Source organism: Pseudomonas atacamensis (assembly GCF_017167965.1).
Taxonomy (GTDB): Bacteria; Pseudomonadota; Gammaproteobacteria; order Pseudomonadales; family Pseudomonadaceae; genus Aquipseudomonas; species Aquipseudomonas atacamensis.
Genome location: NZ_CP070503.1, coordinates 2079856 through 2137348, shown reverse-complemented (window position 1 = coordinate 2137348; position 57493 = coordinate 2079856). Strand labels below are relative to the sequence as shown.

52 protein-coding genes and 3 pseudogenes (2 of these 55 running past the window's edge) are annotated in these 57493 nt (G+C 57.7%); 23 read left to right on the top strand and 32 right to left on the bottom strand.

What is annotated here, in order from left to right:
• The 3 genes and pseudogenes from copD to JWU58_RS09740 form a co-directional block, all read left to right on the top strand.
• A protein-coding gene (copD, locus tag JWU58_RS09750; RefSeq protein WP_206421838.1) for a copper homeostasis membrane protein CopD crosses the window boundary here: on the top strand, nt 1-515 show its 3' portion. It extends 355 nt beyond the left edge of the window; only the last 515 of its 870 coding nucleotides appear in the window; its start codon lies beyond the left edge, outside the window; its stop codon occupies nt 513-515.
• Between the two features lie 58 nt (nt 516-573).
• Nucleotides 574-1359, top strand: coding sequence for a transporter substrate-binding domain-containing protein (locus JWU58_RS09745; protein ID WP_206421837.1), 786 nt, complete (start codon nt 574-576; stop codon nt 1357-1359).
• A 102-nt stretch (nt 1360-1461) separates the two neighbouring features.
• A pseudogene (locus JWU58_RS09740) lies at nt 1462-1617 on the top strand (DUF6691 family protein); the annotation flags it as partial.
• A 58-nt stretch (nt 1618-1675) separates the two neighbouring features.
• Here the strand turns inward: JWU58_RS09740 and rimA are convergent.
• From rimA to JWU58_RS09720, 5 genes and pseudogenes are all read right to left on the bottom strand, one after another.
• Entirely contained in the window at nt 1676-2485 is an 810-nt protein-coding gene (gene rimA / locus JWU58_RS09735) for a S6 modification regulatory phosphodiesterase RimA (RefSeq protein WP_071173021.1), read from the bottom strand.
• Nucleotides 2486-2624: 139 nt separating this feature from the next.
• Entirely contained in the window at nt 2625-3329 is a 705-nt protein-coding gene (locus JWU58_RS27535) for a methyl-accepting chemotaxis protein (RefSeq protein WP_370593522.1), read from the bottom strand.
• Nucleotides 3330-3530: 201 nt separating this feature from the next.
• Nucleotides 3531-4559: pseudogene (locus tag JWU58_RS27530) on the bottom strand (methyl-accepting chemotaxis protein); the annotation flags it as partial.
• 452 nt (nt 4560-5011) lie between these two features.
• Nucleotides 5012-5374: a DUF6124 family protein gene (locus JWU58_RS09725; RefSeq protein WP_206421835.1), complete on the bottom strand. Its 363-nt coding sequence runs from the start codon at nt 5372-5374 to the stop codon at nt 5012-5014.
• A gap of 591 nt (nt 5375-5965) precedes the next feature.
• Nucleotides 5966-6403, bottom strand: a complete 438-nt coding sequence (locus JWU58_RS09720) for a hypothetical protein (RefSeq protein ID WP_162098755.1) — start codon at nt 6401-6403, stop codon at nt 5966-5968.
• A 616-nt stretch (nt 6404-7019) separates the two neighbouring features.
• Between JWU58_RS09720 and JWU58_RS09715 the strand changes: the two genes are divergently transcribed.
• Nucleotides 7020-9302: an AAA family ATPase gene (locus JWU58_RS09715; protein ID WP_206421834.1), complete on the top strand. Its 2283-nt coding sequence runs from the start codon at nt 7020-7022 to the stop codon at nt 9300-9302.
• 54 nt (nt 9303-9356) lie between these two features.
• On the opposite strand, the gene JWU58_RS09710 is transcribed toward JWU58_RS09715, so the two are convergent.
• Nucleotides 9357-10367 (bottom strand): phage portal protein, encoded by a 1011-nt coding sequence (locus JWU58_RS09710; protein WP_241196170.1) that lies wholly within the window; start codon nt 10365-10367, stop codon nt 9357-9359.
• 185 nt (nt 10368-10552) lie between these two features.
• Here JWU58_RS09710 and JWU58_RS09705 point away from each other — a divergent pair, with 185 nt between their 5' ends.
• The 4 genes from JWU58_RS09705 (at nt 10553) to JWU58_RS09690 (ending at nt 14023) form a co-directional block, all read left to right on the top strand.
• A complete protein-coding gene (locus JWU58_RS09705) occupies nt 10553-11725 on the top strand; it encodes a polymorphic toxin type 44 domain-containing protein (RefSeq protein WP_206421832.1) in 1173 nt (390 codons plus the stop codon).
• Nucleotides 11712-12131: a hypothetical protein gene (locus tag JWU58_RS09700; RefSeq protein WP_016775446.1), complete on the top strand. Its 420-nt coding sequence runs from the start codon at nt 11712-11714 to the stop codon at nt 12129-12131. Before JWU58_RS09705 ends, JWU58_RS09700 begins: the two co-directional genes overlap by 14 nt.
• A gap of 434 nt (nt 12132-12565) precedes the next feature.
• A complete protein-coding gene (gene dusA, locus JWU58_RS09695) occupies nt 12566-13576 on the top strand; it encodes a tRNA dihydrouridine(20/20a) synthase DusA (protein ID WP_206422171.1) in 1011 nt (336 codons plus the stop codon).
• A gap of 75 nt (nt 13577-13651) precedes the next feature.
• Nucleotides 13652-14023 (top strand): DUF2388 domain-containing protein, encoded by a 372-nt coding sequence (locus tag JWU58_RS09690; protein ID WP_122612699.1) that lies wholly within the window; start codon nt 13652-13654, stop codon nt 14021-14023.
• On the opposite strand, the gene JWU58_RS09685 is transcribed toward JWU58_RS09690, so the two are convergent.
• Nucleotides 14024-14857: an undecaprenyl-diphosphate phosphatase gene (locus JWU58_RS09685; protein WP_056791442.1), complete on the bottom strand. Its 834-nt coding sequence runs from the start codon at nt 14855-14857 to the stop codon at nt 14024-14026.
• A gap of 571 nt (nt 14858-15428) precedes the next feature.
• Between JWU58_RS09685 and JWU58_RS09680 the strand changes: the two genes are divergently transcribed.
• From JWU58_RS09680 to JWU58_RS09670, 3 genes are all read left to right on the top strand, one after another.
• Nucleotides 15429-16169: a winged helix-turn-helix domain-containing protein gene (locus tag JWU58_RS09680; protein ID WP_123442007.1), complete on the top strand. Its 741-nt coding sequence runs from the start codon at nt 15429-15431 to the stop codon at nt 16167-16169.
• A 277-nt stretch (nt 16170-16446) separates the two neighbouring features.
• On the top strand, nt 16447-17106 hold the full coding sequence (locus tag JWU58_RS09675) for a winged helix-turn-helix domain-containing protein (protein WP_206421831.1): 660 nt from the start codon (nt 16447-16449) through the stop codon (nt 17104-17106).
• Between the two features lie 391 nt (nt 17107-17497).
• On the top strand, nt 17498-18892 hold the full coding sequence (locus JWU58_RS09670) for an undecaprenyl-phosphate glucose phosphotransferase (RefSeq protein WP_122612703.1): 1395 nt from the start codon (nt 17498-17500) through the stop codon (nt 18890-18892).
• 456 nt (nt 18893-19348) lie between these two features.
• Here JWU58_RS09670 and JWU58_RS09665 read toward each other — a convergent pair whose 3' ends face one another.
• The 6 genes from JWU58_RS09665 to galE form a co-directional block, all read right to left on the bottom strand.
• Nucleotides 19349-21427: a YjbH domain-containing protein gene (locus tag JWU58_RS09665; protein WP_024013608.1), complete on the bottom strand. Its 2079-nt coding sequence runs from the start codon at nt 21425-21427 to the stop codon at nt 19349-19351.
• Complete coding sequence (locus JWU58_RS09660; protein WP_125927268.1) at nt 21424-22185, bottom strand: capsule biosynthesis GfcC family protein; 762 nt, start codon at nt 22183-22185, stop codon at nt 21424-21426. The genes JWU58_RS09665 and JWU58_RS09660 overlap by 4 nt, the downstream gene beginning before the upstream one ends.
• Nucleotides 22182-22847 (bottom strand): YjbF family lipoprotein, encoded by a 666-nt coding sequence (locus JWU58_RS09655; RefSeq protein ID WP_039760706.1) that lies wholly within the window; start codon nt 22845-22847, stop codon nt 22182-22184. Before JWU58_RS09655 ends, JWU58_RS09660 begins: the two co-directional genes overlap by 4 nt.
• 12 nt (nt 22848-22859) lie before the next feature.
• Nucleotides 22860-23975, bottom strand: a complete 1116-nt coding sequence (locus JWU58_RS09650) for a polysaccharide biosynthesis/export family protein (protein ID WP_206421830.1) — start codon at nt 23973-23975, stop codon at nt 22860-22862.
• Nucleotides 23976-24066: 91 nt separating this feature from the next.
• Nucleotides 24067-24303: a hypothetical protein gene (locus JWU58_RS09645; protein ID WP_016775457.1), complete on the bottom strand. Its 237-nt coding sequence runs from the start codon at nt 24301-24303 to the stop codon at nt 24067-24069.
• A 230-nt stretch (nt 24304-24533) separates the two neighbouring features.
• Nucleotides 24534-25550, bottom strand: a complete 1017-nt coding sequence (galE, locus tag JWU58_RS09640) for a UDP-glucose 4-epimerase GalE (RefSeq protein ID WP_016775458.1) — start codon at nt 25548-25550, stop codon at nt 24534-24536.
• A gap of 387 nt (nt 25551-25937) precedes the next feature.
• On the opposite strand from galE, the gene galU reads away from it, so the two are divergent.
• Nucleotides 25938-26771, top strand: coding sequence for a UTP--glucose-1-phosphate uridylyltransferase GalU (galU, locus tag JWU58_RS09635; protein WP_041477294.1), 834 nt, complete (start codon nt 25938-25940; stop codon nt 26769-26771).
• A 30-nt stretch (nt 26772-26801) separates the two neighbouring features.
• A complete protein-coding gene (locus tag JWU58_RS09630; protein WP_071173032.1) occupies nt 26802-27215 on the top strand; it encodes a mannose-1-phosphate guanylyltransferase in 414 nt (137 codons plus the stop codon).
• Nucleotides 27216-27393: 178 nt separating this feature from the next.
• Here the strand turns inward: JWU58_RS09630 and JWU58_RS09625 are convergent, their stop codons facing one another.
• The 8 genes from JWU58_RS09625 to JWU58_RS09590 form a co-directional block, all read right to left on the bottom strand.
• Nucleotides 27394-28524 (bottom strand): SGNH/GDSL hydrolase family protein, encoded by a 1131-nt coding sequence (locus JWU58_RS09625; RefSeq protein ID WP_206421829.1) that lies wholly within the window; start codon nt 28522-28524, stop codon nt 27394-27396.
• Nucleotides 28525-28634: 110 nt separating this feature from the next.
• Entirely contained in the window at nt 28635-29681 is a 1047-nt protein-coding gene (locus JWU58_RS09620; RefSeq protein ID WP_206421828.1) for an acyltransferase family protein, read from the bottom strand.
• Nucleotides 29682-29693: 12 nt separating this feature from the next.
• Nucleotides 29694-30797: a hypothetical protein gene (locus tag JWU58_RS09615; RefSeq protein ID WP_016775461.1), complete on the bottom strand. Its 1104-nt coding sequence runs from the start codon at nt 30795-30797 to the stop codon at nt 29694-29696.
• On the bottom strand, nt 30788-32020 hold the full coding sequence (locus JWU58_RS09610) for an MATE family efflux transporter (RefSeq protein WP_123441999.1): 1233 nt from the start codon (nt 32018-32020) through the stop codon (nt 30788-30790). Before JWU58_RS09610 ends, JWU58_RS09615 begins: the two co-directional genes overlap by 10 nt.
• Nucleotides 32017-33129, bottom strand: coding sequence for a polysaccharide pyruvyl transferase family protein (locus tag JWU58_RS09605; RefSeq protein WP_206421827.1), 1113 nt, complete (start codon nt 33127-33129; stop codon nt 32017-32019). The genes JWU58_RS09610 and JWU58_RS09605 overlap by 4 nt, the downstream gene beginning before the upstream one ends.
• 15 nt (nt 33130-33144) lie before the next feature.
• Nucleotides 33145-34227, bottom strand: coding sequence for a glycosyltransferase (locus JWU58_RS09600; RefSeq protein WP_122603757.1), 1083 nt, complete (start codon nt 34225-34227; stop codon nt 33145-33147).
• A 40-nt stretch (nt 34228-34267) separates the two neighbouring features.
• Nucleotides 34268-36490, bottom strand: coding sequence for a polysaccharide biosynthesis tyrosine autokinase (locus JWU58_RS09595; protein ID WP_123441998.1), 2223 nt, complete (start codon nt 36488-36490; stop codon nt 34268-34270).
• A 39-nt stretch (nt 36491-36529) separates the two neighbouring features.
• Complete coding sequence (locus JWU58_RS09590; RefSeq protein ID WP_123441997.1) at nt 36530-36970, bottom strand: low molecular weight protein-tyrosine-phosphatase; 441 nt, start codon at nt 36968-36970, stop codon at nt 36530-36532.
• 288 nt (nt 36971-37258) lie between these two features.
• Here JWU58_RS09590 and JWU58_RS09585 point away from each other — a divergent pair, with 288 nt between their 5' ends.
• Complete coding sequence (locus tag JWU58_RS09585) at nt 37259-38215, top strand: cellulase family glycosylhydrolase (protein ID WP_123441996.1); 957 nt, start codon at nt 37259-37261, stop codon at nt 38213-38215.
• 202 nt (nt 38216-38417) lie between these two features.
• Nucleotides 38418-39344 (top strand): transaldolase, encoded by a 927-nt coding sequence (gene tal, locus JWU58_RS09580; RefSeq protein WP_016775468.1) that lies wholly within the window; start codon nt 38418-38420, stop codon nt 39342-39344.
• Nucleotides 39345-39472: 128 nt separating this feature from the next.
• Here tal and rssC read toward each other — a convergent pair whose 3' ends face one another.
• The 3 genes from rssC to JWU58_RS09565 all read right to left on the bottom strand — a co-directional run bounded on the left by rssC (nt 39473) and on the right by JWU58_RS09565 (nt 42170).
• Nucleotides 39473-39955 (bottom strand): anti-sigma factor antagonist RssC, encoded by a 483-nt coding sequence (gene rssC / locus JWU58_RS09575; protein WP_003226553.1) that lies wholly within the window; start codon nt 39953-39955, stop codon nt 39473-39475.
• Nucleotides 39955-41136 (bottom strand): two-component system response regulator RssB, encoded by a 1182-nt coding sequence (gene rssB / locus JWU58_RS09570; protein ID WP_024013622.1) that lies wholly within the window; start codon nt 41134-41136, stop codon nt 39955-39957. Before rssB ends, rssC begins: the two co-directional genes overlap by 1 nt.
• Before the next feature lie 344 nt (nt 41137-41480).
• Nucleotides 41481-42170: an MlaA family lipoprotein gene (locus JWU58_RS09565; RefSeq protein WP_016775470.1), complete on the bottom strand. Its 690-nt coding sequence runs from the start codon at nt 42168-42170 to the stop codon at nt 41481-41483.
• A gap of 199 nt (nt 42171-42369) precedes the next feature.
• On the opposite strand from JWU58_RS09565, the gene JWU58_RS09560 reads away from it, so the two are divergent.
• The 3 genes and pseudogenes from JWU58_RS09560 to JWU58_RS27240 all read left to right on the top strand — a co-directional run.
• Nucleotides 42370-42990, top strand: a complete 621-nt coding sequence (locus JWU58_RS09560; RefSeq protein ID WP_123441995.1) for an HAD superfamily inactivated hydrolase PcrP — start codon at nt 42370-42372, stop codon at nt 42988-42990.
• A gap of 108 nt (nt 42991-43098) precedes the next feature.
• Complete coding sequence (locus tag JWU58_RS09555) at nt 43099-43362, top strand: DUF4404 family protein (RefSeq protein WP_016775472.1); 264 nt, start codon at nt 43099-43101, stop codon at nt 43360-43362.
• A 56-nt stretch (nt 43363-43418) separates the two neighbouring features.
• Nucleotides 43419-43526, top strand: a pseudogene (locus JWU58_RS27240) (metal ABC transporter ATP-binding protein); the annotation flags it as partial.
• Nucleotides 43527-43549: 23 nt separating this feature from the next.
• Here JWU58_RS27240 and queF read toward each other — a convergent pair.
• A complete protein-coding gene (queF, locus tag JWU58_RS09550) occupies nt 43550-44380 on the bottom strand; it encodes an NADPH-dependent 7-cyano-7-deazaguanine reductase QueF (RefSeq protein WP_016775473.1) in 831 nt (276 codons plus the stop codon).
• A 61-nt stretch (nt 44381-44441) separates the two neighbouring features.
• Nucleotides 44442-44975 (bottom strand): copper-resistant cuproprotein CopI, encoded by a 534-nt coding sequence (gene copI / locus JWU58_RS09545; protein WP_123441993.1) that lies wholly within the window; start codon nt 44973-44975, stop codon nt 44442-44444.
• 166 nt (nt 44976-45141) lie between these two features.
• On the opposite strand from copI, the gene JWU58_RS09540 reads away from it, so the two are divergent.
• Together JWU58_RS09540 and JWU58_RS09535 are read left to right on the top strand one after the other, a co-directional pair.
• Complete coding sequence (locus JWU58_RS09540; protein WP_123441992.1) at nt 45142-45822, top strand: heavy metal response regulator transcription factor; 681 nt, start codon at nt 45142-45144, stop codon at nt 45820-45822.
• Nucleotides 45822-47168 carry a heavy metal sensor histidine kinase gene (locus JWU58_RS09535; RefSeq protein WP_206421826.1) on the top strand — a complete coding sequence of 449 codons (1347 nt, stop codon included), beginning with the start codon at nt 45822-45824 and terminating at the stop codon, nt 47166-47168. Before JWU58_RS09540 ends, JWU58_RS09535 begins: the two co-directional genes overlap by 1 nt.
• 39 nt (nt 47169-47207) lie before the next feature.
• On the opposite strand, the gene JWU58_RS09530 is transcribed toward JWU58_RS09535, so the two are convergent.
• The 3 genes from JWU58_RS09530 to JWU58_RS09520 all read right to left on the bottom strand — a co-directional run bounded on the left by JWU58_RS09530 (nt 47208) and on the right by JWU58_RS09520 (nt 50457).
• The gene (locus JWU58_RS09530) at nt 47208-48452 is read right to left on the bottom strand and encodes a lipoprotein-releasing ABC transporter permease subunit (RefSeq protein ID WP_024013627.1); all 1245 of its coding nucleotides are present in this window, start codon (nt 48450-48452) and stop codon (nt 47208-47210) included.
• A 63-nt stretch (nt 48453-48515) separates the two neighbouring features.
• Nucleotides 48516-49214, bottom strand: coding sequence for a lipoprotein-releasing ABC transporter ATP-binding protein LolD (gene lolD, locus JWU58_RS09525; RefSeq protein ID WP_024013628.1), 699 nt, complete (start codon nt 49212-49214; stop codon nt 48516-48518).
• The gene (locus JWU58_RS09520; protein WP_024013629.1) at nt 49207-50457 is read right to left on the bottom strand and encodes a lipoprotein-releasing ABC transporter permease subunit; all 1251 of its coding nucleotides are present in this window, start codon (nt 50455-50457) and stop codon (nt 49207-49209) included. Before JWU58_RS09520 ends, lolD begins: the two co-directional genes overlap by 8 nt.
• A 94-nt stretch (nt 50458-50551) precedes the next feature.
• On the opposite strand from JWU58_RS09520, the gene JWU58_RS09515 reads away from it, so the two are divergent.
• On the top strand, nt 50552-51133 hold the full coding sequence (locus JWU58_RS09515; RefSeq protein ID WP_206421825.1) for a PilZ domain-containing protein: 582 nt from the start codon (nt 50552-50554) through the stop codon (nt 51131-51133).
• Between the two features lie 14 nt (nt 51134-51147).
• Nucleotides 51148-51870 (top strand): glycerophosphodiester phosphodiesterase, encoded by a 723-nt coding sequence (locus JWU58_RS09510; RefSeq protein WP_206421824.1) that lies wholly within the window; start codon nt 51148-51150, stop codon nt 51868-51870.
• A 42-nt stretch (nt 51871-51912) separates the two neighbouring features.
• Here the strand turns inward: JWU58_RS09510 and sthA are convergent, their stop codons facing one another.
• The gene (gene sthA / locus JWU58_RS09505; protein WP_016775479.1) at nt 51913-53307 is read right to left on the bottom strand and encodes a Si-specific NAD(P)(+) transhydrogenase; all 1395 of its coding nucleotides are present in this window, start codon (nt 53305-53307) and stop codon (nt 51913-51915) included.
• Between the two features lie 201 nt (nt 53308-53508).
• A complete protein-coding gene (locus tag JWU58_RS09500) occupies nt 53509-54555 on the bottom strand; it encodes an FAD:protein FMN transferase (RefSeq protein ID WP_206421823.1) in 1047 nt (348 codons plus the stop codon).
• Nucleotides 54556-54629: 74 nt separating this feature from the next.
• Here JWU58_RS09500 and tcuC point away from each other — a divergent pair, with 74 nt between their 5' ends.
• The gene (gene tcuC / locus JWU58_RS09495) at nt 54630-55928 is read left to right on the top strand and encodes an MFS transporter (protein ID WP_206421822.1); all 1299 of its coding nucleotides are present in this window, start codon (nt 54630-54632) and stop codon (nt 55926-55928) included.
• A 172-nt stretch (nt 55929-56100) separates the two neighbouring features.
• Here the strand turns inward: tcuC and JWU58_RS09490 are convergent, their stop codons facing one another.
• A protein-coding gene (locus JWU58_RS09490) for a glyceraldehyde-3-phosphate dehydrogenase (protein WP_016775482.1) crosses the window boundary here: on the bottom strand, nt 56101-57493 show its 3' portion. Its footprint extends 71 nt past the window's final position; only the last 1393 of its 1464 coding nucleotides appear in the window; the start codon falls outside the window, past its right edge — the gene reads right to left on this strand; the stop codon is at nt 56101-56103.

Here is a 57493-nt window from a genome sequence, read left to right as displayed (position 1 = left end):
TGGCGTGGAGCGGGCATGGCGCGATGGACGAAGGATGGCTGCGGTTCTGGCACTTTCTCAGCGACATCTTGCACCTGCTTGCGGCGGGAGCCTGGTTGGGTGCCTTGCTGGCGCTGGTGGTGATGGTGAGCGGGCGGATCGGTGATACACGCCTTCGCTTGCTCGCCGATGCAGTGAAACGCTTCGAATGGGTGGGCGCGTTGATCGTGCTGACGGTGTCGGTCACCGGGGTGATGAATTATCTCTTCATCGTAGGCCCAAGGCTCGACGGAGTGCTGTTCGGGACCTACGGGCAGCTGCTGACGATCAAGGTGCTAGCGTTTGCCGTGATGCTGGTGCTGGCTGCGTTGAACCGCTTTCATCTTGGACCGTCACTGCAACGATCGCTGCGCGACGGCCAGCACCTCATCGCCGCGAAAGCGCTGCGGCGCAGTGTGGTGATGGAGCTGGCCCTTGCCCTGTTGATCGTGGCGCTGGTGGCGTGGCTGGGCACATTGAGTCCGGACCCGGGATGACACCCGTGGAAAGCTTTCACTACACTGGGCCACCTTCCCTTTCAGAAGCCCGATCTCAATGACAACACTAAAAAGCACGATGATCCTCGGCGGCCTGCTGACCCTGGCGACTGGCGCTCACGCCGACCCCGCCACGTCCCACCTCGACAGCATCCAGCAACAAGGCCAGTTGCGCGTCTGCACCACCGGCGACTACAAGCCCTACACCTTCAAGCGCAGCGACGGCGACTTCGAAGGCATCGACATCAGTATGGCCCGCTCCCTGGCCGACAGCCTCGGCGTCAAGGTGCAATGGGTGCAGACCACCTGGAAAACCCTGATGCCCGACATGCAGGCCGGCAAATGCGACATCGGCATGGGCGGCATCTCGGTCACACTGGAACGGCAGAAAAAAGCCTACTTCAGCAACACCCTCGACACTGACGGCAAGATCCCGCTGGTGCGCTGCGCCGACCAGTCCAAATACCAGACCATCGACCAGATCAACCAGCCCAACGTGCGCCTGGTGGAACCTGCCGGCGGCACCAACGAAGCCTTCGTCCACGCCTTCCTGCCCAAGGCGCAACTGGCCTTGCACGACAACGTGACGATCTTCCAGCAACTGCTCGACAACAAAGCCGACGTGATGATCACCGACGCCTCGGAAGCGCTGTATCAGCAGAAACTCAAACCCGGTTTGTGCGCGGTGAATCCGCATCAATACATGCAATACGGCGAGAAGGCTTACCTGCTGCCGCGCGATGACATGAGTTGGAAACTGTATGTCGATCAGTGGCTGCACTTGAGCAAGGTCACTGGCAAGTATCAGCAGACGTTGAGTGAGTGGATTGCGGTGCCGCAGTAAGCCACTGAACCCGGCCACCGCGCGCGTTGAGGGAACGGTTCGCTCAATGCACGCGGTGTCGGGAATCTGAACGTGCTCAAACTGAATGCATTCCTGGCCGGCCTGCTGTTCGGCGTCGGTTGGGGGATAGCCGGCATCTGCCCTGGCCCGGCAGTGACCATCCTGTTGACGGGCCACTGGCAGGCAATGGTTTTCGTATTGGCGATGCTCGCAGGCATGGGGTTATTTACGCTGCTGGAAACCCGACGCAATCCGTGACCGCAGAACAACCGGCATTCAGGCGCATGGCACCGACGGCAGCCAGTGTCGGTGGCGGTCAATGTTTTGCATAAGAGCGCGGATTGGATGATCTCCCCAGCCACGCACTCGTCGAGATCTGCGCCAACGATTTGAACGAGGGCCTGGCAAACCAGTAGCCCTGCATCAGATAAATGCCGCAATCGGCGAGAAAGTCTCTTTCCTCGGCATTTTCTATGCCCTCGGCGATCACTTCCACGCCCAACTCTCTGCACATGTTGACCACGTTGCGCACGATGGTCTGGCGTACGCGGTCACGGTGAATATTGCGGATCAGCGCCATATCCAGCTTGATCAGGTCCGGTTGAAAATCCGCCAACAAGTTAAGGCCGGAATAGCCTGCGCCAAAGTCGTCGATGGCCGTCTTGAAACCAAACTCACGATACTCACGCAAGATATTCATCAAGTGTTTGTTGCTTTCAACGTGCTCGCCTTCCACGGCTTCGAAGATCAGCCGCTCCAGCGGAAAGCCGTATGTGCGCGCCGCTTCCAATGTGCTGCGAATACACATCTCCGGCCGGTAAACGGCATTCGGCAGAAAGTTGATCGACAGGTACTGCGTCATGCCTAAGTCAGCCGCGGTGGAAATTGCCCGCACTCGACACAGTTGATCGAATCGGTAACGGTTCTGATCGTCCACCTGCTCGAGGACAGACAAGGCGCCTTCGCCGTTCACGCCGCGAACCAACGCTTCATGGGCAAACGTCGTTTGATCGCGCAGGTCCACAATGGGCTGGAAAGCGAAGGCGAAATCCATCTCTGGCACACCTTTGTTTCTACAGCCCTGGCAGCCACCGGGAGACGCGAATGATTTTGGAAAGTCGGTCATGACACCCCTGATAACGGGTTGTAACCTTCCATGGTGATAAATGATCAGTTGCAGGATTGCGTCATCTGCAAACCAGGCAACAACTGCAGCCCTGCGGCGCCTGAATATGCAAAGGCGCCGCGTGCTCGACGTTAAATGGTCAGGTGCGGAAATGCGCGGTCATTCGCTGCAGGTCCTGCCCCAGTGACGCCAACTCAATCGTCGCCGCCGCACTTTCTTCGCTGGCGACAGCCGACTGGTCAGCCACATCACGCACACTGACAATGCTGCGGTTGATTTCGTCGGCCACGGCACTTTGCTGCTCGGCGGCGGCCGAGATCTGCAGACTCATTTCCTGGATCGTACCGATGGACTGATTGATCTCGGTAATCGCCAATTCGGCCTTCTGCGCCAGTACCACCGTATCGAGGGTGCGTTCGCGGCTTGAGGTCATCAGCGTCGCGGCCGCTTGCGTGCCTTGTTGCAGAGTGACGATCAGCGCTTCGATTTCCTTGGTCGAGTCCTGCGTGCGCTGTGCCAGCGAGCGCACTTCGTCTGCCACCACAGCAAAACCACGACCCTGCTCACCCGCCCGCGCGGCCTCAATAGCGGCGTTCAACGCGAGCAGATTGGTCTGCTCGGCGACGGCTTTGATCACATCGATGACTTTGCCGATCTGCTCGCTGTCCTGAGTCAGCACGTTCATCGCACCGCCCAACTCCTCAATGGCCATGGCAAGTTCGCTGATCTGCACCGTCGCCTGCTTGACCACCGTGCTGCCGTGGCGCGCCTGCTGATCGGCGAGGGTCGCGGCAGCGGAGGCATCGGTGGTGTTACGCGCAACTTCCTGCACCGTCGAAGCCATTTCGTGCATCGCCGTGGCAACTTGATCCACTTCACTTTTTTGCTGACGTACACCTGCGCTGGTCTGCTCGCTCATGGCCGAGAGCTTTTCCGCAGAGGTGGAAATCTGCGTGACGCCATTGCCGATACCTTGCACCAGCGTGTTCAGGTTCTGCGCCATCTCCTGCATCGCATTTTGCAGATCGCCCAACTCATCTTTGCGCGCAGACCTGGCCTGTACCGTCAGGTCGCCTTTGGCAATCCGTCGCGCCAGATCAACCGTCAGCGCCAGCGGCGCAGTGATCTGGCGCGAAATGACCACCGAAGCCAACAGCCCGATCACCAGCGCCAACGCAGTCAATACCGCCATCTGAATAAAAGCCGAATGCTGATCCTCATGCGCAAGGCGCTGCTGGGTGTCCATCAGGCCACTCATGATCTTGTCCATCGCCTTGCTTTCCTGGTCGACCTGCTCGCGCATGTTCTGCTTCTGCTCAAACAGCCCGGCCACTTCCACCAGTACTTCGCGATAACGCCGCATGCCGGCGTGGGCTTCTTCCAGTTGGCTCGACAGCGCCGTCGGCAGGCTGGTGCGCGCCTTGCTGATATCACTCAAGAAGGTATCGATGGTTTCCATCAGCAGTTTTTTGTTCACGTCGTTGGGCACCGCGATGTAACGACGCAACATCAGGCGAAACGTGGTCATGCCATTGCGCAAATCGGCCACCGTGCGCAGCTCCCGAACGCGTTCGCCATCGGCAGACGCCAGTGCACTGGTCGTGGTGCCTTCAAGCATGCCGGCAAAAGTTTGCGCGTACTTGTCCGACAGCGCCGTCAGCGGTTTCAGCGCATCGGTGGCCGACTGATCGGCAGCGATCAGCCGTTTGACCTTCTGGTCGTAGGCAACAATCGTGGTTTGCAAAGCCTTCAAGGCTTGCTGGTTTTCAGCGCGGGTCAAGGTATCCAGCGCCTTGCCCACAAGGCCCTGCAAGACATTCAACTGCGCGTTATAGGATTCGGCGAACGCTGCGTCAGCGGCGGCTTCGTACTGTTTCTCGGACAGACGCATATTTTGCGTAGCGTCATTCAACGTGCCGATCAGACGCGTCGTACTCAAGCGATCAACCAGCACGCTGTTGCTGTTATAGCCAATGAAGGCAACCGCCAAAACGGCCAGCAGAAGAATGCCGAAGCCGGTTCCCAGCTTGCGGGAAACTTTGATGTCACCAAGGAAATTCGATGCTACTGCCATATTCAGCCTCAAACGTCCTGACGCGAAACGCCAGGCACAAAAAATTGATCTCCGGTAACCACAGTCACCGTCCAGACATTCGTGGGTCGTCATCCAGGGCGGAATACGGGACGCTCCAGCTGTCCCGGAAATGCAAATGCCGATGCTGTTGAAGCGTCGAAAAAGACCCGACGCGAGCACCGGCAGACAAATCCATCACATCGCAACAGAGCATATGCAGGCTGGATTTATCGTTTCAGCAAAGGTGTCTGGAGGGATGCTATTAATTTTGCGAAAACTTGTACAACTTTATATTTTTGTATAATCGTTGAACTTTTTGAGCGGCGTGATGACGCATTGCCATCATGATTTGTGGCACATCGCTATCGGCGTGAAAAGACGATGAAAATGTCAATGCAGAACCCCGCCCCTCTGCAGCAACGGCGTGCCGCATGCCACAGAGGGACACGGGTTTACGGCTTGATTTCAACCTTATCCAACGCCTGATTCACCGCCAACTCCGCCAACATCACCACCTGCGCAATGCCTAGCGCAGATTTGCGGCGCGAGTTATCCAGCGTCGCGGCAAAGTTGTTGAGCATTTCGGAGGCAGAACCCAGGGTTTCGCAGGCATTGGCCAACAGGGATTCCATGTCGTACTTCGGATTGGCGAGGTACATGCGTTCGGGCTCATCGGTGCTGGCCCTGATTAGGCTGGCGGGAAGGAGATAGTGATCAAGCGCGCGCTCGGCGGCTTCGTGGAGTTTTTTGGAATTGGCGGATTCGTAGGGGGATGCGGGGTCGGTTTCTGGCGGGTTGGGTGTTGGTTTGAACATGGTGTAACTCCTGACGGATTAACGAAAAGGAGCCATCACTCTCGCTACCAAACGAAGGGTGGAGGCCATACGCAGGTTGGTAGACCGGTCGTCAGGAACCCCGGCGCATCCGAAGACGCCCCGCGCATGACCACCATAAAACGAAGACGAGAAACGTCATCGCAAGACAGTAGTCTTGTGCTTCTGACGGAACGGGCTACCAAACCCGATCACTGTTTTCAGTGACCCGGAGACGATAAAACCCGCAGGCTAGACGCACAAGCCGGCGGATTCTGTCTTAGGTGTAGGGGGAGGCGCAAGACAAGGTAGGCTTCGGATAACTTTCACCAGTCAGATTTAAACAAGCGCCTGCGCAATCGTTTAAACGCATACTGAAGGACAGAAAACAGGCAGAAATACACTTCCTCCCATCAGGCCGAGCGCGTCGGAGCCCAGTTCAAACCACAAACAGCGCCTCGCAAGCCTTTGCCTGTTCGCAGACCTGATAAACTCTTGCGCCTTCGCCTTCTTGATCCAGATTCCTCACATGTCCCTACAACCCGTCACACTCTCCCGCCGCTTCTCCGTCGCCCCGATGATGGATTGGCACGGCTAATCCTGTAGGCCGCTAAATCCGTAGCCTCCAGCATCATCAAGAATCGCGCGTACCATTTTCGTACCACCCCATTTCTTTTTCTTCCCAGGCGGGACAAGCGACATACCTCTCGCATCGTCGGTACACGCCTGTCGCTCCAATCCAAAGCACTTCCCACAAACGTTTTTGTCGCGGGCAAAACGACTGCGCACGAGTGTCTCTTCGTCATCTGCTTGAGTGAGTGGCGAGGCAATCGGCTGTACCACCTGATAGGCAATGTTCCTTTTTCGGGAAAGGCATCGGAAAAAGGTAATTTTGGTAAGCCGAGCGGTCAATCTGGCTGAAAGCCGTGTTTTTACTGGGCTGCAAAGGATCAGCATGAAGTAATTTTTGAGTAATGTAGAAGTAAGGTAATTACCTTTTAAAAAAGTAATATTTGTTTTTGTGCATCCCATATAAATCAACCACTTACAGCCACATTACCTTTTTCATTACTCAAAATTACTTTCCGAAGTAAGCCAGCAAAGCCAATGAATACGGGGCTTTTGCCGGTGCCTCGATATTCGAATTACCACATTACTTTTTTCCGACGGCGTTCCTGAAAAAAGCCGCATCGAAAGGTTTACCTACCTGCCTTCCGCTTCGCCAGGTCCGCCCTGTCAGACACCCACCCTTCGCAGGGATCCGCAGGCTTTTTGACCTTCGACGCCACTACTACAGCGCCCGGCCGTGAGGGCGCTCGGCCAGGTGCAGGATTGCGGAAAAAAAGACCCATTTAGCCCGCAGGCGAGGTGGGGGGACGACGGCGCGCGCCAAGTCAGCATTGCGAGCACGCTTTCGATGCGCGCACCAAATAAGCGCACAATCTCGACACTGGCGCTGCATTACTAATACAAGCGACTGCACATATCGAATAGATAACAATTGATCAGAGGGGGTAGCGACAGAAGTGCTATAACGTATAGGTGAGGATTATCTAAAGCGAAAGCTGAAGAACATATTTTGCTGAATCGCTTCAACTAAAGCCGAACGTAGCCAACATCACACAACCACAAAAGAAAGGGATGTCCAATGATTACGTCAATAGCAAAACTTGAAAACTTTGGAATATTTGGTAGCTATGCGAAACCAGCCACCCTTGAAGACTTTACCCAGTACAACCTAATCTATGGTTGGAATGGTAGTGGGAAGTCAACACTCTCGAAGATATTTGAATGCATAGCGAAAGGACAAATCATAGAGGATTTCCCAGAAGGAATACTGACCATAAATACAGCCTCAGGCATTATAAACAATCGCAATTTAGCATCCAGACCTATTGATCTTTGCGTATTCAACTCAAATTTCATAAAAGAAAACATCAACTGGGACAGCATCGTCAAAAGCATCCTGCTGATATCACAGGACAAAATTGAAGAAAAGAAACAACTTAAAGAAAAACAGGACAACCTGAAAGAAAAAGAAAAAGAACTTAAAGAAATGTCAGACGCGCAGAGCAATCTACTAGAAACCAATCAAAACATACTAAGCGCAATAGCAAAAAGCATTAAAAGCAGATTCCAAATACTCGACAGCTCCGACAACTACTTCGTAAGTTACAACCGCGTAAAGGTACAGACAAAAATAAGCACCCACTTAGAAGATCTAAAGATTGGCACTTATCTCTTATCCCCCGATGCATTTGAAACAAACCAGAAAGCAACATCCCCGAAATTCAAACCCGCTATAACACACTCCCTCAACAGAATCAAACACGACACCTACTCGCAACTTGCCAATCAGTTGAACTCTTTATTTAAAGAAACTGTCACATCAACCAAGATAACTCACTTACTTGAAAACCCACCTATCCAAAAATGGGTAGAACAGGGACTTCAAATACATGAAGGGTTAGCTAAGTGTGAATTCTGTGAAAACGATCTATCTTCGGAACGCTTAGAGACTCTTAACAAGCACTTTAGCGAAGCATTCAAAACCTTCAAGAACAAGCTAGAAGGCGCGCATGCGCTAATCGACACTCTAGTTCTTTATAAAGCCCCTCACGTTCCCCAGGTGGATCTTTACGAGGAATATTACGCAAATCTTCCGAAACAAGAGAAAGAGCTGGATCACATAACCGACACTATCAATGAACGACTCAAAAACTGGAAGGTCGCGCTTGATGAAAAAATTGACAACCCATTTATAGATACAGGTACTGCGATTGAGCTTCCGCCCTCTCTCTTTCATGACCATGAAGAGGTATGCGAGCAAATTGAAAAAATAGTTTCGCTACATAACGAGAAAGCAATTAACTTTCAAAATCAAATAAGCAGCGCCAAGTCATCATTAGAGCTTCACTTCCTAACCGAAGAACTGAACGACTGTGACTTTATAAAAAACCAACAGCTACATGAGTCACATAAACAACCTGTGATCGACCTGCAAAAGACAGTCAATGATATATCCGATGAGATAGTTGAGCTTGAGAAGAAGCTTAACAACGAAAGCATCGGCGCAGAAGAGTTTAATAAATCACTTCACAAGTTCCTAGGCAGAAATCAAATCTCATTGAAATTCGACAAAGTTCGCAAGGGTTATCAAATACTGAGAGCGCCAGAAAACACTCCTGCAAAAAATCTGAGCGAAGGCGAAAAAAACGCTATCGGGCTTATATACTTCCTGACAAAGCTATCGGAAAATGAAAGAGACCTATCAAAATCTGTCGTGGTTTTTGACGATCCGGTCTCTAGCTTCGACTCTAACAATCTGTTCAATGCTCATTCCTTCCTCAGGAATCACTGTCAAACTGCGCAGCAGCTCTTCATCCTTACTCACAGCTTTAACTATTTCAAACTAGTACGTGACTGGCTAGCGGGGAAAAATGACAAAAAGGATGAAAACAAGAACCCGATTATACGCGCTCGATTCTATAATATTGAGGCGTCCCCAACTGCCTTGAGAACGTCCACAATCAATAACGCGCCCAAAAGCTTGACCGGCTTCAACTCCGAGTACCACTTCCTTTACTCAACACTCAAGCAATATGTTGACCAAGAAACCCTTGCGCTCGAAACAGCATTTGCCGTTGCCAACATGTCACGAAAACTATTAGAAGCCTTTCTTACATTCAAACATCCCCACGGGCGCGGGAACTTTAGAGGACTAATGGATCAAGCCATTACAGATGAAGTCACATGTGAAAGAATCTATCGATTCATCAATAAATATTCTCACAATCAAATAATTGAATTCGACGACAGCACCGCAGACAACATAGCGTCAGAATCGGAATATATTGTTAGAGATATTTTCAAGGAGATTGAGCGTCTAGATAAAAGTCACTATGAAGGGATGACAAAAGCCTTAGCTTGAGTCTGGATACGGTTGCGGCCTCGCAGCCGCAGCCGTTTTAGTCCGCGAGCTAAATCAGATTCCTATTCCTATTTCATATTTTTCAAACTTGATTACCTCCTCGCCTATCCAATTATTCAACTGCGTCATCCTCGCCTGAATGGGCTCCAGCTCATTAGCTGCATAAATCTGCGCAGCCTCCCGAATCGACCCGAACCCACCCGCGTTTTGCGGCACAATCCCCGTCAACTGCGGCGGAATACGCAAGCTCGCTAACACATCATCCCGCGTCTGATTCTTGATCGAGTTGAACTCATCCTTCGCCGCCACCTCACTCACGGGGATCAGTTGAATCCCGTCCTTCTTGCCGGTCGGTGAGTAGACAAACAGATTCCGAAAATTCCCCGGCCCTTTCGACTCCTTCAACGCCTTCCGCAACGCATCAATATCAGCCTCGGTCTGCGCCGCATCCGTCATGTAAAGGATGAACCCGGCATGACTGCCGTTCTCGTAATACTTGCGCCGAAAGAGCGTCGCCGACTCGTTCAGCAACGCCGACTGCAAAGCACTGATCCACTCCGGCAGCCCATAAATCTCCTGATGCAGATCCGCCTCGCGCAAATGAAAAATGCTATCCGGCTCAAACGCATGCTCATCCTTCCATCCACGTACCTGGTAAAACTGGCCGTCCGGCCCCGCGCGCATGTACTTGGCCAACGGCGTCTCCAGCTTCCGAACTCCACCCAACCTCGAACGCCGGCCTTCCAGATAACCATTGCCCAGGCAAAGGAAGTCCAACGCAAACTGCTCAAACGAAGACCGCGACAACAGCGGATGCGGGATAAACGTCTTGCTCAACAGGTTGCGCTTGAACATCAACCCGGAATGCAAATGCACGCTCGCCCCAACCGACCGGGCCAGCCCGTCCAGCGACAGCGGCGGCTCATACCACCGCCCGTTGAACCAGCACTCCAGATAGTCGAAAACCTCACGACGACCCAGCACCGGCGTCGGCTCGCCGAAGGAAAACACCTGCGTCCCGGCGCCGGTGGCGGGTGTGGTCGCTGGCAACGTCTGGTTGGCCATTTGTTCATTCATCAGTAAATCTCCATACGCCCGGTGTTGGCAGTGGTCTGCCCCTCAAGCGGTTGGTGACCTCAATCCAGTCCCACCTCTCCTCGGAGACCCTTTCGCCATTTTCCGGTAACCTTTCAGCACCCAGGCCAGTCCTGGCGTAAGTCAATGGACGATGGAAACAAGGATGATATTGAATGATTTCCTCTGCACGATTAGGCGACAAACACGTCTGCCCATTACCAGGTCACGGCACTACCCCGATCGCCTCCGCCAGCGGTGACGTAAACATCAATTTCATGGGCTCTGCTCGAGTCGGTGACTCGTGTGGTTGCGGAGCGGTGATTACAACAGGCTTCCCATCTATTCAGGTCAACGGTCGCCCAATGGCCCACTTGGGCAGTCCGACCAGTCACGGCGGCACAGTCATAACCGGATCAGGTGACGTCGGTGGCGGCTTCGTGATGGGGGACGCAGGCGGTGCAACGATCATCAATTTCATGGCGCTCGGAGCCTTCCGCCCCGACGGATCCCTGGACGATGAGAAGATGGCAACGTTGCTGGCCGACCCGAAACTCACTGAAAAAGCCAAAGCAGCAAATGCTCTGGTTGAGCCAAAGTCCGCCGCAAAGCAGCCTGATAAAAAAACCGAAGAGAAACCCGAGCCAAAAGCCGCACCCGCTGCCTGTAAAGACCCGGACATGATGGAGCAACTGGCGACTTACATCGCGGCCGAGATGAACACCAACATAAATAGCCCAGCCGTTCGCCAGATGAAGGAACTGAACAGCTACGACGCACATGCAAAAACCAAGGAATACATGGCACTGCCCTTTTACCTTCAGCTCGGTCCCAAGCCAGACTTCTATAGCTTGGCGCTGGGAATGAAGGCAAAGGCTCTGGCTATCTGGACTGAGCGGGTTGGCCAGAATCGCCCATGGGACCACAAACCGATCATCCGCAGGACTATCGGGGGCGTTTGGCACAAGCAGGGAGAGTACGATTACTTCTACGATATTTGGTCGAACATTCATTACGGCTATGTGGGCAGGGCTGGCGGCCTATCCGAAAGTGCATTACTGGATGGTGCAGGTGGCGAGCAGATCGTTTCTGACGCTTTACGAAAAGCCCAGGAGGTCGTAACGAAACCAAAAGAACAGTGGGAGCTACCCGGCCCAAACCGTTCAGGCAATGTCGACGGTTTGAGAGCGTGGGACGATGCGCCCGACCGAATATCCATCAGTATCGGCGTGAAGCTCTATCGCCAACATCCCAATGGGGGCATTACCGCCAAAATGATCATGGATCAGGTGCTTGCAGTGCCCTTCAAAGAATGGGGAAAAGGAATCAAACTACATGAATGCAAATAAAACCAGACGCCGGTATGGGCGCTGGATCCTTCTGGCGCTCATTGCTCTTCCAATCGCTGTCTGGTACCTCGGCTCCCCCGTCGTAGCGGTCAATTTTTCCCCGAACAGTGAGGGAGAATTTCACTACGTTTGGAACACCCAGGACAGGATTCATAGAGGCGATATCAAGCATGGTGGCGCAGCCGTCGAGTTCGGCTACCTATTTCCTGATGACGATTTTTTCATGATGTTTGATTGGTGGACTGATAAAGGTTTTCAGAGGTGCATCGACATCAGCCCCAAATGGGGCCGAACCATTGATATTTATCTGGATGCAACAGGCAGGATCGATATTGCTAAAACCGGCCCGGACGTTATTGCTCGAATAAAACAATGCACTGGCGAACCTGACCCTTTCCGACCATGAGTTAGCCGTGAGCTCTCATGGAACAGCAAGTAGGCCACATCGATCGTCATAGATGGGGCGGCAGCGCCCCAATCTACTCCGAGAATGTCATTCAGTCTTTCCAGCGCAACCAAGACTGGACGTAAGTGCAGCCATAGATGCACTCGAATCCTGCGTTATCGCCCGCTTGAGCGCCCGCTCATCCAGCTCTGATCCGCGCTCGTGTAGTTCGTTTCCGGGGCGCAAATCTCGCTCTCTTGGTAGACTTGCACTCCATTCCGCCTGATGTGGTGCTGCGCGGTGTAACGCACAGCTCACATTCGCCAGTTTTCGAGTCCCGACAACTGCCATAACCGAAAGTGGTACGCATTGAGTTCGAATGGGTACATCGTACCCATCAGATCCCGAAAACCCTTGAAAACGCCCAAAAACACGCCGAATACACGTTGAGTAAAATGGTACAGAATCAGAGCTTTAGCCCAGTAAAACCAAGGCCTACGCTGTCTCGGCGGTTTAGTGTCGCACCCATGATGGATTGGACGGACCGCCATTGCCGTTTCTTCCTACGTCTCCTATCGAAGAACGCCCTGCTCTACACCGAAATGGTCACCACCGGCGCTCTGCTCAACGGCGATCACGAACGTTTCCTGCGTCACAACGAAGCCGAGCACCCGCTCGCGTTGCAGCTCGGGGGTAGTGTTCCGCTCGATCTCGCCGCCTGCGCGCGCATGGCGCAGGAACATGGCTACGACGAGGTGAACCTGAACGTCGGCTGCCCGAGTGATCGTGTGCAAAACAACATGATCGGCGCGTGCCTGATGGGGCATCCGCAGTTGGTGGCCGATTGTGTGAAGGCGATGCGTGATGCGGTGTCGATTCCGGTGACGGTGAAGCACCGGATCGGCATTAACGGGCGCGACAGTTATGCCGAGCTGTGCGATTTCGTCGGCACTGTTCGGGATGCCGGATGCACGAGTTTTACCGTGCATGCGCGGATTGCGATCCTCGAGGGGTTGTCGCCGAAGGAGAATCGCGACATTCCGCCGTTGCGCTATGACGTCGCGGCGCAGTTGAAGGCGGATTTTCCGGAGCTGGAGATTGTGCTGAACGGCGGGATCAAGACCATGGAGGCCTGCCATGAGCATCTGCAGACGTTCGACGGCGTGATGTTGGGGCGTGAGGCTTATCACAATCCGTATTTGCTGGCGGAGGTGGATCAGCAGTTATTTGGCAGTTCGGCGCCGGTGATCAGTCGGGCTGAGGCGTTGGCGCAGTTGCGGCCTTATATCGCCGAGCATTTGCTGGCCGGTGGTGCGATGCATCACATCACTCGGCATGTGCTGGGCCTGGGCACAGGGTTCCCCGGGGCGCGCAAGTTTCGTCAGTTGTTGTCGGTGGATATTCACAAGGCCAAGGATCCGCTGGCGTTGCTGGATCAGGCGGCTGAGTTGCTTGAAGGGCGTTGATTGATGGTTTGAGTGTGCGGGCGGCGCATGAGCGTTGCCCGCTGTTTTGTTGTACTGACAGGATGTCTTTTGTTTATGCCCGCGTTTACTTTTTCAGGTTTCAAGCGTTTCACCCTCCTCGCTTTGTTCAGCTTCACTTCCAACGTTTATGCGCACTGCGATGGCTTTTGCATGGGCCGTACCGATACGCCGTGGGAGGTGACGCAGCTTTCCGGCTTCACTTTGGTGTCTTTAATCCTCGCACCTATTTCGTCTAGCCAGGAAACGACCGACAGTCACAAGCGTGTTTACTCTGCCGAGGAGCAAGAAGACGCGCGACTCTATCTGGCCAGCGACGGCATGCTGCAAGCCGCGTATTTCACCTCGGCCTTGCAGCGCTTTCGTCAGGAGTCGTCGGATTCGACGTTAAACGATCTCGCCGTGGCGGCGTTGATCAGCGCGCAGTGATCAGGCGGCGGCTGCGGCGGTCCAGTTGACCCAACCAAACAGCCACGTTGCCAGAATCAACAAACCAAACGCGATCCGGTACCACGCGAACGCGGCATAGCTGTGGTTGGCGATAAATTTCAGCAGGCCACGCACGGCGATCATGGCGAAGATGAACGCGGTGACGAAGCCGAGGGCGAAGACTGGCAGGTCGTTGGGTTGGAACAGGTCGCGGTATTTGTAGCCGGAATAAACGGCGGCACCAACCATGGTCGGCATGGCGAGGAAGAACGAGAACTCGGTGGCGGCTTTGCGCGAAAGGCCGAAGAGCAGCCCGCCGATGATGGTCGAGCCGGAGCGCGAGGTGCCGGGAATCATCGCCAGGCATTGTACGAAACCGACCTTCAACGCGTGAGACCAGCGCATATCGTCGACATGTTCGACGCTTACTACATGACTGCGCTGTTCGGCCCACAACATGACGATGCCGCCGACAACGAGGGCCACCGCAACAGTGATCGGGTTGAACAGGTATTCATGAATCGCGTCGGCGAATAACACGCCGAGGATAACGGCCGGGAAAAACGCGATCAGCAGATTAAGGGTGAAACGTTGCGCGTTGCGCTCGGTGGGCAGGCCTTTGACGATTTCGAAGATCTTCGGACGAAATTCCCAAACCACAGCAAGAATGGCCCCCAGTTGAATAATGATGTTGAACGCCATGGCGCGTTCGCCGCCAAACTCGAGCAGGTCGGCGACAATAATCTGGTGGCCGGTACTTGAAATGGGCAAGAATTCGGTCAGGCCTTCAACCGCGCCCAATATCAATACCTGGAAAAGGGTCCAGAAATCCATTAATCCTCCGTCAGAGCACTCAGGGTGAGCGACCAGTCAATAACACTCAGGGGTTGAGTATCTGAGTTACACAATTGGCGCATATGAAGATCCAAAGATCGCAGCCTTCGGCAGCTCCTACATTTGGAATGCATTTCCATGTAGGAGCTGCCGAAGGCTGCGATCTTTTGATTTCGAAGAATAGGTCTAACGGACTGCCACACTCAAGTCATGTTAGTAATCGTCGGCCGACGAACTAAACGGAAAAAATTTACATCTATTACTACAAATATTTCAGTTCAGATATGAAGTGTGATCAACCTCACACATTGTTGACATGGCCAATCAATGGCAAAAGGACATAGACAAAGCCATCGCCACAAGCTCAAAATAGTGGCACCATTGCATATAGCCATCACTTACGCATTAGTTCACAAGCCCGAGAAAATCAACTAAAAGCCTGAAAAGCTTAGTTATTGTTAGAAAACTCGGGAGACACGTCTAAAATCCGCACAAATGTTACCAATTGTCAGTCACAGATGAGAACCGGTGCTTTAACATCCCGATGTCAGCACCTAATTCGAGTCAACGCATGATGCTCTCAGGGAACTTGGCGACGAGAAGTCCGCGCCCGACAAATGATGAATCCGGTGTTCTTGCGCTGGGTCGTACACTGGGTGTGGCTGATCATTTGAGATCGCTGATCGCAAAGCACGTGCAACCCGATATGACCCTGGAAACAGGTGCTTTCACTAGTTCATATAAACAGCACGGCTACATAGGTTCCTATCGCGCCATTTTCGTCATCATCGATAGTCCACAAGCCATCGAAGAAAATCTGGCCCTGGTGCAGACCCTGCGCGATGACAACTTGAAGCCACTTATTTGCGCTGTCGTTACCGGCCGCGGTGCCGTCAACAAGATCAAATATTTCCTCGCCGGGGCGGATGCCTGTATCAAGCTCAACACATTGAGCGATGACAGCGAAGACTTGCTCGCGGAGTTCTTCAACAGCGAAGACTGGCAACGAGATATCAATCTCACGCTTGATCCGACGCGGATCTGCCTGATGGACAGTCGGCGCAAACTGGATATCTCTTTCGCCGAAATGAAGATCCTCGAGGCCTTTGCGCACACCGGCAATCACATTCTGAGTCATGATGAAATCGCCAGCATCATGGGCCTCAACACCAATTTCTACGACCCTCGGGCACTGGAAAAATCAATCAGTCGCTTGCGTGGAAAAATCAAGGACATGTATGGTACAAACGCGATTCAGAGCATCCGCGGCTACGGCTATCGCCTGATGCGGGGCCTGATATCGACTGCCTGAGTCTCGGGCAGTCTTCCCTTTTGCATACGTACGAAGGATCGTCTGATGCAGCCATATCGTTTCAATTGCGCCTCATACTTATTAAAACTCAAGCACTTGAATGAGCACGGCATCACGCCACATAACAATAAAACTCCATAACATAGCAGCAGATCGAGTGGAATTTATCGATGGCCATTTTCGGCCAGAACCCTGCCTACGATTACTTCCGAGGAAGTCATTGCTCGCCTGCCGATTTATCTTTTAGCCAATTTTGGTGTGTATTTAGGAGAGAGACATGGAAACGAGTACAACCCTCCCCAGAAAATATTTTGTTGTTGTGACGCACAGCACAACGTCGCAACGTGAACTGGAAAGCATCTTGTCCAGTGAGCGTTTCAATTCGTTTGGCACGTCGCAGGCACAAATGTTTGTTGAAGGTGTTGCTTCGCCCTCTTCCGCCCCGATGGTCATGGAGTTCAGTTACCCAAACCTCAGCCGAAAGAATGTTGCGCGCAGTATCGAACATGATACTCAACGCATACTGGCCACTCTTGAAAATGAATGGCGAGCCGCGCAAACAGACAATCCGTTTCAAAGCTTCCCGACCCGCAGTGCAGAACGCGCTCATATCTCCAATGTCAGCGAGAGCACTGAGCCTTGCAGCAATACCTGGCATCTCGACGATGAACAAGGCGTGCTGCTCAAGGACAATGTTGCGATCAGCCTGACTGGTTTGGAAACCGCTCTGGTCAGGAAAATGCTGAGCCATGAAGAGCGCGTGGTCAGTCGTGATGACCTGATCATCAGCATTGGTCGGGAACCCGAGCAATACCGTGGCCTGGAAATGTGCCTGAGCCGATTGCAGGACAAGTTCAAGAGTGCGAGTAATGGCGAGCGATTGTTCCGAGCCGTAAGAAATCGCGGATATTGCCTGATCCAGGAAGTCGTTGCGTAACCGAAGACGACCTTCAAATCGAGACAAACAGATATAAAGTGCGACTACAACAACAAGAAGAGCACTCTGTTTGGGTTCACCCTCCCTGATTCGATAAAAGCTTCCCTGCCTCCACCCTTCAACAGTAACAAATACACCCTCGCTTTTTCATCCCCCGCTCTACGACCTTTTCTAACAGCCATCTATTTAAATATTAAAAAGTTGGCATTGTGCCATCTTGTTAGAACTCGTCAGACACCATTCCCGACAATAACTTAGTCTATTGGCTGACGACAGTTCGGCTCTCGATGTTGTTACCTCAAGACACTCGCTAAAACAAAAACAATAAGTCTGCATAACAACTCGGCTTTCAACTGTTGAAACCTGAATGGACGTCTTTTGGGGATATCGTATGGATCTTTCTCTCAGTATTAATCGAAGCACGGGCCTCAAGGGACTGACCTTTTGGGGCCAATGGGCGCTGGCACAGGCTTTCGTTGTGACGCTGCTGTTCATCCTCGCTGAACAGCACACCGGCACCGTCGCGTTCTACTACCGAATGTGCGCCACCCTCGCCGTCCTGGCCTCGGTGCCGGCTTACACATTCAGCGGCGTTTATCGCAAACGCGACAACTACCTGACCGGCCTCGGCCGCTTGTTCATGGGCTGGTCAATGACCATGGCCGCGCTGGCGTGCATCGCGTTTGTCTGCCAGGCCGATGAGCTGTTTTCCCGTCAGGTGATTCTCAGCTGGGCGGTGTATGGCTTCCTCGGTCAGGCGTTCCTCTACGCGCCGCTGCATGCGTTTTCCAAGTACTACCAGCGTTCGCGTAAAAGCGAACACCGCACGCTGATTGTCGGCACCGGCGAACTGGCGTTGGGCCTGGCGAAAAAGCTCAGCCAACTGGAAAACCTGCCGCTGATCGGTCTGGTCAGCAACGGTGACAAACCGGTCCTCGCTTCCGACGCACCGCGTGTCGTTGGCGCTCAGGACGAGTTGCTTGAGCTGATCGAAGCCCACGACATTCGCCGCCTCTACATTACTCTGCCGCTGTGCGAAGCCGCGAAAATCGAAGCGATGTATGTCGACTTACTCGGGGCTAACGTCGATGTGGTGTGGGTGCCGGACTTAAACAGCCTGACCCTGCTCAACCACTCCGTGAAAGTCGTGGACGGCCTACCGGCGATTTACCTGAACGAAAGCCCGCTGACCAGCCGCCCGACCGCTGCCCTGAGCAAGAGTCTGGTTGAGAAAACCGTGGCATTCCTGGCAATCATCGCCCTCAGTCCGCTGCTGTTGATCATCGCTCTGGCGGTAAAACTCAACTCGCCCGGCCCGGTATTTTTCAAGCAGGACCGCCATGGCTGGAACGGCAAGGTGATCAAGGTCTGGAAATTCCGCTCGATGCGTGTCCACGATGACCGCGAAGTGAAACAGGCCAGCCGCAATGACTCGCGCATTACCGCAGTAGGCCGTTTTATTCGCCGCACTTCGCTGGACGAGTTGCCGCAACTGTTCAACGTGTTGCAGGGGCACATGGCGCTGGTGGGGCCACGGCCGCATGCGGTGGCGCACAACAATTACTACTCGGGCAAGATCCTCGCTTACATGGCGCGTCACCGAATCAAACCGGGGATCACTGGCCTGGCGCAGATCAGCGGCTGCCGCGGTGAGACCGACACCATCGACAAGATGCAAAAGCGTGTCGAGATCGACCTGCAGTACATCAACAGCTGGTCGTTGTGGCTGGATCTGAAGATCCTCGTGAAGACGCCGTTTACGTTGTTGTCGAAGGATATTTACTGAGGCTTAGCGCTGCAGATCACAAGGGGACGAAAGTCCCCTTTTTTGTGGGCGGGATTTGGGTAACCGGTATCGACTACAGGTGCGCCCCCGTGGGAGCGAGCCTGCTCGCGAAAGCGGTGTGTCAGGCGATGGAGATGCTGGATGTGCCGGACCATTCGCGAGCAGGCTCGCTCCCACAGGGATTCGGGTGATGACCAGGATGTGTGGCGTGACGCCGATCAAGTGTAGGAGTGAGCCTGCTCGCGAAAGCGGTGTGTCAGGCGATGGCGATGTTGGATGTGCCGGCGCCTTCGCGAGCAGGCTCGCTCCCACAGGGATCAGGGTTAGGGTCGAAAACTGTGCTGTAACACAACCCCCTGTAGGAGTGAGCCTGCTCGCGAAAGCGTTGTGTCAGGCACTGGAGATGTTGGATGTGCCGGACCATTCGCGAGCAGGCTCGCTCCCACAGACCAGCGCTTACTCGGTAATCTTCTCGAAGTTGCGATAGAACATGTCCCCTTCCCGGCTATCCGTCATCGAGTGCAGTTGATAGCTGCGGCTCAGTCTGGCGCCGCCATCTCGGGTCAGTGGCGCCCAGACCAAATTGGCGCGGCGCATGGTCGACATGCTCATCATTTCGTCGAACGGGATCGACAGGTACAGGCCCTTGTCGAAACTACCTTCGCCATATTCCGCGCTGCTGGCCGTGGTGATGGTTGCCCAGGCACCGACGCGCACGCCGTTAAAAAACTCGCGCGAGATGTCCACGGTGGTGCCCCAGTCTCCGGCCAGATAGCGACCAACACTGACCGCCGCCAGCGTGTCGAACGGCAGGTCGGTATAGCCGGTGATATGCCCGGTCACTACCGAGTAATCGCGCAAGGCAAAGCCCTGATCGAAATCACGCTGGCGCACCCAGTTCAGATCCGCGCCCAGCGACCAGCGTTCGCCGGTCGGGCGGAACAACACTTCCGCGCCAACGCCGGCAAACATCGATTCCAGATAGCCGCCGTACACCATGCCGTACAGATCCTTGTCCAACTGCTCGGCATGGCTGAGCTGGAACAACGGCATGGTCGTGTTTGAGGTGGTCAGGTACTGGCGCAAATCCGTGCGCACGCGGGGCAAACCGCTCGGTGCGTCGTAGACGAATTTGTCGAAGTTGTTGACCAGGTTGGCGCTGAGCAAACCGCTCCACCAGGTGTTGCGGTTGAAGCGATATTCCGCGTCCGCATCAGCACTGAATTGATAGAGCAAACCATCCGGGCCGCCGACGTTTTGCTTGAAGCCCAGACCCACGCCATAGCTGAAATGCTGCGGCGCTTCGGTGTAGAGGGTTTTCTCGTTGTGCGGCATCGCCGGGTTGATTTCGGTGGTGCGGTGCAGCGCCTCCAACGGTTCTTCGTTGTTGATCACTTCGCGGAAGGTCTGGCGCGGCAGGCTGGTTTCTTCCAGCGGCAAGTCATAGCGCTTGTTGACCACGGTGAACCAGTCGATGTCGTCGTTGACGCTGTTGTCGAGAATCCGGCTCGCGCGGCCAACGGCTTTGGACGAATGGAAATAACGCTGCTGCTCGCCATAGACGATCAGTTCGGAATCGCGCTGGCTGATGCGCTCGACCTTGTACCCGGCATTCTGCTGCAAACGCCGCGACACATCGGCCCAGTTGACCTGCTCCATCGAGGTCGTCGGCGCCTTCGCCGGCAGCGGTTCGGGGGTCGGGTCGTAGGTTTTGGCCGGCGCCTTGCGGCTGACGAAATTGGTGTGAAAGGTCACGCCGAACATCGCCGTATTGCCCCGTTCCCACGCGGCGCTCAGGTCGATCGAATCGGTCACCTTGAACACCGCGCCGAGGTTGATCGGCGAGTCCTGTTTGATCTCGTTGTCCTTCGGCTCGTTCTTGTAGTCGTTGCCTTCGAATTCCAGCTTCAGGCTCAGCCGATCCCACGGCGTCTGGTAGCTCACGCCACCGAACAGAGAAGGCTTGCCACGAAAGTACGCGCCGGAGTTGACGTCGCCGGTGCCTTCCAGCGCCGGGCGCGTATCGAAGCGATTGCTGACGTAGCCCAGCGGGTTGTCGAAGTCGCCGCGATTACCGATGTAGCCCCAGGCAATGCCGGCGCTGAAGTCGAAATTGTCGAAGCGCTTGTTGGCGACGAAGAATTCGCTGGAGAACAAACCGGTACCACCGATATCTCGAAAGCCCAGCGCCACTTCCGGCGCCCAGTGGCTTTCCTGCCACAGGCGTACTTTGGCGTCGACCGCCTTGTCCTTGTAGCTTTGACTGCCGCTGAGGGCCTCCGAGCCGTACGGCCGGTTGGTGATCGCGGTGTAGCGGAACGAACCTTCGAGCCAGTCCAGCGGTTGCAACGACACGCTGTAGCGGCTGTAGGGATCGGTGCGGTTGGCGTTGACGCTCAGCTCGCCGGCCGGGGCCATGCGCGCCGTCGGCGTCTGCAACAGACCGGCGCCACCGAAGTCATTCTGGGTGATGCGCGGCTCGGCGTGGGCCAGACCGCAGGGCAATAACAACACAGCTGCAAAACGTAACTTCAACGAACCACCTCGGCCAGCTGCGTGGCAATGAATTCGGCCAACTGCTGATTCAGTTCAGGAAGAGGCGGATCTAGATCATCATTTTTTATCGGCACCAGAATCCTGCTGCCGGCCACCGGAAACTGCCCGGACTCGCGATTCCAATGCGCGATGCCGACGCGCCGCGACACGCCGTTGGGCTGGATCAGCCACAGGTAATCGGCCTCGGCATCGTCGAGAATCGAGCAGCCTTCCAGGTATTCGCGCGCCTCCTGCAATGGCTGGTACGGCAAGTGACATGGCTCGGTGACCGCGCCCAACACTTGCACTTCATCAACCCGTTTCGGGTAGATCAGCCGATCGCCGTCATCCAGGCGAATGTTGCGCGCGAAGCCGACTTCCACCGCCACCGGATCAAGGTCAGCGATCTGCCGTCCGGTCACCGGCATCTGTCGAACCTCTTCGGCAATGCGCTGTGCCAGTGCCGCGCGGCTTGGCCGATCAAACAGCGTCGCCATGCGTTGCAGGACCTCGAGATCGAACAACACGCCGACCTTGAGCCGCGTCTGCTCCTCGACCAGCGACTGGCGCAACAAGCCGCCCGCCAGCCAATAGCCTTCGGCATTGGGCACGGCTTCGCTGATCACATCGAACAGGCGTCCACCCGGCGGCAACGCGATCGGACCGGGATTGGCGACGTCGCCGGACACAGTGACGGCGGCCTGACTCGCCCCTGCGATCAGCAGAAGACCCGCCGCGATTAGGCTTAAGCGCTTCACGGCAGATGCCTGCGGTCAGGAGTCAATTGCACCAGCTTCACGCGCAGTTGCGAGGTCAGTTGTTGCTCGCTTTGCAGGATGAAACCGTCGCGCGGGTCGACCCAGTAACGGTTGGTCGCACTGAGGCCGATGGCTGGCGCGTCGATCTGTTCATCGACGCGCAGCACCGAGTAAGCCTTGTCGAGAATCTCCAGGGTCTCGGTGGAACGGCGCGAAAAGCGGCTGTTGACGATCACGCCGACTTCCTGGCCCTTGTACAGATCAATCCAGCGCCGTGTGGTGAAACCGTCGGCGACGTGATGCAGGCCTTGCTTGAACGGCGAGTCATCAGCCAGCCGCGTGCCATCCAGATCACCTTGCAGGCCGAGGCCGATACTGCGCACGGCGAGGCCATCGCGCAGCAGCAACACCTGCTTGCCGGAGGCGACCCAGAATTGCAGGTCTTCGCGCTCGCGCACCAGCGCCAGTACACCTGAGCCGGATGGCGTGGTCAGTTTCAGTTGCGGGTAGTTGACCCCGGCGACTTCGGCCGCTGTCACATCAACCTCGTCGGGGCCGACGACGGCGGCTTTGAGGTTGTTCAGCGATGCGCTCATCAGCGGGTTACAGCCGCACAGCAACGAGGCCGCCATCAGGCAGACGCCCACTTTCAATAGGTTCACAGTCGGGCGGCCTTATTTGCTGTTGTTGCTGTATTCGCTCCAGTTCTTCGCTGCCGAAGCCCCGGTGCCGACAATCGACGCCGACGGCACCAACTGGCTGATGAAACGGTTCCAGCGCGTAACGTTGGCCGGGCCGACGTAGACGACATCCTGCGGCCGCACCTGAAAGTGCGAGGCCAGCGCCATGGCGGTCGGCGATTCGGCTTCGAGCTGATAGATCTTCGCCGGCTCGACGTCGAGGTTTTCCACACCGCGAATGACATAGACCGCGTTGCCGTTGGAGCTGGTCTGACTCAGGCCACCGACCGAACCGAGCACGTCGGAAAGATTCATGGTCGCAGTCTTGAAGCTCAGCGCGCGCGGCTGGTTGACCTCGCCCATGACGTAGATGCGCTTGTTGTCGTTGTATGGCAGATACAGCTGATCGCCGCCCTTGAGGTAGACGTTCTGCAGTTCGGAATCCTGCTGATTGAGCGAGTCGAGATTGAGCGGATACACCCGCCCGTTGCGCGTCAGCAGCAGGCCCGACAAGTCGGCGTTATTAGTGTCGATGCCAGCGGAACCGAGGGCTTCGACCACACTCAGCGGATTGGTCGAAATCGCTTGCGGGCCGGCCTTCGTCACGGCGCCGGTGACCACGACTTTCTGGCTGGCGAAGCGCAGCACCGCGACGTCGACCTGCGGCTCGGCGATGAACGCCGACAAGCGCTGTTCGATGACAGCGCGCAGTTGCTGGATAGTCCGGCCGGCGGCCTGGACTTCCTTGATGAACGGGTAATACAGCGTGCCATCGGAGCGCACCAGACGGCCGTTGGCATCGATCTGTTGTTGCGCGCCGGAGGGGGCGGTCAGCTCCGGATGATCCCAGACGGTGATGTACAGCACGTCATTGTTGCCGATGCGATATTCCGCCGGCGTCACCAGCAGCTCCGCCGGCAGCGACTCACGCTTCTGGGTGGCGCGGTTCATGGCGATCAACTTCGGTGTGATCGGAATCAGCTCGACCCGACTGCTTTCGCTGGCACCCTGGCGGGTGATATCGCTGGTGCTCAGGTACTGGCCGGGGGAAAACATGCAACCTTGCAAAGCGAGACTTGCCAACATTAAAAGATAAACACTACGAGTCATAATGGCACTACGCTATTCAAGGGCGAATCCAAAAAACAAAGTCACCCGACTTGCGTCGGGCGACTCTGTACTGCACTAACAAATGTTCCTGTTAGTTATGCGTGCCGGTTGTACCGGTGGTACCCGTCGTACCGGTGGTACCGCCGTTGGCACTGCCACCGCTGTTGGACGCCGCTACAGCACTGGCAACCATTGCAGTACTGGCCGCGGGCGCTTGCGAAGCCGCCACACTGCCACCTACATTGGTTACCGCTGTCAACGGCGCTTCAGCGGCGGCAGCCCAGTTGCTCAACATCGTCAACAGGGCAACTGCCATCACTTTTTTCATAACAACTCCTTTCTAACATTCGAACTGTTAAAAAACAGATCTGTGTCAGAGCTGGTAGCTTTCAAGTCCGCAAAGAGCGCGAACAAGATCCGTTGTTCTTTCACAGTCCTGTGCAACTGTTAAAGTCGAACGGCAGGTTTATATCTACGGATTTGCAAATGGCATTGCCAGTGTAATTTCCCGACGTTATCTAACAACCTGACTGAAACTAACATCGGACTAAATGGCCATCATCGCGAATAACCATTGGGATGATTCGATTGCCAGCGCCAAGTGTCGGCAACCATGTCCTGCAAGTTGCGCGTGGCTTTCCAGCCGAGTTCTTTCGCCGCTTTCGAAGCATCGGCAAAACTCTCGGCGATATCACCGGCGCGGCGCGGCATCATCCGGTACGGCACCGGCCGCCCGCAGGCCTGTTCGAAGGCATGCAGCACTTGCAGCACGCTGTAGCCATCGCCGGTGCCGAGGTTCCAGGTGTGAATGCCGGTGCGCTCGCTGATCGACTGCAACGCTTTCAAATGCCCGTCCGCCAGATCGACGACATGAATGTAATCGCGCACGCCGGTGCCATCGGCGGTCGGGTAATCGTTACCGAAGATCGACAGCTCGCGCAGGCTGCCGACGGCAACCTGGCTGATATACGGCACCAGATTGTTCGGAATGCCGTTGGGGTCTTCGCCCATGTGCCCACTGGCGTGGGCGCCGATCGGGTTGAAATAGCGCAGCAGCGCGATGCTCCAGCGCGGCTCGGCGAGGCTTAGGTCGCGCAGCACGTTCTCGACGATCAGCTTGGACTGGCCGTAGGGATTGGTCGGATTGCCCGTCGGAAAATCCTCGCGAATCGGCATCTCTTCAGGCTCGCCGTACACCGTCGCCGAGGAACTGAACACCAGGCGGAACACCCCCGCCGCTGCCATCGCCTGACACAGAGTGATGCTGCCGCCGACGTTGGTTTCGTAGTATTCGAGCGGCTTGCGCACACTCTCGCCCACGGCTTTGAGCCCGGCGAAATGCAGCACGGCGTCGATCTGATGCTCGCGGAAAATCCGGTCGAGCAGCGGCCGATCGCAGACATCGCCGCGAATCATCCATGCACTTTTGCCGCAAATGGCTTCAACGGCGTGAAGTGCTGCGTCGCTGCTGTTACAAAGATTATCCAGAACGACAACTTCATAACCTGCCTCAAGCAATGCAAGTGTGGTATGCGAGCCGATATAGCCGGCACCACCCGTTACCAGAATCTTCATAGCGCGGTCCGTCATTGAATAAATACCCGGTAGCGTGTCAAGCCATGCCTGGTGGATATGCGGAGCAATTCACACAAACAGGGCGACAACAACCTCAAACAAATTTAGTTCAACCACTGGCAATAATTATTTTTGCCGGTCAAACTGTTTGACGGGTACTTATTAGCACTCCCTGGACACTTATCACTATCGACAGATACCGACTAAAAATAACTAATAACCAAGTAGTCGACATCTCATAACATTAGCGCTTTTTAACAGCGCAACTAATTGCCAGCAACAACCTGACTCGGGTATTAAAGTAAGCCTTCAATAATCATTGAAACTTGCCGCCACTTTGTGGTGCGCAACCGTCGCCTGTGTTCCATGACTGTCCAGGATACTTTTATGATTCGTAAATGTTTGTTCCCCGCTGCCGGCTACGGCACGCGTTTCTTGCCGGCGACCAAAGCCATGCCGAAAGAGATGCTGCCGATCGTCAACAAGCCGTTGATCGAATATGCCGTTGAAGAAGCACGGGACGCTGGCCTGCAACACATGGCCATCGTCACCGGCCGGGGCAAGCGCGCGCTGGAAGACCACTTCGACATCAGCTACGAACTCGAGCACCAGATCCGTGGCACCGAGAAAGAGAAATTTCTCGCCGGCACCCGCGAGCTGATCGACACCTGCACCTTCTCCTACACCCGTCAGGTGGAAATGAAAGGCCTGGGCCACGCCATTCTCAGCGGTCGCCCATTGATCGGCGACGAGCCGTTTGCCGTGGTGCTGGCCGACGACCTGTGCCTGAACCTCGAAGGCGACGGTGTGCTGTCGCAGATGATTCAGCTGTACAGGAAATTCCGTTGCTCGATCGTCGCCATCCAAGAAGTCCCGGCCGACCAGACTCACAAGTACGGGGTGATTGCCGGTGAGCTGATTTCCGAAGGCATCTACCGGGTCAACAACATGGTGGAAAAACCGGCGCCGCAGGACGCGCCGTCAAATCTGGCGATCATCGGGCGCTACATCCTCACCCCGGACATCTTCGACCTGATCGCCGACACCGAACCGGGCAAGGGCGGCGAAATCCAGATCACCGACGCACTGATGAAACAGGCGCAGAACGGCTGCGTGCTGGCCTACAAATTCAAAGGCCTGCGCTTCGATTGCGGCGATGCCGAGGGCTACTTGCAAGCGACCAATTTCTGCTACGACAACGTGTACCTCAAGGGCCGCTGAGACGCCCCCCATCACCAGAGGCAGGCAACCATGAACATTGCACAACATTCGACAGAGATTGAACGTGAGGTGGGCAACCTCGGGGTGATGAGCTGGTTGTCGCGCCATCAACCGCTGCCCAGCGCCAATGAGACCTGGCTGGGCACGATTCTGCTGGTGGAGCGGATCGGTGTGTTTCCTGCGTCCGGCGATATCCGCCGGCCGATGCGCGATCCTTATCCGCTGCTCGCGCACCTGAAGGCGTTGTATGGCGAACAGGCGCTGGAAATGGATGACCGCGATGGCCTGAAAGTGATCTTCAGCGACTGGCGCTTTCGCGTGCGCATCTGCTGCAACGACCCGGCGATCATCATTAATGTTGAAACCCGCTGCGATGCGCGGTTGATGCCGCGCAAGCTTGACGAACTGCTGGGGCTCATCGACGCCTTCAAGCACGACGCCTGATCACCCGGGCGTCACGCCGATCCATTGTGGGAGCGAGCCTGCTCGCGAAAGCGGCGGCACAGTCAGCATTGATCGTTACCACGCTCCGCGTGGGAATGCATCCAGTGACGCTCTGCGTCACGCTGCGGAGGGACGCGGAGCGTCCCGGGCGGCATTCCCACGCGGAGCGTGGGAACGATCATGGTGGCGAGTCGTCGCAACCGGTACTCGTACCCGTTATCCAGCGATAAAAATAATCGGCAATCACCTTCCCGCCCGTGGCCGGCAACGGATGAATCTTGTCCGGGCCGATCATCGCGCTGGCGTAGCGTTTGACGTCGGGGCCGAACGCGCATTGCAGGTTGGCAAAACCGAGCTGCTGCTCACGCGCCCACGGTTCGAGCACCTGCGCATAGGCCGACATCGGATAAGCACTGGAGCGCGTGGTGTCCTGACGCATGATCAGGTTGATGCTCGCCGCCGGCTGAATCTCGCGCAGCATGCTCACCAAGCCCTGGACGTTTTGCAGGTACTGCGCAGGTTTGACGCCGAAGCCCTGATCGTTGCCGCCGAGCATGATCAGGTAAACATCGGCCGGGATCTTCGACACCACGGCTTTCCACTGCGCCTGCCACTGTCGATCGGCGTGATAGAAATCCGCGGATGCCGCGCCGGAGGCCGCCAGTTTCGACACCCGAATGCCCTTCTCATCATTCGTCATCCAAAGGCCGAACAACGTGGGCGCGCCCTTCACCACTTCCAGTCTGAATGACCAGTCTGCGGCCGATGGAATGCCCGCTAGCGCGACTTCCTGAACGCCTGAGCCTGCGAGTTTCAACGGTTGCCAGGCTTGCGCGGGCGACCAGCGATAGCGCAACTCATCGGATTCGCCATTGCCCAGATACAACAGTTTCGCCTGAGTGACCGTGGTATCGATGCGCGGCGAAGGGCTGGCATCGACTTGCAACCAGGCGCCCGGCTTGCCGCTGATCGTGCGACTGTCCGGGCTGGCCTGGCCCAGCTCGGAAACCTTCCAGCCGCCGCCGAAGTATTTGTCGCTGCTGCGGGTGTATTTGAAGTGCGTGCCGCCCAGCGCCGCGCCATGGTTGAAACCGACGTAACCGGGGCCGGCAAAACCCACCTCGGCGGCCACTCGCTGCACCAGCTTGTTCAGGTAGAAATCCTGCCCGGCGGTGTAGCTGTCGCCGATCACCGAAACCGCCAGCACCGTGCCGGCCTTGCCCTCGCGCCACTGCGCAAAGCGCTGACGAGCATCGTCTATCGTGATGGCCGAAGTGGCGACTGGTTGAGGGGCGTCTACTGGCATCATTGAATATTTTCCTTTGTCCGGGATGGCCCCTTCGCGAGCAGGCTCGCTCCCACAAAAGACCTTGTGCAATTCACACAACCTCTGTGGGAGCGAGCCTGCTCGCGAAGCTTTCAGCTGTTCTGCGTCTGCACCACCGGAGCGACAATCACCGGTGCTGTCTTCTTCGCCGCACGCTCGCCAAGGAACAGCACCGAAGTGAAGTTGAACCGGCTGAACACCATCGCCAATAGCACCGGCCCGAGCAATCCACAACTCAGACCACCAAGCACCAGCAAGCTCTCATCCTTCACGCCGAGGCGCCCGAGGACAAACCGCGAGGTCGCTGCGAACAGCACATGAAAAAGGAAAATCGCATAGGAATATCCGCCGAGCCAGGTCAGCGCTTTCGAGCGCATGTCACTCGACAGCAATGCGATACAAGACACGCACCCCACCGTCAAACCAATCAGGCTGCGGCGATCGACAATCAGCTCACGATCAATCGCCGCGACATACAACAGCGTCAGCGAGATCAGCACAAACAGCAGCGGCCCGATCACTTTGAAACGCTGTTTCAAAACATCGACATTTTCCTGACCGATCATCCCTGCAACAAAAAACGGCAGCAGGTAAATCGCACCGTTGATACCGAACGCATCCAGCGGCAACGGCGGCAGCAGGAACAACACTGCCGCAAACGCAAACAAGCCATACAGCCGCGTTGCTGAATGCAACAGGCCGCGCCACTCCAGCAAGCCGACGAAGATAAAAATGCTGAAAACCGCCTGCAGGAACCAGAAGTGGTTGATCGGCACCCAGAACGACAACAACGCATCGATCACGCCGACGTCCTTGTTCACCCCCGGCCCCACCGCTTGCAGCACCGAGAACGGCACGCCGACGCAGAAAAGCGGCACGATCAGCCGCCGCACCTTGCCGGCAAAGAACGCGGAAAAGTCATTGCCGCGAATCTTGTAGATCGAATAGATGTAGCCGGAGATGAACGTGAACAGCGGCATGCGCACGTACACCATCGAGTCGGCGATGACCCGGAACGGCGAGCCGATGTCGATCTTCAAGCCGCCGCCCAGCGGGCCGATGACGTGATAGAGCACCAGCAGCAGGCACGCCAAGCCGCGCAGGGTTTCGATCTCCAGGGATTTTTTCTTGCTCGACATAGAGCACCTGCCTTAAGTGAGAATTCTTGATTCGACCTGCACCGGTTTGTTCGCGCGCAGCATCAAGCCCAGGCCGACGAACAACACCGGCACGACCATCGAGAAGTGTCGGGCGAAGGAGCCGAAGTCCGGCTCGAACAAGCCTTGCACTAACAGAAACGCCAGCGGAATCGCGATCAGTTCCTTGGGTTTGGTCTGGATCGGCGCGCCCTTGTAGTCGGTCGAAGTGATGACTTTGAACAGCAGCAGTGCAGTCATGATCATCAGCGCAACGAAGATCACCTGCCCCGGCCCGGACAGCAGAATCAGCTCAACCGGGAACGACAGCCGGAAGAAAATGATCATAGAGTCCAGCGCCTGGGAGACGAAGTCACTGCCGCTGAGCCACGAGACGATCAGCGATTTCGAGCCCTCCTCGCCCGCCGTGCGCAGCTCGTTGTTGCTCGCGCGGATCGATGACACCGGAAAGCCCAGCGCCAGCTGAATGGCCATGGCCACCGCCAGATAAAACAGGAACAGCATCAGAAAGAAGGTGAAGCGCGAGACGTACTTTTTCATCACGCAGACGCCGACCCACGACAGCGAAAACAGGATCCAGTACGGCCGGATCAGCACCCCGTAAATCACCGCCGAGAGGAAAAAACCGCCGCGATATTTGCGCGTCAATGCGCTGAGCAGAATGCTCAACACCGCCACCGACACGATGATTTCCTTGGTCAGGTTCTCGAGGAAAAACGAACGCACGATGCCCCATAGGCACAGGGTGCCGAAAATGGTCAGCGGCATGCGCCGAAACACCACCACCGGAATTGCAGTGAGGAAGAAATTGCAGAACATGCCGTAGGCCCAGGCGTTGGTCAGGTTGATCCCGGTGGGCCGCAGCAGGAACGCCGAACATTCGTAGGACGAGCGATCCGGCGAGAACGGGTTCCAGAAATTGCAGTTGTCGGCGCGCGCATATGACGACCACAAGGTCATCGCATCCGGCCCCGGATCACGCGGCACCAGCAACGGCATCGCCACTGACAGAAACAGCCCAGTGAACAGGATCAGAAAGGAAATCGACGAATCGAATTTGCGCCCACGAAACTCGATGCGCGGCAGTTTCAGGCCCATGACAGCGCAGCCTTTTTCGCGCCGCTGACACGGGTCAACACTGCAATCACACTGAGCTGCACAACGATGGCGAAAACGTTGCCCCACGCCGCGCCATAGATCGAGTAATGCTTGATCAGCACATAGCTGACCGGCACCGAAATCAGCAGGCAGAGCGCCGCGCTGGCCAGCGACACCCGGCTGTTTTTCGAGGCAATCAAACCGCCCCAGACAATGTCGCCAATCGCCCGCAAGGCGAAGGAAAAAATCAGCACCGCGAGGAGCGCGTTATCCGGACGCGGCACGCTGGCGGCGACGTAATCGAGCAGCACATTGAAAAACACATAGATCGCCACGGCCACAACCGCAGAGACCACCAGCGAGCGCATCACCCATTTGTTGACGAACAGTTGCCTGACCGTGAACGCCTGTTGATCGGCCTGGAAACGCTTGGCCAGCACCGGAATGCCGACCACTGCCACCACCGCGTACGACAACGCCTGCAAGGTGTTGGCCGCCGACCACGCGTACACATATTTACCGAGGCTGGCGTAGGGCTCGAGGTCGATGATCAGAAAGCGCTCGGCGTACTGACTCAGGGCGATCAGACCGGTGCCGAGATAGAACGGTAACCCGGCCTTCCACACCGTCGCGGTGTCCAGCGGCGCGGCTTCGTGCCCCTTGTGCACGTTCACCACGATCAAATAACCGGCGATGATTACCAGCACGTTGGCGGCGACCCACAGCCACAACACACTGGCGATGCCCGCGACCCAGCCGAGCACCATGCCGCCCACCGCCAACACCGCCCACAGGCCGGTCTTGATGAAGAACAGCAGGGCACCGGCGGTGGCTTTCTGCGCAGAAAACACGAAGGAATTGATTTCGAACGACAGGTGCTCGGTGAGCAGCACCAGGGTCACGCACAGGATCAACGTGGCGGTCGCTTCCACCGACTGGAACAGCGAATAGATCAGCACCGTCAGTATCGACAACAACAGTCCCACCGCCAGATACAGCAGCAAAACCTTGTCGACCACCCGCCGCGAACTGCCGCCGACGCTGATCAGCCGGTTGATCTCGGAACTGAAGCCGACGCTGTAGAACTTCGATGCGATCAACGACGCCGCGACCACCACACCATAAAAACCCAGCGCCTCGTAACCGAGGTAATGGGTGATGGCCAACACCAGCAAGAACTTCGCGCCCAAGGCTCCGCCGCGAAGCAACAGCCGAAATATCATCGAACGACACCCTTGATGATTTCGTCCATGGCCACGGTTTTCGCTTCGATTTCGCGGCAGGTGTCGGTCAGGCGCTTGCCGAAATCCGCCAAGGCATTGGGCGCGTAAACGGTGTTGATGATGGTGTCGACGTCGATGTCGCCGCCGTTGATCACCCAGTCCTCGACGCCCATGTCCTGATAGGCGCCAAAGCCTTTGCGCTCGTAGCTGATGTGATACGCCGGCACGCCGGAGAGCAGCGATTCGATGGCGCCGTGCAGACGCACCGAGATCACCAGGTCCGGTTGGTACTTGGCAATGGTTGCCTTCAGCGACAGCAGATCTTCGTTGATGCCCAGCTCGCGGTAGAACGCGCCGTCATCGTTGCCACGTACGGCGCTTTGCACGGCGCAGACCACTTTGCTTTTGTTCTTCAGACGCTGCAGCAGCAGTTTCAGATTGGCCACGTAGGCGACCTTCTTCTCTTTGCTCCACTCCGGGGGCTTGCGCAGCACCACGCAGACTGTCGCCGGCGAGGCGGCGCAGCGGGTGAATTTCGGTTGCTGAAGAATCTTGCTCGCCAGCGACTGCACCGCCAGATCCGGCGCGCGGTAGACGTTTTCGCAAGCATCGAAGATGGCCGAGGAGCGGTTGTCGCGAACGAACACCGCATCGGCGCTGGCGTAGTGTTCGACGATCTTGCTGCTCTCGCCGTGGAACGGGCCGATGCTCTGCGGCAGGTACACCGACGGCACTTTGCTGAGAATCGCGGTTTCCAATTGCTTGGCGTGGCCGAGCTTCAGCTTGATGTGCTCGAAGGCGCTTTTCGAACGCATGTAACCGCCGCCAACGCCGACGATCAGATCGGTCTTCTTCAGCAGATCAGCGAGCCCGGCGTAGGACTGATTGAGAAACACCGCTTGCTTGACCCGCCCCAGACCCTTGGCAGCCATCACCGGCGCATTGAAACGCGGGTGCGGCAGGTAGTTGAACGACTCAGGGTCGGACGCCACGACACTGATCGCGGTGTCGTCACCGAAGTTACGCTGCACCAGAGCAATGGCCAGATCGACGAGCAGACCGTCACCGGAGTTGGACGCACTGTAGCCATGCAAAATCGTTACGTTCATAAGCTTGAGTTCTACTTAATAAGTGGGAGCGTGATACAGGTCGTAGGTCTGGCGGATCATCAACGCGGCGCTGAAGCGTTCGCGGACAATGCTCCGGCCTTCGTTGCCGAGGTCGAGCAGGCGCGGCTTCTGGATGATCGTCAAAACATCGGCCAGCGCCTGGTGATCGCCGGACGGAAACACGTAGCCGGACACTTCGTTGGTGACCAGTTCCGGCAGTGAAGTGCAGTTGCTGGCAATCACCGGCAGCCCCATGGCCATGCCTTCCAGCGGCACCATGGCAAAGCCTTCCCAGCGACTTGGCACGATCAGCGCATCGGCTTTCTGATACAGCGCCTGCACTTCACTAGGGGTCACCCACGGCAGGTACTCGACCGAATCCATCGGCGGGCACTCGACCGAGTCTTCGTTGACCGCACTGCCAACCACCGTCAGTTTGAGGTCGTTGCGATTGACCTTGGCGTAGGCCTTGAGCAGCACGTCGAAGCCTTTCTGGTAATCCAGACGCCCGACGAACAGCAGATGAATCGGCTCGGCGCCAGCGCTTTTCGGCGCGTCATCCTTGTGATGAATGCCGTTGTAGATCAGCTTCATGCGCTTGCGCTCGATGCCGAAACGCGCGGCTTTGTCCAGCTCGTACTGGCTGACGCAGATGATCACGTCAGTGACTTTCTGCAGCACGCGCTCGATCCACGCATAGACTTTCTGCTTGGTCGGCGAGCTTTCCATCAGGAACGAAAACGCATGCGGGCAGTAGACGATTTTCGGCTTGCGCCATGGTCGCAGCAGCACACACACAACACGGCCGATCACCCCGGAAAAGGTGCTGTGCAAATGCACGACGTCGGGCTTTTCCTTGAGCAGCACCTGGCTCAGACGCCAGGCGAAACGCAGCAGCGACGGCACGTTGCGGCCACTGCGTGGAAAAGTGCGCACCTGCTGCGGGGCGATGCCGTGCAGCTCCCTGGCCTGATCCTCGGGCACCAGATAGACCAGTTGATAATTCGCCGCGTCATCTTCAGGCGATGCCGAGATCGTGCGGATCACCGTCGCCACGCCACCTTTGATCGTCTCTGCCACGTGCAGTATTTTTTTCACAGCTCACCCACTTCAAACAGGAAAGAACAATCGGCAACCATCAGGATTTGTCGGACGCGTATTCGTAGTTGTAATAGCCAGTGCCGCCGTAATAGCTGGCCGCACGCTTCTCGACACCGTTGAACACCGCGCCTTTCAACTCGATGCCGTTCTGGGCGAAGCGGCGAATGGTCAGTTCGATCTCTTTGGCCGGGTTCACCCCAAAGCGGGTGACGATCAGGCTGATGCCGGCTTCGCGACCGACGATGGCGGCATCGGTCACTGCCAGCAGTGGCGGCGTGTCGATGATTACCAGGTCGTAGCGCTCGCTGAGCTCTGCCAGCAGTTCGCGGAAGTTGGCGTGCATCAGCAGCTCGGAAGGATTGGGCGGCACTTGCCCCCGGCTGATGAAATGCAGGTTGTCGACTTCGACCTTGTTGATCGCCTGTTCGAGGGTGCAGCGCTTGACCAGCAGGTCGGACAGACCGTTGCTGATCGGGGTGTTGAGGGTTTTGTGCAGGTGCCCTTTGCGCATGTCGGCATCGATCAGCACCACGCGCTGGCCGCTCAGGGCCATGACCGCCGCAAGGTTGGACGAAACAAAGGTCTTGCCGACCTGCGGGCTCGGCCCGGAAATCATGATGCGGTTGTTGGTCGAATCGAGCCCGGCAAAGTGCAGGCAGGTGCGCAGGCTGCGGATCGATTCGATCGACAGATCGGTCGGGTTGCGCAGCGCCAGCAGGTACGCAGGTTTGTCGACGCCGTCGCGGGCGCGGCCCTTTTTGTTGTCCTCTTCTTCCTGCAAGGCGCTGTAGGGAATCGACGCATAAACCGGCAGGCCCAACTGCTCGATGCCCTCCGGGCCTTCAAGGCCTCGGCTGAGGGATTTGCGCAGCAGCACCAGCGCCACGCCGACAAACGCGCCGAGCAATGTCGCGATCAGCACGATCAGTGGTTTCTTCGGTTTGATCGGATTGGTCAGGTCGACATCGGCAGTGTCGATCAGGCGCACGTTACCGACGGCCCCGGCGCGGACGATGTCGAGTTCTTGCGATTTGTTCAGCAACTGCGTGTAGATCTGCGAAGCCACCTCGACGTCGCGGGTCAGGTTGAGCAATTCCTGCTGGGTGGCCGGCAAGTCCTGAACCTTGCCCTCGAGGGATTTCTGCTGCTGGGTCAGCTCGCCGATCTGCGTCATCAAGGCGCGGTAGGCCGGGTGCTGTTTGGTGAACTTGCGATCGAGTTCGGCCTGCTGCATTTTCAGCTCGGAGATGCGCGTTTCCAGCGCCACCGACTGGCCCAGCACCGACTGGGTTTCCAGCGAGATGTTCACGGTCTTGCCGTGGGTCTGGTAGGCATTCAAGGCGTCGCTGGCCTTGGCCAGATCACGCTTGACCTGGGGCAACTGGCTTTGCAGGAAGGCCAGGCTCTGCGCGGCCTCCGCCGAAGTGCGCCGTACGTTTTGCTCGACGTAGAGCGAGGCGATCTTGTTGAGGATCTTCACCGCCTCGGCCGCGTCCGAGCTGGCCAGCGCCAGACGAATGATTCCCGACTCCTTGCCCTGTTCGGAGATATCCAGCGCGTCCTGATAGCCCTGAATGGTCACGATGCGTGGATTGCGCACCACCTGAAAGCGCGTGCCGGGATTGGCCGACAAGTGCGCGATCTGCCCTTCTACGCCGTCGTTGGCAAACGCTTCGCCGGCGACGCCTTCGGCGAGCAGATTGTCGTTTTCATCGAACAGTTGAAAACGCTGCTGCTCGCCGGCGATCAGGGTGAGTTTCTTGCCGAGCAGGTCTTTCGGCAATTGCAGCCGAGTGAATTCCAGGCGCTCGCCACCCCAGGCATAACTGGTCAAACCGAAACGCGGCGGCGCGACGCTGGTCTCGCTGTCTCCGCGATAACGCCGCGAAAGAAAGCCGCCGATCAACGGGAACGTGTTGGGGGTGACGTCGATATCCAGGCGCAGGTCGTCAACGGTTTTGCCGATCACCGCGCGGGATTTGATGATGCCGATTTCGGTCACCGACGGCGATTGCCCGCCGAGCATGCTGTTGAGGTCGGAAAAACCCAGCATGTCGTTCTTTTTCGGTTCGACCTGCACCAGCGCGTTCGCCAGGTACACTGGCGTTGCCAGAACCGCATAGGCGACGCCGGTGACCATGAAGGCACCGGTCAACGCGCCGATCAGCCACTTCTGGTCGATCAGGCTGCCGAAGATGCCGAGCAGATCAATACTGTCTTGATCATTGTCGCGGGTGCCGATTACGGACGGTAACTGCATAAGTCTGTTCTTACCATTTACTGTTCTGAAGAATATTCATCAATGCCCGAGACGCTTTGCCCATGAACTAACAGCATCTTCAATCAATGCGTGGGCATGAATAAACGCGGCTTTGCCTTGACGATACGGATCATGTATTTCGCGCTCGCTCTGCCACTTGCCGAGCAGAAACACTTTGCCTCGGGCGTGCGAGGCAATCTTCAGCACTTGATTGACGTGGGTCTTTTCCATGACCAGGATCAGGTCCGAGTCATTGACGATGTCCGAGGTCAGTTGCCGCGCCTTGAAGGCCTCGGCGCAATGCCCGTGTTCTTCGAGAACCTGCCGCGCCGAGGCCTCCACGCCCTCGCCGACGCGGGCGGACAGGCCGGCGGAAGACACGGTGATGGCGGACGGGCCCAGCGCGTTGCGCAGCAGTAGTTCGGCCGTCGGACTTCGGCATATATTGCCCACGCAGACAACGAGGATCTTTTTGAACAAGTCTTGCTTTCCTGTGTAATATCAAACAGCCAACATGCCGTGAAAGTTAATGAACCCCACGACTTTCCTGCACTCAGAAATAGCTTCGCCCTGTTAGTACAGGAACATTAAGTACCACAGCGTTTTAAGCCGCCCCAACCACAATTAGCGGACTAAAAATAACTGTGATTTTCAGTTGCTGTTTTCCTGACAAAAAATAACATTCGCGCACTTAGTGCCATCACCGTTATCGGAAATTGAGTAACGGGATAAATATTCGTAGTTGTCATTCTCTTCAGGAGAGCAGACATGAAAACAGCACAGCGCAATACACTCGCCGCCCTCACCCTGATGGCCCTCGGTGCCACCAGCCAGGTTCACGCCAGTGAGCTGTTCCCCAACCTTCCAGCGAAAACCATCGGCGTGCAGGTGAAAATCCAGAGCTTCACCGCCGCCGATGCCGCGCAAATCAAGGCCGCAGGCTTCAGCTTTGTGCGCTTCGGCGTGTGGAGTGACAGCCTCACCGCCAAGACTTATCAGAAACAGGTCAGCGACGCCTTCGCCGCCGCCGCTTCCGCCGGCCTGCCGGTGCTGCTGACGGTGCGCGCGATCAAGGCATTGCCGGCCACTTCGCCAGAGGAGCTGAACGCCGCCGGCGCTAAGTTCGCCACCACCGTGACCGGGCTGGAAAAATCCTGGAGCTCGCAATTGGTGGCGATCGAAATCTGGAACGAGCCGGACCTGGAAACCTATTGGCCGACGCGCAATTTCGATACCACCTTCGTGCCGTTCATGGCCGGCATGTGCAAGGCCTTCGAAGGTCAGCCGCAGACGACGCCACGGGTCGGTTTCGGCTTCGCCCGGCCGCCAAGCGCGGGCTCGGCGTCGACGGTGGCGATGAAAAGTATCGTCAGCGAGTACCCGAAATGCCTCAACGCCGTGTCTTATCACCCTTATGGGATGACCGCCACGCAGATCAGCAACGCGCAGACGTTCATCCAGCAGAACTTCAATCTGCCGGGAGTCATCAGTGAATGGGGGGTTTCGGCCCTCGCCTCCAACGGTGGTCCCGAGGGGCAAGCGACCAAGATCAACGCGTTTATTACCGACGTTAAACGCCTGAATATTCCCCTGACCTCTATCTATGAATGGCGGAACAGTGATTCCGGCAGCAACGATCGCGAAAAGAACTTCGGCTTTCTCACCTCTGACGGCCAGCCAAAACCGGCGCGCTTGTCGGTAGAAGGTCTGTTGAACGCTGAGTAAGCCTTGGGCAACCGGTCTGTTCACAGGTCGGTTGCTTTGAACCTGTGGGCTGTTTTGGCATCGTATTCAGCGACACCGCGCCCCACCTTTCAAACAATCGTTTTCAGGTTGTTGCCGCAGGGGCCATCGATCCACGAATGCACCCTTGAGTGCCCGTCAGCGCTCGGGTAATGTCTTTAGACCCATAGGATAGAGCACGCCCATGACTTCCAAGCTGGAACAACTCAAACAGTTCACCACCGTGGTTGCCGACACCGGCGACTTCGAAGCGATCGCCCGAGTCAAACCGACCGATGCCACCACCAACCCTTCCCTGCTGCTCAAGGCTTCGGCCATTCACGGTTACGCCGAACTGCTGAACGATTGCGTTCGCGACTGCAAGGGCGATGTCGGCCTGGCCAGCGACCGTTTCGGCGTCGCAGTGGGCAAGGAAATTCTCAACGTGGTTCCAGGCCGCATCTCCACCGAAGTGGATGCGCGTCTGTCCTTCGATCAGGATGCGATCCTCAAGCGTGCGCATCGTCTGATCGAGCTGTACGACAAGGCCGGCGTCGGCCGTGACCGCGTGCTGATCAAGATCGCCTCGACCTGGGAAGGCATCCGCGCCGCCGAGATCCTCGAGAAGGAAGGCATCCAGACCAACCTGACCCTGCTGTTCTCCTTCGCCCAGGCGGCGGCCTGCGCTGACGCCGGGGTGTTCCTGATTTCGCCGTTCGTGGGCCGTATTTACGACTGGTACAAGAAAGCCAACGGCAACGACTACACCGGCGCTGATGATCCGGGCGTGCAGTCGGTGACGCGCATCTACAACTACTACAAGGCTAATGACTACAAGACTGTGGTCATGGGCGCCAGCTTCCGTAACATCAACCAGATCGAACAACTGGCTGGCTGTGATCGCCTGACCATCAGCCCGGAACTGCTGGAGAAGCTGGCCGCCGATACCGGCAAGCTGGAACGCAAACTGGCGCCGGGCAATGCCGGTGAAGCGCGTCTGAGCCTCAACGAAGCGCAATTCCGCTGGTTGTCCAACGAAGACGCGATGGCCACCGAGAAACTGGCTGAAGGCATCCGTCAGTTCGCCCGCGATCAGGAAAAACTGGAAGCATTGCTGCAGGCCAAGCTGTGATCTGAGTTTGTAGTATGCAAAAAGGGCGAACCTGTGAGGGTTCGCCCTTTTTTATGGTAACTGCTGATCAAAATGTGGGAGCGAGCCTGCTCGCGAAGAGGCCGCCCATGCATCCTCAATTCACTGGATCAATGCCGCTCCAGCGCATTCACCAGATCATGAAACGCTTCCCGATTGGAATCGTTCAGGCCCATGAGAATCTTGTGCGCTTCCAGCACCTTGATTCGCACCACTTCTTCGGATTGGTCCTGATCCGGCAGGTCGTCCAGGCACTCCGGGCACGGCACCGGGTGGTTGACGATGTTGAACACCTGCTCGAAGCCCATCGACTGCAAAAGCCGAGTGATGTCTTCGTGGGTGGTGACAACCGTCGGCAAAAGGCCGACCTTCTGCCGCGACAGGATCGACAGTTTGGCCAGCAGGCCGAGGGTGGTGCTGTCGATGCTGCGGGTTTCGGTCAAATCGATCACGATCGCGTTGAAATTCAGCGCGGTGAAGATTTTCTCAATAGTCGCATCCAACGCCGAACACAGGGTCAGGCGAACTTCACCGACGAACTTCAGGACGAAGGTGCCGTCCTGCTCGGCGAACTGGATTCTACCGGTACTCATTAAAGATTCCTGCTCAACACCAACAGGGCGATATCATCCGGCATCTCCCCTAGCGTGGCCAAACCAAACACTTGCCGCAGACCATCCAGGCTGCCGCCCGCTGACTTCACCCGTTCGGGCAAAGCAGCCTCTTTTTCTTTGAGCGTTGCTTCCGGCAAAAGGTCCAGAATGCCATCAGACATCAGCGTCAGGCTGAACGTCGGCGGCAGCTCAAGCACGTGGTCTTCGTAGGTGGCTTCATTGAAAAGGCCCACCGGCAGGCCACGGCCTTCGAGATAACGAACACTGTCAGGCGTGTACAACACAGGCAAAGGCAGATGGCCGCCAATGCTATAGGTCAACAAACCGGTCTCCTCGTCGATGACTCCACCGACCATTGTGACGTGTTTACCCAGCTTACAACTGATCAGTCCCCGGTTGATATGACCGAGCACTTCCGAAGGCTTGAACTCCGGCAAGGTACCGCTGCGTTTCGATTCGAAGAGCAAACGCGTGGTCATGAATTTCAACAGCACGGTGACGAAGGCTGATGACGCGCCATGCCCGGAAACATCCGCCAGATAAAACGCGACCCGGCGCTCGTCAACGCGGAAATAGTCGACAAAATCACCCGACAGGTACAGCGACGGGATGATCTGGTGGGCAAAATTGAATTCGTCAATGCTCCACGGGCTTTCCGGCAGCATGTTCATCTGCACCTGGCGACCGGCGTTCTGGTCTTCCTGGAGCAGGTTCAGGCTGGCTTCGAGCTCGCGGTTGGCCTTTTCCAGCTTCTCGCTGTAGCGCTGGTTTTCCAGCAGCAGTCGCGCACGATCCAGGGCCCGGCGCACGGAGTGCTCGAGCACAGCCAGATCTTCGAGAGGCTTGATCAGGTAATCCGCCGCGCCCAGGCGCAGGGCCTCGACCGCGTCGTTCATCACCCCGGCACCGGAGACCACGATCACCGGCGTATCGGGTGAGCGCTCGGTGACCTGACGGATCAGTTCGAGACCGCCCATCTGCGGCATGCGCAGATCGCAGATGACCAGATCGGGCTCGTCTTGCTCGAATACCTGAAGACCCTGTTGACCGTTGCCGGCCTGCAGGACGCTGAAACCACTGTCTTCCAGATAGGCCGCGAGGCTCGCGCGCACTACCTCGTCATCATCGATTATCAGCAGCGTGGCACTGGTTTTTGGCATGTGGGCAAACGGCGCCAGAATTAGGTTGGCGTAGTGAGCGGGGCATCGGCCCTGCGCAGACTACTGGATTCGCTTTCTAGCCTCTCTGTTGCAGCGCTTTCAAGCATTCGCCTGGCGCGCGGTTTTAAACAGAGGTGCCCTTCTAAGGCGCAGACGGTACTCCCATCCGCAGAGCGTTTCAAGCATGCGCCGATTGTCGCTTGACGACTTTGTTTGTCAAATCACCGCGAGTTATAAGAACCGCTCCAACGGTAACCCGATGGAAGGTAGCGGCAGTCGCCGGTGACGCTCTGGCGCGGACAAAAAAGGCGACCCGAGGGTCGCCTTTCTGTCGCCGATCGAAATCAGAAATCGTCTTCGACCTGACCGTCCTTCACCTTGAACTCGCGGTTCTGGAGGTAAGCGTTGCGGATGAAGGTGTATTTGTCGCCGCTGATCAGCTTCTCGCTCGACAGCAGGCTGGCGCGGGTGTCGACGATGTTCAGGCCGAAGATCGAGTTACGCGTCGGCACGTGGTCGATGTAGCGGTACGCGCCGGTGAAGCTGTCGACGTATTTCGACGGTGCGTCACGCAGGGTGCTCGGCCCCATCAGCGGCAGCATCACGTACGGGCCGCTGCCCACGCCCCAGTAACCGAGGGTCTGACCGAAGTCTTCGTCGCTGCGGTTCAAGCCCATCTTGGTGCCGACGTCGAAGAAGCCGAGCAGACCGAAGGTGGTGTTGAAAATCAGTCGGGCGGTATCAACGCCCGCTGCAGCCGGTTTGGCCTGGAGAATGTTGTTCGCCAGGTTGGTCACGTCACCGACGTTGCGGAACATATTGTGAATGCCGTCTTCAACGAACTGCGGGGTGATGAACTCATAACCCTGCGCCAAAGGCTTCAGCGCGTAAGTGTCAACGAAGTCGTTGAACTGGAAAATCGGCCGGTTGACGCTTTCCCAAGGGTCTTCTTCGGTGGCCGCCTGGGTGGCGAACGGCGCCAGCAACAGGCTGGCACATACACTTAGCTGAGTGAGCGAAGGGCTCCAGCGCATAGAAAAACTCCTTGGATTTGATACTGGCGCGGTCCTCTCGGCCCGAGCATTAAGGCCGCTAGTATAAGCATAAACAGCGATTTGGGCAGTGCGCCGCTGCAAGGATATGCAGGAAGTTTCCTACGCAGGCTTTCACCCGCCTGTCATGCAACTGTCACCCCAGGGCCCTAGTCTTGAGCGTTATTTCAGGGACGTTGCCATGACTCACGCCGAAACCTTGCCCGTCGCCGCGCCCGGCCTGACTGCCGTGCTGTTCGGCCTGAGCGGTTGCCTGGTGGATTTCGGTGCCCGCGCCGCGCAAGAGCTCAACGCCCAGCCGGAACATGCCAAAACTACACCCGGCGCACTCGATAGCCTGAAAAGTTTGCAGCGCCAGGGAATTCCCTGCGCGTGGCTCGACGAATTGCCCCCTGCCCTCGCTCAGCCACTGGCCGCCTCGCTGCCAGACTGGATCAAACCGAAGCAACATTCAGCAACAATGAATCCATGGCCAGCGCCCAACGCGTGCTGGCAGGCGTTGATGAGTTTGAACATCGACCGCCTCGACGGCTGCGTGCTGGTCAGCGGTGAGCCGCGCCTGTTACAGGCCGGTCTGAATGCCGGGTTATGGACGATTGGCCTGGCGTCCTGTGGCTCGCTATGCGGCCTGAGCCCGAGCGAGTGGCAGGCTTTGTCACAAAAGGAACGCGAAAAGTTGCGCGGCAAGGCCACCGTGCAGTTGTTCGGCCTGGGTGTGCATTCGGTGATCGATCATCTCGGCGAACTGGACGCCTGCCTCGCCGACATCAGCCTGCGCCGCGCCAAAGGCGAAAAGCCCTGATCGGCGTCATGCAGGTTTACCAAGAGTGGATTAATCTAAAGGTCAGCCATAGACCTTTGGCGCGTGGCTGCGGTCAATGCCAGTGCCTATTGATAAAAGGAAACCACCATGCCCGCCCAAGAACTGCAAAAACAGCTCGATACCCTGCGCGAGCAGCTGGAACACAATCCACCGCTGTCGGAAGCCGAGCGTGAGGATCTGCATGCGCTGATGGCGCAGATCGAATCGGAAATCCAGCTGGAAACTGCCACCCAGGACGCGAGCATCGCCGACGGCGTGAACCTGGCGGTCGAGCGCTTCGAAGTCGAACACCCGGCGATCGCCGGCACCCTGCGCAATATCATGAATACGCTGGGCAGCATGGGCATCTGACGCCCCGCCGCACAAAAAAGCCCTGCCAGCGATGGCAGGGCTTTTTCATTTCCGAAATGTGCATGCAAGCCCTTGTGGGAGCGAGCCTGTTCGCGAAGGCGTCGTGTCAGTCGACATCATCGTTGAATGACACACCGCATTCGCGAGCAGGCTCACTCCCACAAGGGATATCGCACATTCCGTTTCTTTATTGACGTACGAGCCGGTGATTCGGCAGCTGCACCTCTTCAGTGCTGCGATACGGGTTGATATCCAGCCCACCCCGGCGCACATAGCGCGCAAACACCGTGAGTTTCTCCGGCTTCAACAACCGCTGCAGATCGAGAAAAATCCGCTCCACGCATTGCTCATGGAAGTCCGAATGCTGGCGGAAGCTGACGATGTACTCCAGCAGGCTGGCGTGATCCAGCGCCGCGCCGCGATATTCCACTACCACGCTGCCCCAGTCCGGCTGGCTGGTCACCGGGCAGTTGGATTTGAGCAGGTGGCTGTGCACGCTCTCTTCAACGATCCGCGAATCATCGCAACGCAGCAGCTCCGGACGCGGGTGTTCATAATTGCTCACGCTGATATCCAGATCGTCGATGCACACGCCCGGCAACGCCACCACGCCTTCAGCTTCCACGTCTTTCAGACTGCGCACCCGCACGCCCACCGGTTTGCCGGCAGCGGCGGACAGATCCTTGACCAGCGTCGCTTGCAATGTGGCGACGTCGGCGAACGGCGTCTGGTTCAGCGAGTTGAGGTAGAGCTTGAACGACTTCGATTCGATGATGTTCGGCGAGTCCGCCGGGATGCTGAATTCAGCGATTGCCACCACCGGTTTGCCCGAGGGCAGCAGCCACGACAGCTCGAAGCAGTTCCAGAAATCCACGCCTTTATACGGCAGGGTTTCGGCGGTCAGGCCCAGCTCGGCCCATTTCGCGGTGCGCGGAATCGGGAACAGCAGGGACGGCGTGTACGTGGCGATGTATTCGCTGGATTTGCCCAGCGGCGAATGTTCGGCTGCGGGATGCATGGCGGAAACCTGACTGAAGAATCAGCGGATTCTACCAGCCTTTGCCCGCGCCTTTGAGTGCTTACTGACTGACTGTCAGTTTGCCGACCATGCCGGCCTGATAATGCCCGGGGATATTGCAGGCAAACTCGAGCGCCGTTGCCTTGCTGAAGGTCCAGGTCAACTCGGCGGTTTTACCGGGCTCGACCAGTACGCTGTTGGGGTCGTCATGCTGCATGCCATGCCCCATCGCCGCGTGATTCATGCCCGCCATATCGTGGGACATTTCTTTCATGCCGGTAGGCGTAAGCATGCCGCTTTGCTGCATCTGCAACATTTCCTGCTGGTGACTGGCATGCATCGCCGCATCACCGAGGTTGAATTCATGCAGCAACTGGCCTTTATTCACCAGCACAAAGCGAACCGTCTCACCGGCCTTGACCTGTATGGATTTCGGGTCGAAGTTCATGTCGCCCATGACGATTTCGATACTGCGCGTAGCCTGGCTCGCCGCTGCCGGCTGGCCGAAGGCGAAGGTGTGCACCGGTGTCGCCCAGGCTGGCGAACTCAATGCCAGCAGAGAGGCGGCTATTTTCAGCGAGGTGCGCAAAAACATGGTCGTACTCCAACAAGAGAAGGTTCAGCCTGTGGGAAACTCTAACCACCCAAGGCTGGCATCGACCTGACAGGCAGATTACAACTTTGTCAGCTTGGCGCTTATCGCCGGATCTCACGGTATAACGCCCTCGCCCTTCCAAATACCAACCCCGCCCGAGTCGCCCATGAAACTGTTGATCGTCGAAGACCAAGCGAAAACCGGCCAATACCTGCGTCAGGGCCTGACCGAGGCCGGATTCAATACCGAGCTGGTGGCTGACGGGATTAGCGGCCAGCAATTGGCCTTGAGCGGCGACTACGCGCTGTTGATCCTCGATGTAATGCTGCCCGGGCGCAGTGGCTGGCAGATTCTGCAAGCGGTGCGCAGCGCCGGCCTCGACACGCCGGTACTTTTTCTCACCGCCAAAGACTCGGTGGAGGATAGGGTTCACGGCCTCGAACTGGGCGCCGACGATTATCTGGTCAAGCCATTCGCCTTCTCCGAATTGCTCGCCAGAGTGCGCAGCCTGTTGCGGCGCGGCAGCGGTATCGCCCAGGAAACCAGTCTGCAACTGGCCGATCTGCGCCTGGATCTGATCCGCCGCCGGGTCGAACGCAGCGGCCAGCGCATCGACCTGACCGCCAAGGAATTCGCCCTGCTGGAAATGCTCCTGCGCCGTCAGGGTGAAGTCCTGCCCAAATCGCTGATCGCCTCGCAGGTCTGGGACATGAATTTCGACAGCGACACCAACGTCATCGAAGTGGCGATCCGCCGCTTGCGCCTGAAGATCGACGATGACTTCCCCAACAAGTTGATCCACACCGTGCGCGGCATGGGTTACGTGCTCGAAGAGCGTTCGCTGTGATGCGTCGTTGGTCATTGAGCACGCGCCTGGCACTGTTGTTTGCCGCTTGCACTGCGGTGGTCTCGCTGTTCGCCGGGGTGCTGTTCGACCGCGCCAGCGAAGCGCACTTCATCGAACTCGATCAGCAACAACTGGAGACGAAACTGATCGGTCTGCGCCGCGCCTTGCAGGATCTCCAACCTGCCCAGCGCGAGGCGCGGCTGGCCGATGAACTCAGCCGTCAGGCCGATCTGTCGTTGCGCATTACCAGTGGCGACGGTCAGCACTGGTATGACAGCTCGGTGCAGATTCCGAAGAATCTGCCGCTGCAAACCGGCCTGTCGACCATCAGCCATGACGGCACCGACTACCGCGTGCTGCGCGCCCCGCTCTACCCGGACGCAGCGGATTCGCCACAACTGACGCTGCTGCTGGACATCACCCATCACCAGCATTTTCTTACGCGCATGCAGCATCTGATCTGGCTGACCGTCGGCCTGTCGGCGCTGGCTACTGCCCTGCTCGGCGCCTGGGCGGCGCGCAGCGGTCTGCGCCCGTTGCGGCGGATGAGCGCAGTGGCCTGTGGGATTTCCGCGCAATCGCTGAATGCCCGCCTGCCTGAAGAGAAGATGCCGCCAGAGCTTGCAGAAATGGCCTACAGCTTCAACGCCATGCTCGAACGCCTCGACGATTCGTTTCAGCGCCTCTCGGCATTCTCCGCCGACATCGCCCATGAACTGCGCACACCGTTGTCGAATCTGCTGACCCACACCCAGGTCACCCTCACCCGCCCACGCGCACTGGAGGATTACCGCGAAGCACTGCACAGCAACCTCGAAGAACTGCAATGGATGGCGCAACTGGTCAACGACATGCTCTATCTGGCCAAGGCTGACCACGGCTTGCTGATGCCCAAGCGCGAACCGCTGGAGCTGGCGGATGAGGCCGACATGCTGCTGGAGTTTTTTGCGCCACTGGCGGAAGACGCTGGTGTGAGCTTGAGCCGTGAAGGTGAGGCGCAAATTGAAGGTGATCGCGGCATGTTGCGCCGGGCCTTGTCGAACCTGCTGGATAACGCGCTGCGGTTTACCCCGGCCGAGGGTTATGTGCGCTTGAGCATCGTCGACGAGGAGGAGATCGTGCGCGTCTGCGTCGAAAACAGTGGCGAGGGGGTTTCAGCGCAATTACTGCCGCGTCTGTTTGACCGCTTCTATCGAGCGGATCCGGCGCGGCAGGAAGGTAGCAGTGAGCATGCGGGGTTGGGTCTGGCGATCACCCAGTCGATCGTGCGGGCACATGGCGGGACGATTCATTGCGAATCTGAAGCGGGTTGGACGCGGTTTGTAATCGAGTTGCCTCGGACCTGATCGTTCCCACGCTCTGCGTGGGAACGAGCATGGAGTCGCTTACGAATATCTCAAGGCATGCGCCGGTTCGATCTTCGCCGCCCGCCACGCCGGATACACCGTGGCCAGGAAGCTCAGAATGAATCCCGCCGAGCAGATCAACAGCACATCGCCGCCCTGCAGTTCCGAAGGCAGGTTGCTGACGAAATACACGTCCGAACTGAAGATATGCTGGCCGGTCACACGCTCTACCCAGCCGACCAGTTCGCTGACATTGAGCGCCGCAATCACGCCCAGCACGCCGCCAATGATGGTGCCGACAATACCGATCACCGTGCCCTGGACCATGAAGATCGCCATGATCTGCCGGGGCGTAGCGCCGATCGTGCGCAGGATGGCGATGTCGGCGCCCTTGTCGTTCACCACCATGATCAGCGTCGCGATGATGTTGAACGCCGCCACCGCGACGATCATCAGCAACAGCAGGCCGATCATGGTTTTTTCCATCTTCATCGCGCTGAACAGGCTGCCCTGGGTGTGAGTCCAGTCGTCAGCCTTGAAGTCAGCGCCGAGGCCACCGGCAATGTCCGCAGACACCTTCGGCGCAGCGTACAGATCCTTGACTGCCAGCCGCACGCTCTGCACCTGATTCGGCTGCCAGTGCTGCATGGTCGCGGCGTCGGCGACATGAATCAGGCCCATCGAACCGTCCAGCTCGGCGCCGACCTTGAACACGCCAACCACATTCAGGCGCTGCATGCGCGGGGTGATACCGCCAGGCGCGGTGCTGACTTCCGGGACGATAAGAGTGATCTTGTCGCCGACATTGAGGCGGAAACGCCGCGCGGTGATTTCACCGATCACCACACCGAATTCGCCCGGCTTCAAGGCATCGAGACGACCCTGGACGATGTGCTGGGCAACGATCGACACCTTGCCTTCCTGGGCCGGATCAACGCCACTGATCTGAATCGGCTGCATCGAACCCTTGTAGGAAAGCATGCCTTCCATCTCGGTGAACGGCACGGCGGCCGTCACTTCGGGATTTTTCATCGCAGCCGCAGCGACCGGCTGCCAGTCGTCGATCGGCTTGACGCCAACGATGGTCGCATGGGGCACCATCCCAAGGATGCGCGAGCTCATTTCGCGCTGGAAGCCATTCATCACCGACAGCACCACGATCATCGCCAGCACGCCGAGGGCGAGGCCGATCATCGAGGTCATCGAAATGAACGAAACAAAGCGATTGCGGCGCTTGGCGCGGGTATAGCGCGTGCCGATAAAGATCGATAACGGTCTGAACATTCGCTGGGGCACCGTGTAGAAATAAAAGACCCGGCGCCGTTACGGGCGCCGGGTTTCAGCCAGTCAGATGGGAGTGAGGCAGCCTTCCTGCAGCTGCAGAACGCGATCCATCTGGCGAGCCAGGTTCATGTCGTGCGTCACCACCAGGAACGCCGTGCGCATCGAAGTGCTCAGCTCCAGCATCAGATCCTGAATGCCTTCGGCGGTGTGCAGGTCGAGGTTGCCGGTCGGCTCATCGAGCATCACCAGCCCCGGGTTGTTGACCAGGGCACGGGCGATGGCCACGCGCTGACGCTCGCCGCCGGACAGTTCCGCCGGTTTGTGTTCCAGACGATGGCCGAGACCGACACGCTCCAGCAATGCCGTGGCACGCTGGCGCGCCTCCGGGATGGCGGTCTTGCCGATCAGCAGCGGCATGCAGACGTTTTCCAGTGCGGTGAATTCCGGCAGCAAATGGTGAAACTGATAAACGAAACCAAGCGCGCGATTGCGCAGCAGACCACGCTTTTTCTCGCTTAACGCCGACAGCTCTTCGCCGTCGAGCCAGACGCTGCCCTTGCTAGGCGTATCGAGGCCGCCGAGCAGGTTGAGCAAGGTACTTTTGCCGGAACCGGATTTGCCCACGATCGCTACACGTTCGCCCGGGTGCAACTCCAGTTGCAGGCCGGCCAGCACTTGTACCGACTCCGGACCCTCCTCGTAGGATTTGCCCAGGTTACGGCAGCTCAGAATTGCTTGTTCACTCATGCCCGACTCACTCATAACGTAACGCCTCCGCCGGCTGGGTGCGCGCGGCACGCCAGGCGGGATACAGGGTGGCGAGGAAACTCAGGACCAACGCAGCGGCGCAGACCATGACGACGTCCTGGCTCTGTACCTGCGAAGGAAGATAATCAATGAAATACACGTCAGCATTAAGGAACTTGTGGCCGATCAGCCCTTCAAGCGCCGAAATGGCCGCACTGACATTCAGTGCCGCAAGGATCCCGACCACCGCGCCGATCGCCGTGCCGACCACGCCGATTACCGTGCCCTGAACCATGAACGTGCGCATGATCGTGCCCGGAGTCGCGCCTAGGGTACGCAGAATGGCGATGTCGCCCTTCTTGTCGTTCACCACCATCACCAGCGTGGAAATGATGTTGAACGCGGCGACGGCGACGATCAGCAGCAACAGCAGCCCGATCATGGCTTTTTCCATGCGGATCGCTTGATACAGGTTGCCGTGGGTGCGCGTCCAGTCGCGGGCGTAGTAACGATCTTCGCCGAGCTGCTGGGCAATGTTCCACGCCTCACGCGGTGCCTGGAACAGGTCGTCGAACTTCAGCCGCAGGCCCTGCACCTGATCGGCTTTCCAGCGATGCATTTTCGCCAGATCCTGCAGATTGGTCACGCCGAGGTAGCCGTCGAGCTCACCGGCGCCGACATGGAAAATCCCGACCACGGTGAAGCGCTTCATGCGCGGAAACATCCCCGCCGGGGTCACGCTGACCTCAGGTGCGACAAAAGTAACCTTGTCGCCGATGCCGACGCCGAGCTTGGTCGCCGCCTTGTCGCCGATGACGATGCCGAAGCTGCCCGGTGTCAGGTCGTCGAGTTTGCCCTGCTTCATGAAGTTGTCGATGATCGACACATTGCGCTCGAGCGCAGGATCAATGGCATTGAGCAACACCTTGGAAACCTGACCGTTGTTGGTCAGCAGGCCCTGCATCTGGGTGAACGGCGCCACCGCCGTCACCTGCCGGTTCTGCTTGACCTTGTCGGCCAGGCTCTGCCAGTCATTGATCGGCTCGCCGGTCTCGAGAGTAGCGTGGGGCACCATGCCCAGCACGCGGGTGCGCATCTCATGGTCGAAGCCGTTCATCACCGACAGCACGACGATCATCACGACCACGCCAAGGGCGAGCCCGATCATCGAAGTCAGGGAAATGAATGACACAAAATGATTGCGACGCTTTGCACGGGTATAACGCGTGCCGATAAATACGAAGAGAGGTCTGAACATGTCGGGGCTTGTTCGGAGGGAAAAGGAACGTCCTTGTGGCGGGGGTCGAAAACCAGCTTTACACTCAGACCACCGCCGCTACCATGGGTTCGCCATGTCGACATTAGATGAAGAAGATCGCCGCGAATACTACCGTATCGAGGACACGATCGCACTGGAAATTCGGCCCCTGTCCGCTCTCGAAGCCGCAGGCCAGGAAGTGTTGCAGGATGCTTCCCCACTCTTCAACCTGCTCAGCGAACTGCACCTGAGCGAATTCGAGTCGCAGCACCTGTTGCGGCAGATCAGCGAGCGGGACCGCGCCATCGCCGCGTTCCTCAAATCGCAGAACAAACGCATTGACCTGCTCAGCCAGGTGATCGCCCTGACCGTGCTCGGCCACATCGGCGAGCCGCAGCCAGTGATCATCTCCGAGGGCGGGATCGATTTTCAGTACCCGACCCCGATTGCCACCGGCGCGCACCTGTCGGTGAAACTGGTGCTGATGCCGCAGGCGCTTGGCCTGCTGCTGCGTGCCCGGGTCACCCATTGCGATCCCAAGGGCGATGGCTATGACGTCGGCACCGAGTTCGAACGCCCGACCGATGCCCAGCGCCAATTGCTCGCGCGCTACATCTTGCAAAAGCAGGCTCAGGAACGCCGTCTGGCCCGCGAACAGAACGAATCTGGCATTTAACTTAAGGAAGCACCGTGACCCTCATCTACGGCCACCGCGGCGCCAAGGGCGAAGCACCGGAAAACACCCTGAGCAGCTTTCAGGAATGCCTCAAGCACGGCGTGCGCCGCTGCGAACTGGATCTGCACCTGTCCAAGGACGGCGAGCTGATGGTCATCCATGACCCGACCCTCAAGCGCACCACCGACCGTCGCGGCAAAGTCGTCGAGCACACCGCTGCCGAGCTGGTCACCTACGACGCGCGCAAGGGCGGCCCGGGCTGGATCAAGCCGTGCCCGATTCCGACGCTGGAAGAGTTGTTCGAGCAATGTGATTTCGTGCACTGGCAGCTGGAAGTCAAAAGCGCATCACGCACCCGCGCGGCGACTACCGTGCTGGCGATTCGGGAAATGGCTCAGCGCCACGGCCTGCTCGACAAGGTGACGATCACCTCGAGTTCGCGGGAAGTCTTGAAGGCAGCGCTGGATCTGGTACCGGACGTATCCCGTGGCCTGGTAGCCGAATATGCCTGGCTCGATCCGCTGAAGGTGGCGGCCAGCTACGGTTGCGAAATTCTCGCGCTGAACTGGACGCTGTGTACGCCGGAACGCCTGCAGAAGGCGCAGCGTCAGGGCCTGCATGTGTCGGTGTGGACCGTCAACGAGCCTGCGCTGATGCGCAGACTCGCCGACTTCGGCGTTGACAGCCTGATTACAGACTTTCCCGGTTTGGCCACTGCCACCCTTGAGAATTGCTGAAATCGGTCTCCCCGGCCGGCTCAGGCCACCGGCCGGAGCCCGTCAAAAAAGCCGGTTGAGGCCGTCGTACGCCGCGACCCGATAGGCTTCGGCCATGGTCGGGTAGTTGAACGTGGTGTTGACGAAATACTTCAGCGTATTCAGCTCACCCGGCTGGTTCATGATCGCCTGACCGATGTGCACGATCTCCGACGCCTGATAACCGAAGCAGTGCACGCCGAGCACTTCCAGCGTTTCGCGGTGGAAGAGGATCTTCAGCATGCCCTGCGGCTCGCCGGCAATCTGCGCCCGAGCCATGCTCTTGAAGAAGGCCTTGCCGACTTCGTACGGCACTTTCGCCTGGGTCAGCTCCTGCTCGTTCTTGCCGATCGAGCTGATCTCCGGAATGGTGTAGATGCCGGTCGGCACGTCATTGACGAAGCGCCAGCTGCCATTGTCGACGATGCTGCCAGCGGCCGAACGACCCTGGTCGTGGGCGGCACTGGCCAGGCTTGGCCAGCCGATCACGTCACCGGCGCCGTAGATGTTTTCCACGCAGGTGCGGTAGTTCTGGTCAACTTCGATCTGGCCACGGCTGTTGACCTTGACCCCGATGTTTTCCAGACCCAGCGTGTCGGTGTTACCGGTACGGCCGTTGCACCAGAGCAAGGCGTCGGCCTTGATCTTCTTGCCGGATTTGAGATGCAGGATCACACCGTTGTCCACGCCTTCGACGCGGTCGTACTCTTCGTTGTGACGCACGGTGATGTTGTTGTTGCTGAAGTGGTAGCTCAACGCCTGGGAAATTTCCGAGTCGAGGAAGCTCAGCAACTGGCCACGGTTGTCGACCAGCTCGACCAGCACACCCAGACCACTGAAGATCGATGCGTATTCGCAACCGATCACACCAGCGCCGTAAACGATCAGTTTGCGCGGGGTGTGGCCGAGGCTGAGGATGGTGTCGCTATCGTAGATACGCGGGTGATGGAAATCGATGTCCGCCGGGCGATACGGACGCGAACCGGTGGCGATGATGATGTGCTTGGCCACCAGTTTTTCGACCACACCGTTGCCGCAGACCACTTCGATGGTTTGCTCGTCGGCGAAGCTGCCGGTGCCGAAGAACACGTCGACGCGGTTACGGGCGTAGTAGCCGGTGCGCGATGCGACTTGTTTGGAAATGACTTTTTCGGCGCTTTTCAACACGTCCGGGAAGGAGAACCAGCGTGGCTCGCCGATCGCGCGGAACATCGGGTTGGTGTTGAACTGCATGATCTGCCGCACCGAGTGACGCAGTGCCTTGGACGGGATGGTGCCGAGGTGGGTGCAGTTGCCGCCGACCTGGCGACGGCTGTCGACCATCGCGACCTTGCGCCCCGCTTTGGCGGCGTTCATTGCCGCGCCTTCTCCCGCCGGGCCGGAACCCAGTACCACCACGTCGTAGTTGTAGACAGCCATGCGTACTCCTCAGAACAGGCCGCGGTGCCAGCAGCACCGGCGGCTAAATCACGCCGAACGGCGGCGCGAAGGAACAATTGGGGGCCAGTGAAGAACCCGGACACAGTCTATAGAAGCGTCAACGCCGCGCACATTAACCCTTGGTCGCGTCGTAGGCTACTTTTGCCTGCACTACAACGCCAGCTTTCGTCTTGTCTTCGGTCAGTTTTTTTCACCGACAAGCTGCGTAAATGCCTGACTGCTGCGGGTGACAAAACCTGTATCGGCACGCAGGACAAAGAATGCAGCAATGTCATGCTTTTGGGCATAGTCCCGCGCCCTTTCCGGCCCGAGAATCAGCAACAGCGTCGATAGTCCATCGGCCATCAACGCTGAAGGATGAATCACCGTGACTGACGCCAGATCATGTAGGACCGGTCGCCCGCTGCGTGCATCGAAGGTGTGGGAATAACGCCGACCGTCCTGCAGAAAATAATGGCGGTAGTCACCGGAGGTGGACACGCCGTAGCCATCGACATCGATAATCCGCTCGGCCACTTGCTGGTCATCGCGAGGCTCTTCGAGAGCGATGCGCCACGCTGAACCATCCGGCTTCTTGCCCCGGGCTTTGAGTTCGCCCGTGGCTTCGACCAGATAATTGTCGATGCCCATGCCCTGCAATCTGGCGGCGATGGCATCCACGGCGTAACCGGCGGCAATACTGTTGAAGTCGACTTCGACGGCGGCGTCCTTGCACAACTGCTCGCCGTCGATGCGCAGATGCTGATGACCGACTCGCTGCATGACCTCGGCCACAGCGGCCGCATCAGGGATCTTTTCTTCGCGTCCTTGCGGGCCGAATCCCCAGAGGTCCAGCAGCGGTTCCACGGTCAGGTCGTAGGAGCCTTCGCTTTGAGTTGAAAGCTGTTCGCCGATGCGGACCAATTCGAGCACCGCTGCCGGCATGGCTTGGCAGCTATCGGCGGGCAAGGCGTTGAAACGTTCGATGGCGGAGTCACTTCGGTAAGTCGACAGCTGTTGATCGACTTCACCGAGGATGGCCTGCACTTCGCCGCGCACCCGCGCAGGATCGGCGACCCCGGCGTGGCGCACGTACTTGACCGACCAGGTGCTGCCCATGGTCGAACCGCCAACCTGTTCCAGGGAATCGCCGGTGCCGCAGCCGCCGATTGCCACCGCCAACACCACAAGCCCCCACCAGCGTCCAGTTAACAATTCTTCATCTCCCCGCAAAACCACGGCGGCCATTATGAACTACAAGCGCCCGCTCGCTTCCCCATGGCTGCAACGCCTTTATACAAATTGAACAGTGAGTACCTTCCATGTCCTCCACCACGGGCAAAGGCAAAGCGATCTTTCGCGTTGTCAGCGGCAACTTCCTCGAAATGTTCGACTTTATGGTCTACGGCTTCTATGCCACGGCCATCGCCAAAACCTTCTTCCCCACCGACAGCGCCTTCGCTTCGCTGATGCTGTCGCTGGCGACCTTCGGCGCCGGCTTCCTGATGCGCCCGCTGGGGGCAATTTTCCTCGGCGCCTATATCGACCGTCACGGACGGCGCAAAGGGCTGATCATCACTTTGGCGATGATGGCCGCCGGTACGGTGCTGATTGCCTGCGTGCCCGGTTACGCGACGCTCGGCGTCGCCGCACCGCTACTGGTGTTGTTCGGCCGCCTGCTGCAAGGCTTCTCGGCGGGCGTGGAATTGGGCGGCGTGTCGGTGTATCTGGCGGAAATTTCTACGCCGGGGCGTAAAGGCTTTTTCGTCAGTTGGCAGTCCGCCAGCCAACAGGCAGCCGTGGTGTTCGCTGGCTTGCTCGGCGTTGCTCTGAATCACTGGCTGAGTCCGGAGCAAATGGGCGAATGGGGCTGGCGCGTGCCGTTTCTGATTGGCTGCATGATCGTGCCGGTGATTTTCTTCATCCGTCGCTCGCTGGAAGAAACTCCGGAATTCCAGGCGCGCACCCACCGCCCTACCCTCGGCGAAATCGTCCGCTCGATCGGCCAGAACTTCGGCATCGTCATTGCCGGCATGGCGCTGGTGGTGATGACCACGGTTTCGTTCTACCTGATCACTGCCTACACGCCGACATTTGGCAAGGCTGAGCTGCATCTGTCTGATCTGGATGCGCTATTGGTGACCGTATGCATCGGCTTGTCGAATTTCTTCTGGCTACCGGTGATGGGCGCGCTGTCCGACAAGATCGGCCGCAAACCCTTGCTGTTGGCAGCGACGATTCTGGCGATCCTCACTGCGTATCCGGCATTGTCGTGGCTAGTGGCGAACCCGAGCTTCAGCCATTTGCTGATTGTCGAACTATGGCTGTCCTTCCTCTATGGCTCGTACAACGGCGCGATGGTGGTGGCACTGACCGAGATCATGCCGGTGGAAGTGCGCACGACCGGGTTTTCCCTGGCCTACAGTTTGGCAACGGCGACGTTCGGCGGATTTACTCCGGCAGCGTGCACCTATCTGATTCATGTGCTGGACAACAAGGCAGCACCGGGGATCTGGCTCAGTGGCGCGGCGGTGTTGGGGTTGATTGCGACGTTGGTATTGTTCCGTGGCAATCGGCATGAGTTGCGCACGGCGCAGGCTTCGGTAGCCAGCGGCGCCTGACAGAATGCTTTCGCGAGCAGGCTCGCTCCCACAGAAGATTGTGAACGACACTGATCCAGTGTGGGAGCGAGCCTGCTCGCGAAGAGGCCGGCAAGGACGCCGAAGATCCAACAGGCCCACAAACAAAAACGCCCCGACAAAATGCCGGGGCGTTTTCATTCAAGCCTGAGGCTTAGCGCGGGAACGCTGGCGGATTCACATCAGCCATGTCTTCCATTACGCGAACTACCTGGCAGCTGTAGCCGAACTCGTTGTCGTACCAAACGTACAGAACGACGCGGTTGTCCTGCACGATGGTCGCTTCAGCGTCGACCACACCAGCGTGACGCGAGCCAACGAAGTCGGTCGACACCACTTCCTGCGAATTGACGAAGTCGATCTGCTTGTGCAGCTCAGAGTGCAGCGCCATGTAGCGCAGGTACTCGTTCATCTCTTCACGGGTGGCGGCTTTCTCAAGGTTGAGGTTGAGAATGGCCATCGACACGTTCGGCGTCGGAACGCGGATCGCGTTACCGGTCAGCTTGCCGGCCAGCTCAGGCAGAGCCTTGGCAGCAGCGGTGGCGGCACCGGTCTCGGTGATCACCATGTTCAGCGCGGCGCTGCGGCCACGGCGATCGCCCTTGTGGAAGTTGTCGATCAGGTTCTGGTCGTTGGTGTACGAGTGAACGGTTTCGACGTGACCGTTGATGATGCCGAACTTGTCGTTGACCGCTTTGAGCACCGGCACGATGGCGTTGGTGGTGCAGGAAGCAGCCGAGACGATCTTGTCGTCAGCGGTGATTTCACCGTGGTTGATGCCGTGAACGATGTTCTTCAGCTTGCCCTTGCCAGGCGCGGTCAGAACAACGCGGTCGATGCCCGGGCACGCCAGGTGCTGACCCAGGCCATCGGCGTCACGCCATACACCGGTGTTGTCCACCAGCAGCGCGTCTTTGATGCCGTACTGGGTGTAATCCACCTCGGTCGGGTTCTTCGCGTAGATCACCTGGATCAGGTTACCGTTGGCGGTGATGGTGTTGTTTTCTTCGTCGATGGTAATGGTGCCGTTGAACGAACCGTGCACCGAATCGCGACGCAGCAGGCTGGCGCGCTTGGTCAGGTCGTTCTCGGCGCCTTTGCGCACGACGATGGCGCGCAGACGCAGGCCGTCGCCACCACCGGTTTTCTCGATCAGGATGCGCGCCAGCAGACGGCCGATACGACCGAAGCCGTAAAGAACAACGTCGGTGCCTTTGCGGGCCGAAGCGTTCTGCTGGCCAACCACGTCAGCCATCTCTTCACGCACGAACTGCTCGGCGCTGCGGCCGTTGCCTTCATTGCGGAATTTGAACGCCAGCTTGCCCAGATCCACCGACGCCGCGCCGAGCTTGAGCTCGCTCATGGCCTTGAGCAGTGGGAATGTTTCGTGGACGGAGAGTTCGCTGTCGTCCGAAGAACGGTGGCGAGCAAAGCGGTGAGCTTTGAGAATCGCGATGACAGACTGGTTGATCAGGCTGCGGCCATAGATCGAGCTAACCACGTTGTTATTGCGGTAGAGCTGACCGATAAGCGGGATCATCGCTTCT

Bases quoted from the DNA above. Each gene is read 5' to 3' on its own strand.
- JWU58_RS09745 (WP_206421837.1), top strand. From the start codon at position 574: ATGACAACACTAAAAAGCACGATGATCCTCGGCGGCCTGCTGACCCTG.
- rimA (WP_071173021.1), bottom strand. From the start codon at position 2,485: ATGACCGACTTTCCAAAATCATTCGCGTCTCCCGGTGGCTGCCAGGGC.
- JWU58_RS27535 (WP_370593522.1), bottom strand. From the start codon at position 3,329: ATGGCTTCGACGGTGCAGGAAGTTGCGCGTAACACCACCGATGCCTCC.
- JWU58_RS09725 (WP_206421835.1), bottom strand. From the start codon at position 5,374: ATGTTCAAACCAACACCCAACCCGCCAGAAACCGACCCCGCATCCCCC.
- JWU58_RS09720 (WP_162098755.1), bottom strand. From the start codon at position 6,403: ATGGGATGCACAAAAACAAATATTACTTTTTTAAAAGGTAATTACCTT.
- JWU58_RS09715 (WP_206421834.1), top strand. From the start codon at position 7,020: ATGATTACGTCAATAGCAAAACTTGAAAACTTTGGAATATTTGGTAGC.
- JWU58_RS09710 (WP_241196170.1), bottom strand. From the start codon at position 10,367: ATGGCCAACCAGACGTTGCCAGCGACCACACCCGCCACCGGCGCCGGG.
- JWU58_RS09705 (WP_206421832.1), top strand. From the start codon at position 10,553: ATGATTTCCTCTGCACGATTAGGCGACAAACACGTCTGCCCATTACCA.
- JWU58_RS09700 (WP_016775446.1), top strand. From the start codon at position 11,712: ATGAATGCAAATAAAACCAGACGCCGGTATGGGCGCTGGATCCTTCTG.
- dusA (WP_206422171.1), top strand. From the start codon at position 12,566: ATGGTACAGAATCAGAGCTTTAGCCCAGTAAAACCAAGGCCTACGCTG.
- JWU58_RS09690 (WP_122612699.1), top strand. From the start codon at position 13,652: ATGCCCGCGTTTACTTTTTCAGGTTTCAAGCGTTTCACCCTCCTCGCT.
- JWU58_RS09685 (WP_056791442.1), bottom strand. From the start codon at position 14,857: ATGGATTTCTGGACCCTTTTCCAGGTATTGATATTGGGCGCGGTTGAA.
- JWU58_RS09680 (WP_123442007.1), top strand. From the start codon at position 15,429: ATGATGCTCTCAGGGAACTTGGCGACGAGAAGTCCGCGCCCGACAAAT.
- JWU58_RS09675 (WP_206421831.1), top strand. From the start codon at position 16,447: ATGGAAACGAGTACAACCCTCCCCAGAAAATATTTTGTTGTTGTGACG.
- JWU58_RS09670 (WP_122612703.1), top strand. From the start codon at position 17,498: ATGGATCTTTCTCTCAGTATTAATCGAAGCACGGGCCTCAAGGGACTG.
- JWU58_RS09650 (WP_206421830.1), bottom strand. From the start codon at position 23,975: ATGACTCGTAGTGTTTATCTTTTAATGTTGGCAAGTCTCGCTTTGCAA.
- JWU58_RS09645 (WP_016775457.1), bottom strand. From the start codon at position 24,303: ATGAAAAAAGTGATGGCAGTTGCCCTGTTGACGATGTTGAGCAACTGG.
- galE (WP_016775458.1), bottom strand. From the start codon at position 25,550: ATGAAGATTCTGGTAACGGGTGGTGCCGGCTATATCGGCTCGCATACC.
- galU (WP_041477294.1), top strand. From the start codon at position 25,938: ATGATTCGTAAATGTTTGTTCCCCGCTGCCGGCTACGGCACGCGTTTC.
- JWU58_RS09630 (WP_071173032.1), top strand. From the start codon at position 26,802: ATGAACATTGCACAACATTCGACAGAGATTGAACGTGAGGTGGGCAAC.
- JWU58_RS09625 (WP_206421829.1), bottom strand. From the start codon at position 28,524: ATGATGCCAGTAGACGCCCCTCAACCAGTCGCCACTTCGGCCATCACG.
- JWU58_RS09620 (WP_206421828.1), bottom strand. From the start codon at position 29,681: ATGTCGAGCAAGAAAAAATCCCTGGAGATCGAAACCCTGCGCGGCTTG.
- JWU58_RS09615 (WP_016775461.1), bottom strand. From the start codon at position 30,797: ATGGGCCTGAAACTGCCGCGCATCGAGTTTCGTGGGCGCAAATTCGAT.
- JWU58_RS09610 (WP_123441999.1), bottom strand. From the start codon at position 32,020: ATGATATTTCGGCTGTTGCTTCGCGGCGGAGCCTTGGGCGCGAAGTTC.
- JWU58_RS09605 (WP_206421827.1), bottom strand. From the start codon at position 33,129: ATGAACGTAACGATTTTGCATGGCTACAGTGCGTCCAACTCCGGTGAC.
- JWU58_RS09595 (WP_123441998.1), bottom strand. From the start codon at position 36,490: ATGCAGTTACCGTCCGTAATCGGCACCCGCGACAATGATCAAGACAGT.
- JWU58_RS09585 (WP_123441996.1), top strand. From the start codon at position 37,259: ATGAAAACAGCACAGCGCAATACACTCGCCGCCCTCACCCTGATGGCC.
- tal (WP_016775468.1), top strand. From the start codon at position 38,418: ATGACTTCCAAGCTGGAACAACTCAAACAGTTCACCACCGTGGTTGCC.
- rssC (WP_003226553.1), bottom strand. From the start codon at position 39,955: ATGAGTACCGGTAGAATCCAGTTCGCCGAGCAGGACGGCACCTTCGTC.
- rssB (WP_024013622.1), bottom strand. From the start codon at position 41,136: ATGCCAAAAACCAGTGCCACGCTGCTGATAATCGATGATGACGAGGTA.
- JWU58_RS09565 (WP_016775470.1), bottom strand. From the start codon at position 42,170: ATGCGCTGGAGCCCTTCGCTCACTCAGCTAAGTGTATGTGCCAGCCTG.
- JWU58_RS09560 (WP_123441995.1), top strand. From the start codon at position 42,370: ATGACTCACGCCGAAACCTTGCCCGTCGCCGCGCCCGGCCTGACTGCC.
- JWU58_RS09555 (WP_016775472.1), top strand. From the start codon at position 43,099: ATGCCCGCCCAAGAACTGCAAAAACAGCTCGATACCCTGCGCGAGCAG.
- queF (WP_016775473.1), bottom strand. From the start codon at position 44,380: ATGCATCCCGCAGCCGAACATTCGCCGCTGGGCAAATCCAGCGAATAC.
- copI (WP_123441993.1), bottom strand. From the start codon at position 44,975: ATGTTTTTGCGCACCTCGCTGAAAATAGCCGCCTCTCTGCTGGCATTG.
- JWU58_RS09540 (WP_123441992.1), top strand. From the start codon at position 45,142: ATGAAACTGTTGATCGTCGAAGACCAAGCGAAAACCGGCCAATACCTG.
- JWU58_RS09535 (WP_206421826.1), top strand. From the start codon at position 45,822: ATGCGTCGTTGGTCATTGAGCACGCGCCTGGCACTGTTGTTTGCCGCT.
- JWU58_RS09530 (WP_024013627.1), bottom strand. From the start codon at position 48,452: ATGTTCAGACCGTTATCGATCTTTATCGGCACGCGCTATACCCGCGCC.
- lolD (WP_024013628.1), bottom strand. From the start codon at position 49,214: ATGAGTGAGTCGGGCATGAGTGAACAAGCAATTCTGAGCTGCCGTAAC.
- JWU58_RS09520 (WP_024013629.1), bottom strand. From the start codon at position 50,457: ATGTTCAGACCTCTCTTCGTATTTATCGGCACGCGTTATACCCGTGCA.
- JWU58_RS09515 (WP_206421825.1), top strand. From the start codon at position 50,552: ATGTCGACATTAGATGAAGAAGATCGCCGCGAATACTACCGTATCGAG.
- sthA (WP_016775479.1), bottom strand. From the start codon at position 53,307: ATGGCTGTCTACAACTACGACGTGGTGGTACTGGGTTCCGGCCCGGCG.
- JWU58_RS09500 (WP_206421823.1), bottom strand. From the start codon at position 54,555: ATGGCCGCCGTGGTTTTGCGGGGAGATGAAGAATTGTTAACTGGACGC.
- tcuC (WP_206421822.1), top strand. From the start codon at position 54,630: ATGTCCTCCACCACGGGCAAAGGCAAAGCGATCTTTCGCGTTGTCAGC.